This is a genomic window from Xanthomonas sp. WHRI 7064 (genome assembly GCF_040202355.2).
Lineage (GTDB): Bacteria > Pseudomonadota > Gammaproteobacteria > Xanthomonadales > Xanthomonadaceae > Xanthomonas > Xanthomonas arboricola.
On the sequence record NZ_CP167821.1, the window covers coordinates 2,632,141 to 2,688,055 of the forward strand.

The window sequence follows — 55,915 nt, forward strand, 5'->3', positions numbered from 1 at the left end:
AAAAAACGGCCCTGCAAAGGGCCGTTTTTTATTGGTATTTCCGTCGCTCCCGGCATCGCAGTTGCTGGAAACAGCAGTAACACCGAGTTCGTACAGCAACAGTGCAGGGCCCACTGTTCGGGCGCTGCGCGTCCACGCAGGTGTCGACCATTGGCGACGCCTGCGCTGCACCGCGCAGCGTCTTACTTGCGACGCTCGATGACGAAGTTGCCCACCGCTACGCCCAGATCGACGCCCTCGCCGGTGCCGGCCAGGGCCAGCGAAATGTCGCCCTTGGTGACCACCTGTGCCGTGCTGGACTTGACCACGCCGGCATGCGCTTCGGCCGCCGCGTAGGTGCCGAATAGATCATTGAGGCTGTAGGCGCCGGAGAAGGTGCCGCGGCCGCCGACGATCTTGGACTTGCCGACGGTCAGGCCGCCGCCCTTGCTGGAGATCTTGACCGGGATCACCGCGCCGTTGTCGCACTTGATGGTGCCGGTGCCGCTGGCGGTCTTGTAGAACACCGACCAACCCGACAGGTTGAACGACAGCTGGCAGTCAATGTTGCCGGCGGCCTGCGCCTGCGGTGCAAGCGTTGCGGCGCCCAGCAGCGCGAAGAGGGAAAGGGACTTGATCATGCGGGCATTCCGGTTGGTGAACGTGGCGCCGAGCCTAGCAGCGCCGGTGTGGCAGCCGCGACAACATGCCGGCACCGCGCATGCGACCGTTCAGCGAATCATTATTTCGCCGGCCGGCAGCCTGCGCCGCCACAGTCTGCGACGGCGGCATGGGATGATTGCGGCATGCCACGCACTGCCTACAGCCTGTTCTTCGCCGCCCTGCTGCTGCCCACCCTCGCCCACTGCGGCGAGACCATCCCGACCCAGGGCTACACCGTCGTGCGCACCTATCCGCACGACACCGCCGCCTTTACCGAAGGCCTGTTCTATCTCGACGGCTACCTGTACGAGAGCACCGGCGAACTGGGCCAGTCCAGCGTGCGCAAGGTCGAGCTGGAGACCGGCCGCGTCCTGCAGCAGGCCTCGACACCGGCGCCGTTTTTCGGCGAAGGCATCGTGGCCTGGCACGACCGCCTGATCCAGCTGACCTGGCGCAACCAGCGCGGGTTTGTCTACGACCTGGCCACGCTGACACCGCGCACGCAGTTCAGTTATTCCGGCGAGGGCTGGGCGCTGACCCGCGACGACAGCAGCCTGTACATGAGCGATGGCACTGCCCGCATTCGACGGCTGGATCCGCAGACGCTGCAGCAGGTCGGCAGCATCAAGGTCACTGCCGGCGGCAAGGCGCTGGACAATCTCAACGAGCTGGAATGGGTCAACGGCGAGCTGTTGGCGAACGTCTGGCTGACCACCCGCATCGCACGTATCGACCCGGCCAGCGGCAAGGTGATCGCCTGGATCGACTTGAAGGCGCTGGTGCCGGACGCCGACACCCTGAGCGACCCAAGCAACGATGTACTCAACGGCATCGCCTACGACGCCGAGCACGATCGCCTGTTCGTCACCGGCAAGCGGTGGCCGAAGATCTACGAGATCAAGTTGGGGGAGTAGCCGGGATTGGGGATTTGGGATTGGGGATTCGCAACAGCGGGCAAGCAAAGGGCCGTGCCTTGCCTGCTTTGCACCAATCGCTAATCCCTAATCCCGTATCACAAATTCATCCGCATCCAGCATCGCCGGGAAGCGTGCGCGGTGTTCGGCCAGGGCGGCAGCGCTGAGGGTGGTGGTGACCACCTGCGGCTGCTCGCGAATTTCCACCTGCGGCTGGCCGAGGAAATCGATCACGGCGCTGTCGCCGGCGTAGTGCAGCTGATTGCCGTCGACGCCGACGCGGTTGACCGCTGCCACAAAGCACAGGTTCTCGATCGCGCGTGCGCGCAGCAGCGTCTTCCATGCATAGGCACGCGCTGACGGCCAGTTGGCGACAAACAGTTGCAGATCGAAATCCAGCTGGCCCGGCCGCTCGACATCGAAACGATTGCGGCAGAACACCGGAAAGCGCAGGTCGTAGCAGACCTGCGGATTGATCCGCCAGCCCTTCCACTCCACCGTCAGGCGATCGCGCCCGGCCGCGTAGCGCAGGTGCTCGTTGCCGAAGCGGAACAGATGGCGCTTATCGTAATACTGCAGCGCCCCGTCCGGCGTGGCCCACAGCAGCCGGTTGAACACGCCTTCGGGCGTGCGCAATTGCACGCTACCGGTGACGGCCGCATCCAGCCGCGCTGCCTGCGCGCACACCCAGGCCACGGTCGGCCCATCCATGTCCTCGGCCTTGTCGATGGCGTCGTTGGAGAACCCGCTGGTGAAGGTCTCCGGCAGGACCACCAGATCGGTCAGCCCGGCCAACGGCTCCAGCAACGCACCGTAATAGTCGCGATTGCCGGCCGGGTCATGCCAGCGGGTGTCGCCTTGGATCAGGGAGATGCGCAGGTCGGGCATTGGAGGCTCGGGAATGGGGAGTCGGGAATGGGGAATCGGACAGCGGTTTGGTGAGCGCGTTATGTCATCGGGCCAAGTGCAGATTCAGATCGAAAAGCGACCAACCGCTTTTACGATTCCCGAATCCCGATTCCCGATTCCCAGCTCTTCAGAGCTGCTGCAACCGCGCGATCGCCGCATCCAGGGTCGCATCGTTCTTGGCGAAGCACAGCCGCGCCAGTCGTTGCCCTTGCGGCGCGGTCTCGTAGAACGGCGACAGCGGAATCGCGGCCACGCCCTTTTCCACCGTCAGCCACTTCACGAACTCGGTGTCGGGCAGGTCGCTGATCGCCGAATAGTCGACCAGCTGGAAATAGCCGCCGGGCACCGGCAACGGCGTCAGGCGCGTGGTCAGCAACTGTTCGCGGAAACGGTCGCGCTTGGCCTGGTAGAACGCGCCGAGGTGTTCGTCGTGTTCGGGTTCGTCGCGGATCATTGCGGCGAATGCGTGCTGGGCCGGGCCGAAGCTGGTGAAGGTGTTGTACTGGTGCACCTTGCGGAACTCGGCGCTCAGTGCCGGCGGCGCGATGGCGTAGCCGATCTTCCAGCCGGTGCAGTGATAGGTCTTGCCGAAGCTGGAAATCACGAACGCGCGCTCGCGCAGTTCCGGCCAGCGCAACACCGATTCGTGGCGGCGGCCGTCGAACACGATGTGTTCGTACACCTCGTCCGAGAGCAGGAAGATGTCGCTGCCGCGCAGCAGCTCGGTCAAGCGCTGCATGTCATCGGCAGACAGCATCGCGCCGGACGGATTGTGCGGCGAGTTGATCATCAGCAGGCGCGTCTTCGGCGTGATCGCTGCGCGCAGCGCCGGCCAATCGATGGCGAAGGTCTGCGGGTCCAGCGCCACGTGCACGGCGCGCGCGCCGGCCAGGTCGATCGCCGGCTCGTAGCAGTCGTAGGCCGGGTCCAGCACGATGACCTCCTCGCCTGCGCGCACCACCGCGTGGATGGCGTTGAAGATCGCCTCGGTGGCACCGCTGGTGACGGTGATCTCGCTGTCGGCATCGACCTGCGCGCCGTAACAGCGCTGCGCCTTGCCGGCGATGGCCTGGCGCAAGGCCGCAACGCCGGTCATCGGCGGGTACTGGTTGTGGCCGGCCGCCATGGCCTTGGTCAGCTCATCGACCAGCCGCTGCGGCACCGCGAAATCGGGAAAACCCTGGCCCAGATTCACCGCACTGTGTTCGGCCGCCAGCTGCGACATGACGGTGAAGATGGTGGTGCCCACCTTGGGCAGCTTGGTCGTGAGGGGCATCGGGCCTGTCCGGGCAACAAACGGGGGGACCGCGAGTGTACGCAAAGCCGCCAGGCGGTTGCGCCCGGGCGATGCAAAACAGCGTTCCCGGACACATCACGCCGCCGAATGCGCCCCCGGCAACGCGCCATCGTCGCTACAATGCGCGCCCTGCCTCGCCCACCCCATGCCGTCCTGCGACGGGAGCCCGCTGCGCCGATGATCGAACCGCTGCACACTGCGCCACCGCTGCTGGCGGCGCGCGCGCTGGCTTTTAGCCGCAACGAGGAGCCGGTGTTCGGCCCGCTGGATTTCCATGTCGATGCCGGCGAGGCGCTGCTGGTGCAAGGCGACAACGGCGCCGGCAAGACCACGCTGCTGCGGGTGCTGGCCGGGCTGCTGCATGTGGAGCGCGGGCAGATCGAGATCGACGGCAAGACCGCGCGGCGCGGCGACCGCAGCCGCTTCATGGCCTATCTGGGCCATTTGCCGGGGCTGAAGGCCGATCTCAGCACGCTGGAGAACCTGCACTTCTTGTGCGGCCTGCATGGCCGCCGCGCCAAACAGATGCCCGGCAGTGCGCTTGCCATCGTCGGCCTGGCCGGCTACGAGGATGCGTTGGTGCGGCAGCTGTCGGCCGGCCAGCGCAAGCGCCTGGCGCTGGCGCGGCTGTGGTTGTCGCCGGCCCCGCTGTGGCTGCTGGACGAGCCCTACGCCAACCTGGACCTGGACGGCATCACCCTGGTCAACCGGATGATCTCCGCGCACCTGCGCGGCGGTGGCGCGGCGCTGGTCACCACCCACGGCGCCTATGCGGCGCCGCCGGTGCGCACGCGCATGCTCACGCTGGAGGCGGCGGCATGAGCCTGCATTCGCCACAACCCTCGCTGTGGCAGGCCGCGCGCGCGCTGCTCAGCCGCGACCTGCAGCTGCTGTGGCGCCGTCGCAGCGATGCCTTGCAGCCGGCGCTGTTCGCCCTGCTGATCGGGGTGTTGTTCGCGCTGGGCCTGGGCGGTCGCCCGGACCTGCTGGCGCAGGCCGCACCGGCGGTGCTGTGGCTGTCGGTGCTGCTGGCCGGGCTGCTGTCGCTGGATGCGCTGTTCCGCAGCGATGTGGAAGACGGCTCGATGGAGCAATGGCTGCTGGCGCCGGTGCCGTTGGCGTGGCTGATCGCGGTGCGCGTGCTACTGCACTGGGCGACCAGCGCGCTGCCGTTGATCGCGGTGACGCCGCTGCTGGGCGAATTGCTGCACCTGCCACATGACCAACTACCGGTGCTGCTGGCATCGTTGGCGCTGGGCACACCGCTTCTGAGCCTGCTTGGTGCCGTGGTTGCGGCGCTGACGGTGACGATGAAACGCTCTGGTATTCTCGTGGCGTTGCTGGCGTTGCCGTTGTACGTGCCGGTGCTGGTGTTCGGCGCCGGCAGTGTCGCGGCCAGCGGACAAGGACAGGATGCGGTGGGTGCGTTGTTGTTGCTGGGCGCCGGATTGGTGATCGGCGTGGTGCTGGCACCGCTGGCTGCGGCTGCCGCGATCCGGATTTCCTTGAGTTGAGCCCTGCGGTCGAGACGCTGTCGACAAGACGCTCCACTCATTGCGTTGTTGCTGTTTCGAGAGCCAATGCCATTCCAAAGGCTGCTGCCATCGCATGAACGTCGTCGCCCGCTGGTTCCACCAACTCGCCTCGCCTCCGATCTTCGACCGTTTCACTGCGCGCTGGGCGCCGTGGTGCTACGCGCTGGCCGCGGTGTTGCTGGGCGTGGGCATCTGGCAGGCCTTGTTTGCGGTCCCGGCCGACTACCAGCAGGGCGATAGCTTCCGCATTCTGTATATCCATGTGCCGAGCGCGTGGATGAGCCTGTTCGTGTTCGGGCTGATGGCGGTGTACGCGGCGATCGCGCTGATCTGGCGCATCAAGATCTGCGAAATCCTGGCCATGGCCTGCGCGCCGATCGGCGCGGCGTTCACCGTGATCACCCTGCTGACCGGCAGCATCTGGGGCAAGCCGATGTGGGGCGCCTGGTGGGATTGGGACCCGCGCCTGACCACCGAGCTGATCCTGCTGTTCCTGTATCTGGGCGTGATCGGTCTGTACCAGGCCATCGACGATCGCCGTCAGGCCGCGCGCGCGGCCGCCTTGCTGGCGATCGTCGGCGTGGCGCTGCTGCCGGTGATCCGCTATTCGGTGGTGTGGTGGAACTCGCTGCATCAGGGCCAGAGCATCCGCCTGCTCGGCCCCTCCAGCATCGATGCCAGCATGCTGCTGCCGCTGTGGCTGATGGTGATCGGCACCAAGTTCTGGTTCGCCGGTTCGCTGCTGACGCGTGCGCGCGCCGACAACCTGCGCCGCGAGGCTGGCAAGGCCTGGATCGTGCACGATGCGCCGGAGGGCGCGGCATGAGCTACCTGCCCTACGTCATCGCCGCCTACGCGGTATTCGTGCTGGTGCTGCTGTGGGACCTGATCGCCGGCCGCTGGCAGCTGCGCCGCGCGTTGAAGATCGCGCAGGCGCGGCGTTTGCGCGAGCGCAAGCGCGCGGTGCCCAGCGATGCGGAGCTGATCCGGTGAACCTGCAACGGCGCCGCCGGATCTGGCTGGTGATCGCGCTGGTGCTGGCCGGTGGCCTGGCGACCGCGCTGGTGGCGATGGCACTGCAGCGCAATGTGGCCTACCTGTACACACCGTCGGAAGTGCTGCGCGGCGACGCCGGCGAGCATGCGCGCTTCCGGCTCGGCGGCATGGTGGAGAAAGGCTCGTTCCAACGTGCGTCCGGTTCGCTGGAAGCGCGGTTCCGGGTCACCGATGGCGATGCACAGTTGCCGGTGCGTTACGACCGCATCCTGCCGGACCTGTTTCGCGAAGGCCAGGCGGTGGTGGCAACCGGGCGCATGCAGAATGGCGTCTTCGTTGCCGAAGATGTGCTGGCCAAGCACGACGAGACCTATATGCCGAAGGAAGTCGCCGACAAGATGGGCAGCGCGCACCGCAAGCATGACGTGCCGGCGGCCGCAGACCAGGCCGGAGCGCTGCGTTGATGGCAGGGGTCAAAACGTTCGCCTTGCTGCGCTGTGATCGCTTGCAGCTCGCTTGCGTGGCCGACGATGTCGCGATGCCTGGGCAGGCGCATGCAGACGATGCCCGGATGACGCCCCTGCATTGCGCCGGCAAGCGTCGCACCACTGCATGCCCGCCAACGCGCCAACCCGATGCTGCCTGAGCTCGGCACCTTCCTGCTGATTCTGGCCTTGCTGGTGGCCCTGGTGCAGGCCGCGCTACCGCTGGCCGGTGCGCAGCGTGGGCGCAGCAGCTGGATGGCGGTCGCGCGGCCGGCCGCGTTGCTGCAGCTGGGCCTGATCGCAGCGGCCTTCGCGCTGCTGACGCATGCCTTTCTGGTGCAGGATTTTTCGGTGCGCTATGTCGCCGAGAATTCCAACAGTTTGCTGCCGGTGATGTATCGCTATTCGGCGGTGTGGGGTGCGCACGAGGGCTCATTGCTGCTATGGACGCTGGTGCTGGCGCTGTGGACCGGGGCAGTGGCGCTGTGGTCGCGGCAGTTGCCCGCGCAGGTGGTGGCGCGCGTGCTCGGGGTGATGGCGCTGGTCAGCATCGGCTTCCTGGCGTTTTTGCTGTTCACCTCCAATCCGTTCGCGCGCTTGTTGCCGGTGCCGCTGGAAGGCGCCGACCTGAATCCGCTGTTGCAGGACCCGGGGCTGATCATCCATCCGCCGATGCTGTATTGCGGCTATGTCGGCTTTGCGGTGCCGTTCGCCTTCGCTATCGCCGCGTTGCTGGAAGGCCGCATGGATGCGCGCTGGCTGCGCTGGACGCGGCCATGGACCAACGTGGCCTGGGCCATGCTCACCGTCGGCATCGCGCTCGGCAGCTGGTGGGCGTATTACGAGCTGGGCTGGGGCGGCTGGTGGTTCTGGGACCCGGTGGAAAACGCCAGTTTCATGCCGTGGCTGGTGGGCACCGCCCTGCTGCATTCCCAGGCGGTCACCGAAAAGCGCGGTAGCTTCGCCAGCTGGACCTTGCTGCTGGCGATCGCCGCCTTTTCGCTGTCGTTGCTAGGCACCTTCCTGGTGCGCTCGGGCGTGCTGACCAGCGTGCATGCGTTTGCGGCCGACCCGTCGCGCGGCCTGTTCATCCTGGTGTTCCTGCTGGCGGTGGTCGGTGGTTCGCTGCTGCTGTACGCGTTGCGTGCGCCGCGCCTGTCGCTGGTCGATGACCCGCGCCGCGCGTTCGCCGGCAGCTCGCGCGAAACCTTGCTGCTGTTGAACAACCTGCTGCTCGCCTGTGCCTGCGCGATGGTGTTGCTGGGCACGCTGTATCCGCTGCTGGCCGACGCCTTGGGTCTGGGCAAGCTGTCGGTGGGGCCGCCCTACTTCGGCACCTTGTTCGTAGTACTGATGGCGCCGCTGGTGGCGCTGTTGCCGTTCGGCCCGCTGACCCGCTGGCAGCGCGAGCAGGCCTCGCGTCCGCTGGCGATGCTCGCACCGTGGGCAGGCTTGGCGGTTGCCGCAGGCGTGCTGGCCTGGTTCGCCGCGCCGCAGGGCCAGTGGAAAGCGGCACTCGGCGTGGCCGGCGCGGCCTGGGTGCTGCTGGGCACGCTGCGCTTCCTGTGGACGCGGCGCGCGGCCAAAGGCCGCAAGCTCACTGCCGAAATGCTGGGCATGCTGCTGGCGCACCTGGGCGTGGCGGTGTTCCTGGCCGGTGCGTTGCTGGTGGAATCACTGAGCCTGCAGCGCGAGGTCGCACTGGCGCCCGGGCAGCAGATGCAGATCGGCCGCTACGCGCTGCACTTCGATAATGTCGAAGAGCTGCGCGGGCCCAATTACGTCTCCGACCGTGCCAATCTGCAGGTGTTCAAGGACGATGCGCCGGTCGGCCTGCTGCATGCGGAAAAACGCCGCTACGCCAGCGGCGGGCAGACCTTGACCGAGGCGGCGATCCGTCCCGGCCCTTTTGGCGACCTGTATGTCGCGCTTGGCGAACCCCTGGGCAATCAGGCCTGGGCGGTCCGCGTCCACCTCAAACCGTTCGTCCGCTGGATCTGGCTAGGGGCGCTGCTGATGGCGCTTGGCGGCCTAGTCACCGCGGCCGACCGGCGTTTTCGTCGTTCCCCGGAGATCCAAGATGGTTGAGTCACGTTCACCCCGCCTGCCTACTGCGGTTCTGGTGGGTGCCATCGTGCTGCTGCTCGCGCTGGCAGCGCTGCTGGTCTATGCGGTGGTGCGCTCCGGTCAGGACGATCGCGATGCCCTGCCCTCTGCGCTGATCGGCAAGCCGGCGCCGGAGTTCGCGCTGCCGCTGCTGCACGACCCCAGCATCGTGGTGCATGCGCGCGAACTGCGCGGCGCGCCGTACATCATCAACGTGTGGGGCAGCTGGTGCCCGGCCTGCCGCGAGGAGCACCCGGTGCTGAGCCGCTTTGCGCTGACCAAGCGCGTGCGCGTGATCGGCTACAACTGGAAGGACGAGCGCAACGATGCGCTGCGCTGGCTCGAACAGCTGGGCAACCCCTACCTGCTGGTGGTCGCCGACAAAGACGGCCGTACCGCGATCGACTTCGGCATCGCTGCGGCACCGGAGACCTTTCTGGTCGACGGGCGCGGCGTGGTGCGCTGGAAGTACAGCGGCATGCTCACCCAATCCATCATCGACACGCAGCTGATTCCGGTGCTGAGCAAGATCGAGCGCTCGCCCAGTGCCGCTCCGGACCTGCACGCCAAGCAATGATGCGCGCATGGCTGCTGACGCTGCTGCTGTTGCCCTGGCTGGCGCTGGCCCAGCCGGTCGGCGACCCGGCGCCGCTGCGCTATGCCTCGGCCGAAGAAGAAGCGCGCTTCCATGCGCTCACCGCCGAGCTGCGCTGCGTGCAGTGCCAGAACCAGTCGCTGGCCGACTCCAATGCGCAGATCGCCCAGGACCTGCGCCGCGAAGTGCTGGCGCTGATGCACGCAGGCCGCAGCGATGCGCAGATCCGCCAGTTCCTGGTCGCGCGCTATGGCGAGTTCGTGCTGTACCGCCCGCGCGTGGAATCGCGCACCTGGCTGCTGTGGTTCGGCCCGCTGCTGGTGTTGCTGCTGGGTGCTGGCGCCATTGTGCTGCTGGTGCGCCGACGCAGCGTGGCTGCGCCCGCCCTGCCCGCCGATGAGCAGGAGTGGTGATGGTCGGCTTCGTCAGTGCGGTGGTGGTGCTGACCCTGCTCGTCTTCGGCGTGGCGCTGCGGCCGCTGTGGCGCGAAGCGCGCGGGCTGACCGCCAGCATCGCGGTGTTGCTGCTGGCGGCGAGCGCGGCGCTGTACTGGCTGGTCGGTACGCCGAGCGCGATTCAGGCGCCGGCCGAGCGGCCGGCCACGCCACGCTCGCTGGATGAGGCCATCGTGCAACTGCGCGCCGCATTGGCGCGCAATCCCGATCAGGCCGAAGGCTGGGTATTGCTGGGACGCTCGCTGTCCAGCCAACAGAAATTCACCGAAGCGCGCGATGCGTTTGCGCGCGCGGTCGCGCTGCGTCCGGACGAGCCGGATGTGCTGGTAGCTGCCGCGCAGTCGCGCATGCTCGCCGACGACAGCGGGCGCCCGGATCCGCAGGCCATGCGCCTGCTGGAACATGCGCTGGCGGTGCAACCGGACCATCAACGCGCACGCTGGTTCCTGGGCGTGGTGCAGCGCCAGGCCGGTCAGCCGGCCAAGGCCAGCGAGACCTGGGAGCCGTTGCTGCGCGTGGTGGATGCCTCTACCCGCCCCGGCCTGCTGGAACAGATCAACGCCGCGCGCCAGGAAGCCAGGCTGGCGCCGATCCAGACGCCGGCTACGCCTGCCGCCGATGCAGCCAGCGGCAAACGCATCCAGGTACGCGTGACGCTGGATGCCGAGTTCGCCAAACGCGCCGGGTTGCCGGGCGACACCAGCGTCTTCGTGATTGCGCGCGCCGCCGACACGCCGATGCCGGTGGCGGTGGAAAAACACGCGCTGCGCGAGCTGCCGTTGACCATCACCCTGGACGACGGCGACAGCCCGATGCCGACGCGCCGGCTGTCGTCGCTGGACACCGTGCAGGTGCTGGCACGGCTATCGCGCAGCGGCAACGCAATGCGCCAGGCCGATGACGTCGAAAGCGTGCCGTTGATGGTGGAACTGCCCACTGCCGCGCCGGTGGAGCTGGTAATCGGTCGCTGATTGCCCGCCACGTGTCGACGCGACGCAATCAACGATGACGCCGCACCGGAGTGAGTCGGCCGCGGTGTTAAAAACCATGCACACCCAACATCTCCACTGGTCCTTGCCCGCCCACCGTCGCGGGACCTTACGCGGCATGGATGCCGCGTAAGAGCCTACAAGGACGTACTTGCGGCGTGTCCTGCGACGGTGGGCGGGCAAGGGCCCTGCAGCAAACTCGCAACATCGAGGGCAAGGACCCTGCAACCAAACCGCAGATCCGCCGCTCTGCAGAGTGGCATCACACAGAGCAACGACTCAAACCGATTCCCAATTCCCGAATCCCCATTCCCGAATCCCATCCTGCCCCCCGGCACCTGCCCTGGCAGATAGAATTGCCGCATGACTGAATTCATTCCCCCCGGCACGCTATTCCACGCGCTGCCCTCGCCGTTTCCGATGAAGCGCGGTGGCCTGCTGATGCAGGCGCGTGTCGCCTACGAAACCTGGGGCACGCTGGCAGCCGATCGCAGCAATGCGGTGTTGATCGTCACTGGTCTGTCGCCGAATGCGCATGCCGCGGCAAATCAGGCCAATCCCGAGCCGGGCTGGTGGGAAGCAATGCTCGGGCCTGGCAAGCCGATCGATACCGAACGCTGGTTCGTGGTCTGCGTCAATTCCCTGGGCAGTTGCAAGGGCTCGACCGGCCCGGCGTCGATCGACCCTGCCACCGGCACGCGGTATCGCCTGGGTTTCCCGGAACTGTCGATCGAAGATGTGGCCGATGCCGCAGCCGACGTGGTGCGCGCGTTGGGCATCGAACAACTGGCCTGCCTGATCGGCAACTCGATGGGCGGTATGACCGCACTAGCATTGTTGCTGCGCCACCCCGGCATCGCGCGCAGCCATATCAATATCTCCGGCAGTGCGCAGGCGCTGCCGTTCTCGATCGCGATCCGCTCGCTGCAGCGCGAAGCCATCCGCCTGGATCCGCACTGGAACGGCGGCCATTACGACGACACACGTTACCCGGAATCGGGCATGCGCATGGCGCGCAAACTCGGCGTGATCACCTACCGCTCGGCATTGGAATGGGACGGCCGTTTCGGCCGCGTGCGACTGGATTCCGAACAGGCCGCCGACGATCCGTTCGGCCTGGAATTCCAGGTCGAAAGTTATCTGGAAGGCCATGCGCGCCGCTTCGTGCGCTTCTTCGATCCCAACTGCTATCTGTATCTGAGCCGCTCGATGGATTGGTTCGACCTGGCCGAGTATGTCGACGACAGCCCGGCCATCGACGCGCCTGTCGATGACACGCAAGCCGACAACGCCGCTGTCGCCGCCAGGCCGGACACGGGCATCTCGACCGACGCCACGGTGCTGGCCGGCCTGGCGCAGATCCGTATCGCGCGGGCGCTGGCGATCGGTGCCAACACCGACATCCTGTTCCCCGTGCAGCAACAGGAACAGATCGCCGAAGGCCTGCGCGCCGGCGGTGCCGAGGCAGACTTCATCGGCCTGGATTCACCACAAGGCCACGATGCCTTCCTGGTCGATTTCGCACGCTTCGGGCCGGCGGTACGCAACTTCCTGGACGCTTGCTGATTTCCAGACCTGCGCAACCGCGGCGTGGTCCGTCACGGCAGCAGAGCCAGCCGCGCAAGACGCTGGCGCTGCTGTTCCTGATCGGCATGACCGCGATGGTGGTTGCAGGTCGCCTGCCGGCGCTGCTGACGCTGTGGTACGCGGCTGCAAGCATGCTGGCGATGCTGGTCTACCGGCTCGACAAGAGCGCAGCCCAACGCGGCCGGCAACGCACACCGGAAGCCACCCTGCACCTCATCGCACTGCTCGGCGGCTGGCCGGGCGCGATGCTGGCGCAGGCGCTGTTCCGGCATAAATCCAGCAAGGCAGCCTTCCAGCTGCGGTTCTGGATCACTGTCGTAGCGAACGTCGCCGCCTTGTATTGGGCATGCCGCCAACCTGCGCTGATGGCAGCACTCCACGCATTGCTGGGGTGAGCGGCGCCTGCGTGATACATGGGCGCAACCGGTCAGTGCAAACCGGCAACAGCATCCTCAGGCCAACGGCTCCAGCGCACCGGCCCGCAGGCGATAGCGTCGCTGTACCACGCCATCGGGCACGCTGTCGTGGGTGATCATCACCAGGCTGCGTTCGCCCAGCGCGGCCGATAGATCCAGCAGCAAGGCGTGCGCGGTATCCACATCCAGGCCGTCGGTGGGTTCGTCCAGCAGCAGGATCGGCGCCTCGCGCAGCAAGGCGCGCGCCAGCGCCAGCCGGCGCGCCTGGCCGGCCGAGAGCGTGGCGCCGTTTTCGCCGACCCAGGTGTCCAGGCCGTTCTGCGCGGTGGCCCAGGCGCGCAGGCGCACCTGGTCCAGCGCGTTCCACATGGCCGCATCGCCTGCGCCGACGTCGCCGATGAGCAGGTTGTCGCGCACCGTGCCGGCAAACACCGGGGCATTCTGCGGCAGCCAGGCGATGCGTTGATGCCATTGCGCCTGCGCGAAGTGGCACAGGTCGATATCGGCGTAGCTCACCTGCCCGGCCTGCGGGTCCCACAGCCGCAACAGCACTGCGGACAAGCTGCTCTTGCCGCTGCCGCTGTCGCCGCTGATGGCGATGCGCTCGCCAGGCGCCAGGCTCAGATCGAGCGCCTGCAGCAGCGGGCGTCCACTGCCCGGCCACGCAAAACTGACCTGCTGCAGGCGCAGCGTGCCGCTGCGTGGCGCATCCACTGGCTGCGACGGATCGACGACCGACGGCGCCTGGTCGACGATGGACTGCAAGCGCCTGGCCGCAACGCGCGCGCTCTGCAGCGCCTGCAAGGCGAGCCCGGCGCCGGCCCAGACCTCCAGCAATGCCATGGTCAGGAACACCAGCCCGGCCGCCATTTCCGCAGCAATCAATCCGCGTTCTGCCGCGCTCAACCCAAGCCACAACATGCCGGCCAGACCAATACCGCCGCAGACCGCATGCAGCAGATTGCCGCCGATCAGGCGACGGCGTTGCAGGCGATCGCCATCGACAACCGCCGCCGCTGTTGCATCGACCTGATGCAGCCAGGCACCTTGCGCATCCACCGCAGCGAGATCGGCCGCACCTTCCAGCCCCTCGAACGCCTGCGTGCGCAAGGCGGTGCGTTGCCGGGCGCGCAGCTGTTCGCGCTGCGCACCGCCGCGCGCCACCTGCCACGGCACCACACCGCCGATGACCACGCCCAGCACCACCAGCAACACGCCAGCCGGCGGATAGATCAGCGCCGCTGCCACCACGCCAGCCACCCAGATGCCGAGCAATGCGCTCAAGGGTGCCAACGCGCGCACGCTCACGCCATCGACTTCGCCGATGTCGGACATCAGCCGCGCCAGCAGATCGCCGGTACGCGTGGCCGACAGGCGGCCCGGCGCCAGCGGCAACGCGCGGCGGAAGAACCACACGCGCAGATCGCGGGCGATGCGCAGCGTGGCGTCGTGGCCGATCAATTTTTCGCCATAACGCGAGACGATACGCGCGAAGGTCAGCGCGCGAATGCCGGCCGAGGGCGAAAAGAAATTGAAGCCGCTGCCCATGCCGGCGACACCGGCCAAGGCGGCGGCGGTCAGGAAACTGCCGGACAGGCCGAGCAGGCCCACGCCGGCCAGCATGGTGACCAGCACCAACAGCGCCGACAGCAGCAGGCGCCAGGCATGCCGGCGAAACACATCGCGCAGACGGTCGGGCTGTGTGTCGTTCATGGCAGCTCCGCTGCGACGGTGGCGCCGCGCAGGTCGATCACCGTGTCGGCCCAGCGCATCACTGCGGCGCTGTGCGTGGCCAGCACCACCGCGCGACCGCGTGCGAACACACCCAGGGTGCGCAGCAACTCCGCTTCGGTATCCGGATCAAGGAAGGCAGTGGGTTCGTCCAGCAGCAACAGGTCCGGCTCGCGCAGCAACAGCCGCGCCAGGGCCACGCGCCGTGCTTCGCCACCGGACAACCCGAAGCCGCGTTCGCCGATCTGCGTGTCCAGGCCCGCAGGCAGCTGCGCGGCAAAGCGCAACACCTGTGCGGCGTCGGCCACCGCGTGCAGGCGCGCAGCGCCGGCCTGCGGATCGGCCAGGCGCAGGTTGTCGGCGATGCTGCCGTGAAACAGATACGGCCGCTGCGTGGCATAGCCGATGCGGGTCCCCGGCCGCAGCACCACGCTGCCGGCCTCCGGCGCCAGCCAGCCAGCCAGGCCCTCCAGCAAAGTGCTCTTGCCGCTGCCGCTGGCACCGATCACCGCCACGCGCTGCCCGGGCTGCAAGGTCAGCGAAAAATGCGCGACCACCGTGTGCGGTGCGCCCGGCGGCCGTAGCGCGAGATCGCGCGCCTGCAGCAGCGGGGCGTGTGCCTGGGCCGGTTCCAGTGCGCGCAAGGGCGGCACCGTCACCGGTGGCGTTGCCGATGGCGGCGCAAATCCTTCCAGCAGGCGCTCGGCTTCGGCCACCGCCGCCAGCGCATTGGCACGGTCGTGGTAATGCGCCGCCAGCCGCCGCAACGGCGCAAAGAATTCCGGCGCCAGCAGCAGGCAGAACATGCCCGCGCCCAGCGTCGGCAAGCCGTGCAGATCCAGCATGCCCAGATAGGTCAGGCCGAAGTACAGCGCCACGATCGCCACGCTCACCGAGGCGAAGAATTCCAGCACCGTAGACGACAGGAAGGCGATGCGCAGCACCTTGAGCGAACGCTCGCGCACGCCTTCGGCCGCCGCGGCAATGCCGCTCAACTCGGCCTCGCCGCGGCCATACACGCGCAGCAGGCCCAGGCCCTTGAGGCGATCGGCAAAGTGCCCGCCCATCCGCGCCAGCTCGCTCAGCTGGTCGCGCCCGGCGGCTTCGGCGCCCCAGCCCACCAGCATCATGAAAAACGGAATCAGCGGTGCGGTCAGCAGCAGCACCAGGCCCACCACCCAGTCGACCGAAAACACCGCGATCAGGATCAGCGGCGGCACCAGCAGCATCTCGGTGCGTGCGAGCTGGTAGCCGACGAAGTAACCCTCCAGCGCATCGGTATGCGCCAGGCTCAATTCGCCCAGTTCGCCGCTGCGCTGCCGGCGCAGCCACACCGGCCCATGCTGCACCAGGCGGCGCGCGATGCGGGCACGCAATTCGCGCCTGGCCACATCGGCCACCTCGCCGGTCAGCGACTGCGCCCAGGCATTGAGCAGCGCGCGCCCGACCAGCGCACAGACCAGCCCCGCCCCCACGTCACGCAACTGCGCCAGCGCCAGATGCTGCACCAGCACCGCCTGCAGCAACCACGCGATCGCCGCCGCCTGCGCCAGCAGCAGCACGCCCGACACCGCCACCGCCACGCCGGCCAGGCGCCGCGCACGCGTGGCCGGGGCCGCCAGTGCATCCAGCCATTGGCCGCGTTGACGGCGCTGGGCTGGCGTTTCGCTGGCTCGCACGCTGGGCTGGCTCACATCGCTCTCAAGGAAGACATCGTGTTGCAAGCGATTGTAAGTCGCCACTTCCCGCTACGGGCTGCGCATTGTGCCGCACCCGCCCGCCTCGGCATTGATCTGGATCAACGCGCGTGTCGCGGCAAGCGCAGATGATCGGCTGCATTCCTTCATCGACACCCAACCAGGCCCACCCGCCATGATCGACTCGACAGTTGTTGAACTGTCGCGGCTGCAGTTCGCAGTCACCGCGATGTACCACTTCATCTTTCCGCCGCTGACCATGGGCCTGTCGTTCCTGCTCGGCATCATGGAAAGCGTCTATGTGATGACCGGCAAGGACATCTGGCGGCGCATGACCATGTTCTGGGGCGTGCTGTTCGGCATCAACTTCGCCATGGGCGTGGGCACCGGCATCGTGATGGAATTCGAGTTCGGCATGAACTGGTCGTACTACAGCCATTACGTCGGCGACATCTTCGGTGCGCCGCTGGCGATCGAAGGCCTGATGGCGTTCTTTCTGGAAGCGACCTTCCTGGGCCTGTTCTTTCTCGGCTGGAACCGGCTGAGCAAGGTGCAGCACCTGGCCACCACCTGGCTGGTGGCGCTGGGCAGCAACTTCTCGGCACTGTGGATCCTGATCGCCAACGGCTGGATGCAGAACCCGACCGGCGCGGTGTTCAACCCGGACACCATGCGCATGGAAGTGGTCGATTTCATGGCGGTGCTGTTCAACCCGGTGGCACAGGCCAAGTTCGTGCACACCGTCAGCGCCGGCTACGTGCTCGGCGCGGTGTTCGTGATGGCGATCAGCGCGTTCTATCTGCTGCGCGGCACCCATGTGGAGATGGCGCGGCGTTCGTTCGCGGTGGCTGCCGCGTTCGGCCTGTTGTCCTCGCTGTCGGTGGTGGTGCTCGGCGACGAGAGCGGCTATGCCGCCAACGAACACCAGAAGATGAAGTTGGCGGCGATCGAGGCGATGTGGGAAACCGAAGCCGCGCCGGCCGACTTCACCGCATTCGGCATTCCCAACCAGCAGACCCATCGCAACGACTACGCGGTCAAGATCCCGTACCTGATGGGTTTGATCGCCACACGTTCGCTGGACCAGCCGATCCCCGGCATCCTGGAACTGGTCGGCCGTGCCGAGCATCGCATCCGCGGCGGCCAGATCGCCTACGGCGCGCTGCAACGCATCCGCGCCAACAAGGACGATGCCGAAGCGCGCAAGGTCTTCGATGCGCATTGGCAGGATCTGGGCCATGGCCTGCTGCTCAAGCGCTACCGCGACGATATCGGCAATGCCACGCCGCAGCAGATCGCCCAGGCCGCGATGGACACCGTGCCGCGGGTGCTGCCGCTGTTCTGGACCTTCCGCATCATGGCCGCCATCGGCATCTACCTGATCGCCTTCTTCGCCATCGCGTTCTGGTTCGCCTGCAAGCACAACTTCCAGGAAAAACGCTGGTTCCTGACCCTGGCGCTGTGGAGTCTGCCGCTGCCGTGGATCGCGATCGAGTGCGGTTGGTTCGTGGCCGAATACGGCCGCCAGCCGTGGGCGGTGGAAGGCGTGCTGCCGACCTTCTACGCCGCCTCGGGACTGGATCTGTACGAAATCGTGTTGACCCTGGTCGGCTTCACCGCGCTGTACACCACGCTGCTGGTGATCGCGATCAAGCTGTCGCTGAAGACCATCCGCAAGGGCCCGGATGCGCTGTTTCCACCGAGCCAACGCACCCCGTCGCCACACGGCAGCTCGCCCCACACGTCCTCACCCGACGCCCCATTGAGCACCGGCGCGCTGGCCGGCGGCGCACCGTAAGCCAGGAGAGACAACCATGGATTTCATCTTGCTCGACTACACAACATTGCGCGTGATCTGGTGGCTGTTGCTCGGCGTATTGCTGTCCGGCTACGCGGTGATGGGCGGCTTCGATCTGGGCGTCAGCACGCTGCTGCCGCTGGTCGCCCGCAACGATGCCGAACGCAGGCTGGTGATCAACACCATCGGCCCGGTCTGGGAAGGCAGCCAGGTCTGGCTGATCCTGGGCGGCGGCGCGATCTTCGCCGCATTCCCGCCGTTGTATGCGGTGAGTTTTTCCGGGTTCTATCTGGCGATGTTCCTGATCCTGTTCGCACTGATCCTGCGCCCGGTCGGGTTCAAGTTCCGCGGCAAGCTGGCCGACCAGCGCTGGCGCAGCAACTGGGACTGGGCGTTGTTCGTCGGCGGCTGCATTCCGGCGCTGATCATGGGCGTGGCGGTCGGCAATGTGCTGCTCGGCGTGCCGTTCCACTTCGACGCCAGCATGCGCACGTTCTATACCGGCAATCTGTTCGGGCTGCTGACGCCGTTCGCGCTGCTCGCCGGCCTGCTCAGCGTGGCGATGTTGATGGCGCACGGCGCGGCGATGCTGGTACTCAAGACCGACGGACCGGTGGCCGAGCGTGCAGCGCGTTTCGGCAGCATCGCCGCGCTTTGCGCGGTGGCGTTGTTTGCCGCCGCCGGTGCATGGGTGGCGCTGGGTCTGCCGGGCTATGCAGTGACTTCGCTATTGGCCACCGATGCGCCGACCAATCCGCTCGGCAAGACCGCCGCACTCACCGCGGCCGGCGGCTGGCTGCACAACTACAGCAGCATGCCGGCCACACTGATGGCACCGCTGATCGGCCTGGTCGGGCTGGCGATGAATGCGCTGCTGTTGCGTGTGCGTCGCGGCGGCCTGGCGTTCATCGCCTCGGGCTGCGCCATCGTCGGCATCGTCTTTACCGTCGGCTTTGCGTTGTTCCCGTTCCTGTTGCCCTCGTCCACCGCACCGAGCGCAAGCCTGACGCTGTGGGATGCCTCCAGCAGCCGCCTGACGCTGTGGATCATGCTGCTGGCGACCACGCTGTTCATGCCGATCGTGCTGGCCTACACAAGCTGGGTCTATCGCGTACTCAAGGGCAAGGTCACGGCAGACGAACTCTCGGCCAATCCAAACGCCTACTGAGCATGCCCGCTGCGCGTTGCGATGCACAGCTGCATCGCGCTCGCAGCAGGCCTCAACCTCGCACCTGCTTCAACGACTCAAGGAGAACGACAATGTGGTACTTCGCCTGGATCCTCGGCACCGGTCTGGCCGCACTGGCGGCCGTGCTCAACGGCATGTGGTTCGAAGCACGCGAGCCGGAGCGTGGCCAACCGCATCAGTAAAATTATTTTCGCTAGATGCTTGCCGATTCCGCATTCCCTATGTAACATACGCGGCTCCTTCGGGGTGTAGCTCAGTCTGGTAGAGCGCTACGTTCGGGACGTAGAGGTCGCAGGTTCGAATCCTGTCTCCCCGACCAGTTTCAAAACACAAAACCGGCCTCGTGCCGGTTTTGTGTTTTCAGGCGCTAGCGCATGCATGCGCGCAGTGCGGATGGTCTGTCATGTCTGTTGTCATTGCCGCTGCCTCCCCGTCCGCCCGGTTGCGTGGTCGCGGCTTGGTGCTGGCTGCCATTTTGTTGTCCGCCTTCAACTTGCGTACCGCGGTGACGTCGTTGACGCCGCTGCTGGAACGCATTGCCGACGAGTACGCATTCGGCGCGCCCACCATGGGTGCGCTCGGCATGTTGCCGACGGCTGCATTCGCACTGACCGGTGTGGCCACGCCGGCCTTGCTGCGCCGCTTCGGCCTGCTGCGCACGGCACTGCTGTCGATGGCATTGGCCACTGTCGGCCTGGTGTTGCGCCCGCTGCTGCCGGGCACTGCCGGACTGCTGATCGGTTCGCTGGTGGCGCTGGCCGGCATGGGCATGGGCAACGTGGTGTTGCCGCCGCTGGTGAAGCGCTATTTCGGCGATCGCGTCGGCGGCGTCAGTACGCTCTACATCACCGTGCTGCAGGTCGGCACCTTGCTGCCGGCACTGCTGGCGGTACCGGTGGCCGATGCGCTGGGCTGGCGCAGCTCGATGGTGGTGTGGGTGTTGCCGGCACTGCTGGCATTGGCGGCCTGGGCCATGGTGCACACCAGCCACCGCCGCATCCGCGCGACCGGGCCGGCACCGGTCACGCCCACGCCCGAGGCCGAGGGCCGCGTGGCACGCACCGCCCTGGGCTGGAGCATGGCGGTGACCTTCGGCATGACCTCGCTGGTCACCTATTCGATGTTCACCTGGTTGCCGACGCTGCTGCGCGAAGCCGGCGCCTCGCCCGCGTTCGGCGGCACCATGGTGGCGCTGTTCGCGGCACTGGGCATGGTTGGTGCCTTGACCATGCCGGCGCTGGCGGTCCGCATGCGCAACCCGTTTCCGATCGTGCTGCTGTGCGCGGCCTGCCATCTGGTCGCGTTTGCCGGGCTGTGGTGGGCGCCGCTGGCCGCGCCGATCCTGTGGGTGACCCTGCTCGGCCTGGGGCCGAGCACGTTCCCGCTGGCATTGGTGCTGGTCAATCAACGCAGCCGCACCGCAGCCGGCTCGGCGGCCCTGTCCGGGTTCTCGCAGGGCATGGGCTATGCGGTGAGCTGCCTCGGGCCGTTCCTGTTCGGCTGGCTGCACGCGCACCACGGCGGCTGGACCTCGCCGTTCGTCTTCCTGGTGATCTGCATCCTGGTGCAACTGGCCGCCGCCTGGGTGGCCTGCCGCCCGCAGTTGCTGGAAGACGTCTGGGCGCCGCCGCCACGCGGCGCCCGCGCGGTTAACGTACCGGCAGACTGATGTAGCTGGGCTGCTCGGGGCTCACATAGACGCGCTGGGTGGCCTTTCGATAATCGCCGGGCTTGGCGAAGAAGATGTTGTCCACGTAGGTCTGCGGATTGCGGTCGTACAGCGGAAACAGGCTGGACTGCACCTGCACCATCACCCGATGCCCCGGCTGGAAGGTGTGGTTGGCGGTCGGCAGGCCGAACTGGAACGCCAGCGGCTGATTGGACGCCAGCGGCTTGGGCGTGCTGAAACTCTCGCGATAGCGGCCGCGGAAGATCGCCAGCGACACCGGCAGCTCGTAGCCGCCCATCTTGGGACTGGACGCCATCTCGTCCGGATACACGTCGATCAGTTTCACCACCCAGTCGCTGTCGCTGCCGCTGGTGGAGGCCTGCAGATGCACTTCCGGTGCGCCGGCGATCTGCAGGGGTTCGGTCAGCGGCTCGGTGACGAAGGTCAGCACGTCCGGGCGGCCGTCGACGAAGCGCTGGTCCTGCACCAGCCAGGTGGTCCACATGCTGCGATCACCGAAGTCCACCGGGCGCGGCACGAACGGTACCGGCTTGGCCGGGTCGGCCACGTACTCCTCGAAACCCGGCTGGCCTGCCGCCGGCCGCTGGAACGACAGCTTGCCGCCGGCCTGCAGGTACAGCGGTTTGCTGCTCGACGCACAGCCCTTGGCGCAGCTGCGCGGCCAGGCCTGCAGACGGTCCCAGTGATTCTCTCCGGTGTTGTAGATGAACACCGGCGGCGTACTCGCCTTGGGCGCGCCATCGACCAGGTATTGATCGAAGAACGGGCGCAGCACGTCGTGGCGGAACTGGCGCGCGGTATCACCGTCGAAATTCAATGCGCCCAGCGCGCTGCCGTCGTAGTTGACCTGGCTGTGCCGCCACGGCCCCATCACCAGATAGTTGAGCGTATTGCCCTTGTCGCGCGGCTCCATCGCCGCGTAACTATGGATGGCGCCCCACATGTCCTCCTGGTCCCACAGCCCCTGCAACCACATGGTCGGCACCTTGAGCGGAGTGCGCGCCATCACCTTGTCCAGCGCCTGCTCCTGCCAGAACGTATCGTAGGCGGCGTGTTCGGTGAGCTTGTGCCACCACGGCAGTTGCTCCAGACCGGCGGCCCTGGCGAAATCGCCGGCCGAGCCGGCGCGCAGCAGGTTGCTGTAGTCGTCATGGCCCTGGCGCGCGATGCCGCTGCCCTTGCCGCGCTGGGTGAGCTGGCCGGTGAAATAGTCGAAATTGACCTGGCGGAACGCACCGTAGTTGAACCAGTCGTCGCCCATCCAGCCGTCGATCATCGGACTTTCCGGCACCGCAACCTTGAGCGCTGGGTGCGGGTTGGTCAACGCCATCACCACGGTGAAGCCTTCGTAGGACGAGCCGATCATGCCGACCTTGCCGTTGGATTCCTTGACGTTTTTCACCAGCCAGTCAATGGTGTCCCAGGCATCAGTGGCATGGTCGACCTCGCTGGGATTGAGCGCACCGCGCAGCGGCCGGGTCATCACGTAATCGCCTTCTGAACCATACTTGCCGCGCACGTCCTGGATCACGCGGATATAGCCGCCTTCGACGAACACGTCGTCGCCCTGTGCGAGCAGGTCCTTCATATGCGGCGAGGCCATGCGCTCGGTGCGGCCGCTGGCGTTGTACGGCGTGCGCGTCAGCACCATCGGCGCATTGCGCGCGCCCTTGGGCAGCACGATCACCGTATGCAGCTTGACCCCGTCGCGCATCGGAATCATCACCTCGCGCTTGATGTAGTCGTTGGCGGCATCCCCTGCCACGAACGGCTTGCCGGTGATGTCCGGCGTCATCGGCGAGGTTTGCGCCAGCGCGCTGCCGGTGGCGGCGGCAATGGCGGTGGCGAGCAGGCAGGCGGCAAAACGGCGCATCGACGACTCCGGAACGTGCGGGGGCAGTCGTCGACTGTAGGCAGAGCGCGGCCTGCCGGGGGAGTGTCAAAGGTCGTGGTTGCCGGGTAGGTCGGGGTGGCCGGGTGGCTGGCCTGCGTATCGCCGATCAGTGCCGTACCTGGCCCTCGCCACGCACCACGAAGCGCTCCACGGTCAGCGCCTCCAGACCCATCGGGCCGTAGGAATGCAGGCGCGTGGTGGAGATGCCGATCTCCGCACCCAGGCCGAGCTCGCCGCCGTCGGAGAAACGCGAGGAGGCGTTGACCATCACCACCGCCGAGCGCAGCGACTGCACGAACTGCTCGGCATTGGCAGCATCCTGCGTGGCGATCACTTCGGTGTGGTCCGAGCCGTACTGGCGGATATGCGCCAGCGCGGTGTCCAGATCCGGCACCACGCGGATGGCCAGGATCAGATCGAGGAATTCGGCGGCGTAGTCGTCATCGCTGGCAGCTGCGACGTCGGGCAACAGTGTGCGCGTTGCCGCATCGCCGCGCAGCTCCACCTTGCGCTCGCGCAGGGCCTGCGCGGCCAGCGGCAGAAAGCGCGCAGCGATGTCGGCATGCACCAGCAAGGTCTCCAGCGCATTGCAGGCCGAGGGCCGGCTGGCCTTGCCATCGACCAATAGACGCACGGCCAGGTCTACGTCCGCCGATGCATCCACGAACAGATGGCACACGCCCTTGTAATGCTTGATCACCGGCACGCGCGCATGCTCGGCAACGAAGCGGATCAGCCCTTCGCCACCACGCGGAATCGCCAGATCGACGATGTCGCTGAGTTGCAGCAGCTCCAGCATGGTCTCGCGGCGCAGATCCTCGACCAGCGTCAACGCCGCTTCCGGCACGCCGGCCTCGCGCAAGGCACGCTGCAGGGTGCGCGCAATTGCGGTGTTGGAGTGGATCGCTTCCGAGCCGCCACGCAGGATCACGCCATTGCCGGCCTTGATGCACAGCGCTGCCGCATCGGCGGTCACATTCGGGCGCGCTTCATAGATCATCGCGATCACCCCCAGCGGCACGCGCACCTTCTGCACGACGATCCCATTGGGGCGAACGTCCTCACGCGTGACCTGGCCGACCGGATCGGGCAGTTGCGCCACCTCGCGCAGCGCGGCGGCGATGCCGGCCAGGCGCCTGTCGTCCAGCGCCAGACGATCCAGCATCGCCGTCCCCACGCCCTTCGCACGCGCCGCCTCCAGATCGCGCGCATTGGCCGCCAGGATCACCGCCGCATCCTGTTCCAGCGCGGCCGCCATCGCCTCCAGCAAGGCCTGCTTGGCAGACGCGGACAGTTGCGACAGCACTTGCGCGGCATCACGGCATTGCAGGGCTAGGGTTTTGATGGTCATTGTGGAATCGGGAGTGGGGAATCGGGAATGGTAAAAGCGCGCGCCATCACTTTACTGCGACGGAATCGGCAGCGGGAAAGTTGGCTGGAAACGCTCTTGCGATTCCCCATTCCCGATTCTCGATTCCCCGCTACAAAAGCACCAAATCATCGCGATGCACCACATTCTCGCCGTAGCTGTAACCGAGCACGGGCTCGATCTCGCGGGAGTGGCGGCGGGCGATGCGGCGGATATCCAGCGCCGAGTACTGGCTGACGCCACGTGCCAGGCAGCGCTCGCCGGCGTCATCGCGCAGGTAGATCTCCACCATGTCGCCACGCCGGAAATCGCCCTGCGCACCGGCCACGCCGCCCGGTAGCAGCGAGGCGCCCTTGTCGGTCAGTGCGGCGGCGGCACCGGCATCGATCAGGATCGCGCCCGCTTCCACCGGCGCGTGCCGCAGCCAGTACTTGCGGGCGGCGATGCGCGTGCGTGCGGCGTGGATACGCGTGCCGTGCAGGCGATCCTGCGCCAGTGCCCGCACCACATCGCCATTGCGGCCGTTGAACAGATAGGTTTCGATGCCGGCCGCGCCGGCCTTTGCGGCGGCTTCCAGCTTGGTGCGCATGCCGCCGGTGCCCACGCTGCTGCCGCTGCCGCCGGCCATCGCCAGCACCTCGGCGGTGAGTTCGGCCACCTCGTCGAGCGGCCGCGCCAGCGGATTGCTGCGCGGGTCGGCGCTGTACAACCCATCGATATCGGTGGCGATGAACAAGGCATCGGCATCGACCAGGGCGGCGACGATCGCGGCCAGGTTGTCGTTGTCGCCCAGCTTGAGCTCGTCCACCGACACGGTGTCGTTTTCGTTGATCACCGGCAACGCGCCCAGCCGCAACAACTCGCCCAGGGTGGCGCGTGCGTTGAGATAGCGGCGGCGGTTACGCAGGTCGTCGTGGGTGAGCAACACCTGCGCCACCGGGCGCTCGAAAAAGCGCTGCCAGAGCGCGATCAACTGTGCCTGCCCCAGCGCAGCCAGCGCCTGGCGCGCGGCGATCGGCGCACCGGCCTCGGCAGCCTTCGGCAGGATCGCGCGGCCGGCCGCCACCGCGCCCGACGACACGATCACCAGCTCGCGCCCGGCCATCAGGTTGGCCGAGACGAACTGCGCCAGCCCCAGCGCAAAGCGCGGCGACAGGCCGCCGCCATCGGCGGCGAGCAGGCTGCTGCCGACCTTGAGCACCGCGCGTCGCCACGGCGGCAGCGCCTGCTCGGTAAATGACGCAGCAGTGGCGATGGGCGTGCTCATGGCGACAACCTGCTCAGTGCGTGTTCCACTCATGGACGGTCAGCGTGGAGGCATCGCGCAGCGCCAATGGGTCGCGCGCGACGATCTGCTGCGCATCTTCCAGGCTGGCGACGTTGATCAACACGTACGCGCCACCGCTGCCATCGCCGAAGCCGCCGGTCAGTTCCAGCTGCCCGGCCGCCCGCAGTGTGTCGAGAAATGCGCGATGCGGCTGCACCACATCGGCCGGAAAATCCGGCTTGCGCATCGCCAGCACCAGATAGCGTGTCGCCATCAGCCGGCCTCCTTGTCGGGTGTTGCCTCGCTACGGCCGAACGGCGTGGAAATCACCAGAAAGCGCGCTTCCATCCCGGACAGGTTGTGCATCTGATGGGTGGAACCGGGCGGCACATGCAGGCCCTGCCCGACCCCGAGCACATGCTGCTCGCCATCCAGCTGCAGCATCACCTCGCCGGCCAGCACATAGAAAAAATGCCGCGCGCGGCTGTGCCGGTGACGCAGCTCGGCCGCGCCGGGCGGCATGTGCTCTTCGAGCACGCTCAGGTTGGGGTCGCGCAACAGGTGCCAGCCGTCGCTGGCTTCGCCCCAGGGGTAATGCTCGGCGGTGGCGGTGCTGATCACGGCCATCAGAGCAGCGCCTGCCAGCGGGCACGCAGGACGTCCAGCTGCAGATCTGCGGCGGCGCCTGGCGAGACGCGGGCGGCCAGGCTACCTTCCGGCGTGCGCCCCTGCCCTGCGGTGTCGGCCGATTCCGCGGCCGCCTTGTAGGCCTCGCGGAACGGCACGCCGGCAACCGCCGCTTCCACCGCCACGTCGGTGGCGTACATGCCCGAATCGATCGCCGCACGCAGCTTGTCCGGGCGCCATTCCAGATTGGCCAGCAGGGCCGGCAGCAGTTCCAGCGCCGCCAGGCCGCGCCCGAAGCCGTGCACGATGGCGCCCTTGCTGCTCTGCAGGTCGCGGTGATAGCCCGATGGCAGCGACAGCAGCTGTTCGATCTCGGTCCGCGCGGCGGCCACGCTGGCGTGGGTGGCACGCATCAGTTCGATCACGTCGGGGTTGCGCTTGTTCGGCATGATCGAGCTGCCGGTGGTGTATTGCGCCGGCAACGCGACGAAGGCGAACTCGCCGCTGGTGAACAACGACAGATCCCAGGCGATCCGGCGCAGGTCCAGCGTCGCGCTGCCAAGCGCCTCGAGCGCAGCCAGTTCGTACTTGCCACGCGAGAGCTGCGCATAGATCGGCGACACCTGCAGGCGTGCAAAGCCCAGCTCGGCAGTGGTATGCGCACGGTCCAGCGGCAGGTTGACGCCGTAACCGGCGGCGGTGCCGAGCGGATTGCTGTCCACCAGGCGCAAGGTATCGGCCGCACGCACCGCGTCGTCGATAAAGGCCTCTGCCCAGCCCGCCCACCACATGCCGGCCGAAGACACCACCGCACGCTGGATATGCGTATAGCCCGGCACCGGCAACGTGGCCTCTGCCTGCGCGCGGTCCAGCGCCACCTTGGCGATCTCCGCGCCGAGCTCGGCCACGCGTTGCAGCTTGTCCTTCAACCACAGGCGCGTGGCGACCAGGATCTGGTCGTTACGGCTGCGCCCGGTGTGGATCTTGCGGCCGGCATCGCCCAGCCGTTCGGTCAGGCGCGCCTCGATCGCCGAATGGCAATCCTCGTAGCGCTCGTCCAGCACGAACGCGCCACTGCGGAAATCGGCCGCCAGCAGGTCGAGCTGCTCGCTCAGTCCGCCCAGCTCCTGCAGCGACAGGATGCCGATGTGCTGCAGTCCCTGCGCATGCGCCTTGCTGGCAGCGATGTCGTACAGGAAGAACTCGCGGTCCAGGATGACGTCGTCGCCGGCCAGGAAGCTCTGGATCTTGGCGTCCACCGCCACGCCGGGTTTTTGCCACAACAGATTGGTCATCGGAAAGCGTCTCGAAATAAGTCGTCCAGTTAAATCCCCGCACAAGGATGTGCGGATTCCTGCGAGGGACTCGCCTCATCAGCCAATCGCAGTCAATTCGTCCCAGCCCAATGCCAGGTTGAGATTCTGCATCGCCTGCGTCGCCGCGCCCTTGAGCAGGTTGTCCAACGTTGCCACCACCACCACGCGCTTGTTGCCCGGCGCCAGCGTCACGCCGCCGATCTGCACGCCATGCCTGCCGGCGATGCGGCTGACCCACGGCGCTTCATCGACGATCTCGATCAACGGCTCGTCGGCGTAACGCTGCGTGTAGCGCGCCTGGACCTGCTCGCGCGTCAGCGCTTGCTGCAGCCACAGGTTGACGGTCATGGTGATGCCACGGAAATGCGGCGCAACATGCGGCATGAACTCCACCGGCACCCCGAGTTGCGCAGAGACTTCGCGCTCGTGCATGTGGTTGGTCAGCGCATACGGCATCAGGTTATCGGCCAGCAGCTCGGGGTTGTTCTTGTCCGACGGCGTGGTGCCCGCGCCGGAATACCCGGACACGCCGAAACACTGCGGCGGGCCGGCCAGTTGGTCGAGCAAGGGCGCAATCGTCAGCTGCATTGCGGTGGCATAGCAGCCCGGATTGCTGATGCGGCGCTGTCCGGCGTAGCTGCCGCGCGTCAGCTCCGGCAGCCCGTAATACCAGGCCGGATCGAAGCGGTAATCGGCCGACAGATCGATCAGCAGCGTCTGCGGCCTGGCCGCATCGATCGCCGCGACGAAGGGCTCGGCCTTGCCGTTGGGCAATGCCAGGATCACCACGTCGGCGGCCTTGGCGGCCACCGCATCGGCATCCAGGCTCTCGTAGCGCAGCTCACCGCGATACGCCGCGTTGTGCTCGGCCACCGGTTGCCCGGCCAGCTCGCGCGAGGACACGAACAGCAGCTGCAGATGCGGGTGTGCTGCCACCAGCTTGATCAATTCCGATCCGGTATGCCCGCGGGCCCCGACGATGCCAATGGTGGTTGTTTGAACAGTCATGCGTTTGCTTCCAGGCGGAACTGCAGGTGGCGTTTGACCCCGGCCCATTCCGTATCGATGATGGAGAACACCACGGTGTCGCGCGGCGTGCCGTCAGGGTGACGGGTGTAATTGCGCAGCACGCCGTCCTGCTTTGCACCGAGCCGCGCAATCGCCGCGCGCGAGGTGTGATTGAACCAACTGGTCTCGAACACCACGCTCAGGCAGCCCAGCGTCTCGAAGGCGTGCTGCAGCAGCATCCGCTTGGTGTCGGTATTGACGCCGCTGCGCTGCACGCGCGGCGCGTACCAGGTGTAGCCGATCGACAGCTTGGGCACTGTCGCATCCAGCCCGTAATAGCGTGTGCAGCCGACGACCTCGCCGGCCGCATCGCGTACCACGTAAGGCAGCACCCGCCCGTCGGCTTGCGCATCCAAGGCCGCGCCCACGTAGTCGTCCACCTGCGCCGGTGCCGGCACGCCGGTGTACCACAGCCGCGACAAGGCCCCATCGCCCAGCGCAGCGCGCAGACCATCGGCATGCGCAGCCTGCAATGGTTCCAGTGTTGCGTGTTGCCCGCGCAGCGTGGGCAGCTCGCGCCAAAGCGCTGGCAATGCGACGGGCGCCATCGTACTCAGCCCAGCAGCGTCGGCTGGCGCGTCGCGCAATGCGCCACGCAGTGCTGGATCTGCTCGAAGTTCTCCAGCCCGTACCAGAACACCTTCCACTTTTCCTGCTTGATGCAGCCGTCGGACTCGGCGTAGTAGAAAATGTTGACCTGGTTGTTGTGACGCGAGCGCCAGAACAACTGCGGGGTTTCCTCGCGCATCACGTTCCACACTGCACGGCCCAGGCCTTCGCCCTGGGCGTCGTCGAGCACGGCGAACTTGTCCAGGTAGATCAGCGCGCTTGCACCCAGCATGCCCTCGTCGGTGAGGATCACCGCGGCGCGGTAGTTCTCGCTGACATAGGCGCGCAGCAACTTGGTGTTGCTGAAGTAATCGGGCACCAGCGTGCGGCCAAAGCTGGATTCGATCAGGGTCCTGAGCCGCGGCAGGTCCAGTTCGTCCCAGGAGGTCGCACGTAACACGCGCTCGCCGCGCCGCACCAGCGTGCCCGAGCCCTTGTGGGTGAACAGTTCCTTGGCCAGATCGGCCGGCCGGGTGATCGACACCGACGACTCCAGCGGCAGGCGGTCGAGCAGATCCTTGATCTGTTCGATCTTCACCCGCATGCCGCCGTTGATCCACGGCTGCTGCATCAGGTGGTCGAACTCGGTGGACAGGTTGATCGAGTCGATGACCTTGCCATCGGCATCCAGCAGGCCGCCGGTGCCGGTGAGGAAGATGATCTTGTACGGCTGCAGCTCCTGCACCAGCTCGTTGGCGGCAAAATCCGCGTTGACGTTGAGGATCTGCCCGCTCGGCGTCTCGCCCAGGCTGGTGATCACCGGGATCGAGCCGGCCTGCAGGCTGGCTTCGATCGGCGCCAGGTTGACCGCCTTGACCTCACCGACCAGGCCGTAGGTGTCGCGGTCCAGATACTGCGCTTCGAATACGCCGCCGGTGATCGAGGTCGCACGCGCACCGTTCTGCTGCAGCGCCTCGACCAGCTTGAGGTTGGAGGCCTGGAACACCTTGCGCACGATCGCCAGCGCTTCCGGCGAGGTCACCCGCAGGCCGTTGACGGTGCGCTTCTCGATACCGGCCGCCGACAGTTCGGCATCCAGCTGCGGGCCGGCGCCATGCAGCACGATCGGGGTCAGCCCCACTTCCTGCAGGAACGACAGCGACGAGGTCAGCGCGTCCAGGTCGTCGCGCAGCACCGCGCCGCCCACCTTGACCACCGCAAAGCGTTTGGCATCCAGCTGTGAAAAACGCTTGAGGTACTGGCTGATTTCCTTGGCGCTGGCCATGCTCGAAAGCAGGCGCACGATGGTCTGGCGGGTCTGTTTGTGGGGCTGTGCGGAGAGGGACATTGCCGTGATCGAAGAGAGGAGTGGCCGCGCCAGGCGCGGAACGCGGCTTCAGTTTGAGCCGTTGATGATGCGATGTACCGACTCGGCGTAACGCTGCAGCTGCGCAAGCGTTACGAACTCGTCGGCGGTGTGCGCCTGGGCGATATCGCCGGGGCCATAGACCAGGGCGGTGTAACCGCCGGCCGAAAACAGCGAGGCCTCGGTCCAGAAATCCACTGCATTGCCGATCGGCAGGTCCAGCGCATCGGCCACATCGCGGGCGGCCAGGCGGCGTTCCTCGGCCCGCGCGATATCGCCGGACGGCAGGCTGGGGCCGCGGAAGGTTTCTTCAAAATGCGCTGCGTGTGGATCGGCAAACCCGGCAAACGTCGCCAGCAAGCCATCCACGTCCATCGACGGCAGCGGACGAAAGCCGAAACGCAGCTCGGCCGCCGGCGCGATCATGTTGGCCTTGATGCCGCCCTCGACCCGACCGATGTTGAAGCGCAGGCCGGTCAGGCCGCCGAAGCGCGCATGCGCCAGCGACTCGACATGGTCCAGCGCCCTGCCGCCCCAGCGCATCGCCTGATGCAACGCACTGGCGGATGGATCCTGCTTGCCCGAGGCATGCCCGGCACGCCCGGCAAACTGCATCAGTACCGAGCTGATGCCGCGATGCGCCAGCACTGCCTCGCTCATGGTCGGCTCGGCAACCAGCACCGCCTCATACGGCACGCCGCGCGCCAGGAACGCGGCGATGCAACGCGGGTCGTTGGCCTCCTCGTCGGAAGAAAACAGGAAGGCCGCATCGCCCTGCCCGGCATTGGCCGCCGCCACCAGCGCCGCCGCCGCACCCTTGATGTCGCAGACGCCCAGGCCGATCACGCGATCGTCGGTACGCCGCATCACGTGCGGATCGGCGCTCCAGTGCGGCGAATCCGGCACCGTGTCCAGATGCACGTTGAACAGGTAGCTGGGCGTGCCGCGCACCGCATACAAGCTGACCGCACCGGCACCGTGGTCGATCACCTCGACCTGGAAACCGGGCAGCTGCGCGCGCAGATAATCGAAGATGCCGCCCTCGGCAGCGATCGCCCGCGGCGGATTGCGGGTGTCGAAGGACACCAGCTGTTCCAGGTGTTCGAGGGTGGAGGCGAGTAGATCGGTCATGTCGGTTTGATCAATGGTCCGAAGTGGCGGCTAACAAAAGTCACAACTGCACCGTGGTGCGAGGCTGCGCGAACAACGTCTACAGCGCATCCAGGCCACCCTTCTCCCGCCGGGAGAAGGTGCCCCAAAGGGGCGGATGAGGGGACGGGCGAAGCCGAGTGCACCGCACCCTGCGGGAGCTTCGCTCGTACCCTCGCCCCAACCCTCGCCCCAACCCCCGCTCCGCGCCCCGGCCCGCGCTTGCGGCGCGGGCGCTCCAAGGCACGCGCGCCAGCGGCGCGTCAGCCGTGCCTTCTCGCTCCGGGGGAGAGGGGCTTTGCATACGTGCCCTGAAACTTCAGCGATTCACCTGGGCATACAGCGTCGAGCTCATCCCGAACAGCTTGATGAAGCCTTCCGCCTCTTCCACGCCCCAGTCGGCCGACTGCGCATAGGTGGCGCCCTTGGTGTTGAGCAGGTGCGGCGAACGCACCGCCACCGCATCGACGCGGCCACCGCGGGTTTCCAGCGTGACTTCACCGTTGACCTTGGCCTGCGACGACTTCAGGAATGCCTCGATGTCGGTCTTGAGCGGATCGTGATAGAAGCCTTCGTACACCAGCTCCACCCACTTGCGCGCCACATCCGGCTTGAAGCGGTTCTGCTGCTTGGTCAGCACCGCATCTTCCAGCGCGCGGTGCGCGGTCAGCAGCGAGATCAGGCCCGGCGCTTCGAACACGATGCGGCCCTTCAACCCGATCACGGTATCGCCGGTATAGACGCCACGGCCCACGCCGTAGGGCGCGAACAGCTTGTTGAGCTGGGCCAGGATCTGCTCGCCCGGCAGCGCCTTGCCGTTGAGTTCAACGGCCTCGCCTTCGACGAATTTCAGGGTGACGGTCAGCGCCTCGGCCGGCCACTCGCTGCGCGGCGCGCACCAGCCACGCGCACCCTCGCCCGGCGCTTCCCAACGGTCGATCTCGCCGCCGGACATGGTCAGCCCGAGCAGGTTCTCGTTGATGGTGTAGGCCTGCTGCTTGGCGCGCACGCCGAAGCCGCGCTCTTCCAGGTACTTCTGCTCGTAGGCACGGGTCTGGGTGTGCTCCTTCTGGATCTCCCGGATCGGCGCCACGATCTGGTAATCGCCCAGCGCCTTCACTGCCAGGTCGAAACGCACCTGGTCGTTGCCCATGCCGGTGCAACCGTGCGCGATACTGCGCGTGCCCAGTTCCTCGGCGCGCTTGAGCGCGGCATCGACGATCAGGTAACGGTCGGACACCAGCAACGGATACTGGCCCTGATAGCCCTCACCCGCCCACACGAACGGCTTGACGAAGCCCTGCCAGATGGCCGGACCGCCATCGACGGTGACATGGCTGGCGGCACCGAGTTCGGCCGCGCGCTTTTCGATGAAATCACGCTCCTCGGCATCCACCCCGCCGGTATCGGCAAACACGGTGTGCACCGCATAGCCCTGCGCCTGCAGATACGGAATGCAGAAGCTGGTATCCAGGCCACCGGAGAACGCCAGGACGATGTCCTTCTTGCTGCCAGAAATCGGGAGTTGGGAATCGGGAATGGTGGAAGCAGTGCTCATCATTGTTTCCTTGGTACGTAAAAGTGGGGATCAACGTTCTTGCTGTTGCGATTCTCTATTCCCGATTACCGATTCCCGCTTGCGAAGCGAGCGCCGCCATGATCGCCTTCTGCACATGCAGGCGATTCTCGGCTTCATCGATGGCGATGCAGTTGGGCGAATCCATCACCGCGTCGGTGGCCTTGACGTTGCGACGCAGCGGCAGGCAGTGCGAGAACACGCCGTTGTTGGTCAGCGCCATCTTGCGTTCGTCGACGATGAAGTGCTGGTACTGGTCGCGGATCGGCTTTTCCGGCTCCCAGTTGCCGAAGAACGGCAACGCGCCCCAGCTCTTGGCATACACCACGTCGGCACCGGCGTAGGCGCTGTCGATGTCGTGGCTGACCTGCAGCGAGCCGCCGCTTTCGGCCACGTTCTGCGCTGCCCAGTCCATGTAGCGCGGGTCCAGGATGTAGTCCGGCGTCGGGCACAGCAGGGTCACGTCCATGCCCATGCGGGTGGCGATCGTCAGCGCGGAATTGGCCACCGCGGTGTTCAACGGCTTGGGGTGATAGGTCCAGGTCAGCACGTACTTCTTGCCGCGCAGATCCTGGGTGCCGAAGTGTTCCTGCAACGCCATCGCGTGCGCCAGCTCCTGGCACGGGTGGGTGATGGTCTCCATGTTGATCACCGGTACCGGCGAATACTTGGCAAAGCTCCTGAGCACCTGGTCCTCGCGGTCCTTGGACCAGTCGACGAACTTCGGGAACGCGCGCACGCCGATCAGGTCGACATAACGGCCCAGCACCCGCGCCACTTCGGCGATGTGCTCTTCGGTGTCGCCATCCATCACCGTGCCCAGATTGAACTCGATCGGCCAGGCGTCCTTGCCCGGCTGCAGCACCACCGCATGCCCGCCCAGCTGGAACGCGCCCAGCTCGAAGCTGGTGCGGGTGCGCATGGACGGGTTGAAGAACACCAGCGCGATCGACTTGCCCTTCAGCTCGCTTCCCAGCTTGTTGCGTTTGAACAACGCGGCCTGGGTCAACAGCGCGTCCAGTTCGGCGCGGCTCCAGTCCTGGGTGTTCAAGAAGTGCTTCAGTGACATCGATCGATCCTTGTGCTGCGTGCTTCTGCTGCGTGGTCCGCCAGGAGCGGCGGGGTGCGCGACATGCGCGTTTCTTGCGGTTGAAACTTTTGTGACGTCAAAACGAAAAAACCCAGCCTGCGGGCTGGGTTTTCAACGGCGGAACAGCAAAACGCTCCGGTTACCCAGCGAAAATGTGGGATTCCGGTCGGCGGGCACGCGAGGTCATGCCGGAGGCCATCCGGGCGGCGCTGGTGTCGTGCTGAAAGGCGTTTGCGTACATAGGGCGCGAATCCTCGCATGCATGCGGGCACGGCGCAACCGCCGCGCGGCTCAGCGCGGCGGCGCGACGATGGCGTCGGGGATGTAGGGGGTGACCGACACGCGGACGCGCAGCCGGTTACCCGGGTCTTCCGGCAGCCGCGAACGGTACTTGGTGCCCTTGTAGACGTAATCCACATCGAAGGCGATCGGCCGCCGGAACTCGCGCGGCACTTCCACCACCCGGCAGTTGCGCCGTGTGCTGGTCGGCGGCACCGCCATCGGCACGGACGCCGGCTCGGGGCGACGGGAGAACATCTCCTTGACCGAATCCACCATCCGGTTGATACGGCCTTCGTCCTCGACCGGTGCCGCTGCCACCGGCGCGACCTGCTCGGCCTCGCACTGTTCCTCCATGCGGGTGGCACGCAGGGTCTGATAGACCGGCTCGACATTGAGCACCTGCGCGTAATCCAGCTTCACGTTCTCGATCACCACCACCCGGTTCTTGGGATCGGTTTCCGCCGCGTGCGCTGACGATGCCTGCCAGGCGAACACAAAGAGCAGCAGGAAGAACGGGGAAGGTCGCATCAGTACCAGGAGGGCGCAGCCAGGCAATACGTAAGTGTATGGAGCTTGCGATCCCTTGGGCTGAACGCAGCCCATCCGGTCACCGGCGCTGCTGCGCGCGTGCGGTTGGTTCGCCACATCGCCGCGACCGGCTAGAATCGCCCGGTTATCCTTTTTCAGATGCCGATGAGCCTGCGCCTGCACAACAACCTGACGCGGCGGGTCGAGCCGTTCGCACCGCTCGATCCGTCCAGCCCCACCCTGTATGTGTGCGGCCCCACCGTCTACAACTACGCGCATATCGGCAACGCCCGCGGCCCGGTCGTGTTCGATGTGCTGGCCGCCCTGCTGCGCCGGCGCTACGGCGCGCTGCGCTACGCGCGCAACATCACCGACGTGGACGACAAGATCAACGCCGCCGCGCAGGCGCAGGGCGTGCCGATCTCGACCATCACCGACCGCTTCGCCGCGATCTACCGCCAGGACATGGCCGCGCTCGGCGTGCAGCCGCCGGACATCGAACCGGAAGCGACCGCGCATATCCCGCAGATCGTGGCGATGATCGAGCAGTTGATTGCCAACGGACATGCCTATGCCGCCGAAGGCCATGTGCTGTTCGCGGTGGCCAGCTTCGAGCACTACGGCAAGCTCTCGCGCCGCGATCCGGACGAAATGCTGGCCGGCGCGCGCGTGGACGTGGCGCCGTACAAGCGCGACCCCGGCGACTTCGTGCTGTGGAAGCCCTCCAGCGACGAGCTGCCCGGCTGGGACTCGCCCTGGGGCCGCGGCCGCCCGGGCTGGCATATCGAATGCTCGGCGATGGCTGCCGCGCACCTGGGCCCGACCATCGACATCCATGCCGGCGGCGTGGACCTGCAGTTCCCGCATCACGAGAACGAGATCGCGCAGAGCGAATGCGCGCATGGCGGGGCCACGTTCGCGCGGTTCTGGCTGCACAACGGCATGCTCAACTTCAGCGGCGCCAAGATGAGCAAGTCGCTGGGCAACATCGAGACCGTGCACGACCTGATCGCCCGGCACCCGCCCGAGGCGCTGCGTTACGCGCTGCTGAGCGCGCATTACCGGCAGCCGCTGGACTGGTCCGATGGCCTGATCGAACAGGCCAAGAACACGCTGGACCGGCTCTACGGCACCTTGCGCGACCTGGCCGCGGCCGAACACGCTGCCGGGATCGCCCCCGTGCAGCCGGCCACGATTCCCGACGAGGTGGAAGCCGCGCTCGACGACGACCTCAACACCCCGCTTGCGCTGTCGGTCATCGCCAGCATTGCCTCCGAGGCCCGCGCGTTGCGCACACAACTCGCACAGGGCAGCGACGCATCAGCAGCGGTTGCCGCGCTGTCCGGGCTGAAGTCGCGGTTGCTCGGCGCAGGCCAGGCACTGGGCTTGCTGCAGCAGGACCCGGCCGCCTGGTTCTCGCGCGGCACCGACGCCGGCGACGATGCGCGCATCACGGCGCTGGTCGAAGAACGCAATGCCGCCAAGAAAGCCAGGGACTTCGCCCGCGCCGACGCCATCCGCACGCAGCTGGCCGACGAAGGCATCGTGCTGGAAGACACCCCGCAAGGCGTGCGCTGGAAGCGCGCATGACTCTCCTCCCTTCTCCCTTTGGGGGAAGGTGCCCCGCAGGGGCGGATCAGGGTGCGAGCGCAGCCACATGCACCTTCCTTGCGGTAAGAGCGAAGCCACCCGCATCGAATTCCAGCGAGGCTTCGCCCGTACCCTCATCCCAACCTCCGCGCCCCGGCCCGCGCTGGCGGCGCGGGCGCTTCAAGGCACGCGCGCCCATGGCGCGCAAACCGCGCCTTCTCGCCCCGGCGGGAAAGGGGCACCATTGCGGTGTCGCCGGGCAGCGCTATTACCGACCGATTCTGGATTTTTTGATGACCACCACCCCCTTCCCGCTTGAACCCACTGCCGTCGACGCACAGGCCGCCATTGCCGAGGAGTTTTCCTTCTTCGGCGACTGGTCCGAGCGCTACCAGTACCTGATCGACCTGGGCCGCAAGCTGCCCAGCTTCCCCGAACAGTGGAAGACCGAAGAACACCGCCTGCATGGCTGCCAGTCGATGGTGTGGATCGTGCCCGAGGGCAATGCCGAGCGGCTGGACTTCCACGCCGTCAGCGACTCGGCGATCGTCTCCGGGTTGATCTACCTAGCCTTGCGCGTGTACTCCGGGCGTAGCGCGCAGGAGATCCTGGCCACCGAGCCGGACTACATCGCCGGCATCGGGCTGGCCAAGCATCTGTCGCCGACCCGCAGCAACGGCGTGGCGGCAATGCTGGCCTTCATCCGCGACACCGCCCGCGCCCAGCAGTGAGCACGCCGACGCCCTCGCCTGCCGCTTCGCTGCGTACGCTGCTGGCCCACCCCGGCTTCGGCCTGGTGCTGCTATATCGCGTGGCGGCGATGCTGTCGTACCAGATCGTCGCGGTCACGGTCGGCTGGCATATCTACGAGATCACCCGCAATCCGCTCTCGCTCGGGCTGATCGGCCTGGCCGAGATCCTGCCGTTCTTCTGCATCGCGCCGTTTGCCGGCTATCTGGTCGATCATCTGCCGCGCCGACGCCTCGGCATGGTCGCGGTGCTGGGCCTGGTCGCCACCGCACTGCTGCTGCTGGCCATCACCCATGACTGGCTGCCGGTGCAGGGCGTATGGCCGATCTACGCGGCCATCGCACTGACCGGTGCAGCGCGCTCGTTCCTGTCGCCGGTCTATAACGCGCTGTTCGCACGTGCGCTGCCGCGCGAGGCGTTCGCCCGCGGCGCCAGCATCGGCAGCGTCACCTTCCAGGCCGGCATGGTGATCGGCCCGGCGCTGGGCGGCGTACTGGTCGGCTGGGGCGGCAAGGGCCTGGCCTATGGCGTGGCCGCCGGCGTAGCGCTGGTGGCGATCCTGGCGCTGGCGCTGCTGCGTGTCAGCGAGCCGGTCAACGCAGGCCCGCGTGCGCCGATCTTCCGCAGCATCGCCGAAGGCGCGCAGTTCGTGCTGTCCAACCAGATCATGCTGGGCGCGATGGCGCTGGACATGTTCTCGGTGTTGCTGGGCGGCGCGGTGTCGATGCTGCCGGCCTTCATCCACGACATCCTGCATTACGGCCCGGAAGGCCTGGGCATCCTGCGCGGCGCCCCGGCGCTGGGCTCGATCGTGGTCGGGGTGTGGCTGGCGCGGCACCCGCTGCAGCGCAATGCCGGGCGCATCCTGATGCTGTCGGTGGCCGGCTTCGGGCTGTGCACGATCGCCTTCGGCCTGTCGCGGCACTTCTGGCTGTCGGCGGCGATCCTGCTGGTCTACGGCATGTGCGACGGGGTGTCGGTGGTGGTGCGCCAGACCATCCTGCAGCTGGCCACGCCCGATGCGATGCGCGGCCGGGTGTCGTCGATCAACGGCATCTTCATCGGCTCGTCCAACGAGCTGGGTGCGTTCTACGACGGCGTGATGGCGCGCTTGGTCGGCCTGGTGCCGGCGGTGGTGATCGGCGGCTGCGTGACCCTGGGCGTGGTCGCCACCACCGCGTGGAAGGCGCCCAAGCTGCGCAAGCTGGATCTGCGCGACCTGCAGTGAGGTCTGCGGCAGTGAGGTCTGCGACGGTGCCCGCCGGTCTGATCAACATCACCTAATCGACATGCCTGGCAACACGACACGCGCCAGGCGTGTCGATGGCCGCAACGCCCGTTGCGCTTGCGCGATGCGCATAAAAAACCCCGCACATGGCGGGGTCTTTCAGTCGATGGACAAGGCCTGAAGCTTGCCGAACGATCAGTCGCCCTGCTGCTTCTGCAGATGCTCCCAACGCTCCTGGGCGTCGATGGTGCGCTCGGCGGTCAGACGCGCTTCCAGGCGGTCGATGCCGATCTCTTCGCCGGTGTCCACGCAGTAGCCGTAGTCGCCGTCTTCCAGACGCTTGAGCGTGCTGTCGATCTTGCCGATCAGCTTGCGGTGACGGTCGCGGGTGCGCAGCTCCAGCGAGTTCTCGGTCTCGCGCGTGGCACGCTCGGCTTCGTCGCCGATGTCGCGCACTTCTTCGCGCAGGTTTTCGATGGTCTGCTTGGACTCTTCGACCAGGTCGTTGCGCCAGCTCTGCAGACGCTGACGGAAGTACTCCTGCTGCAGCTTGCTCATGTACTCCTCATCGGCTGCAGGCTTGTAGCCCTGCGGCAGGATCGGACGACCGGTGGCTTCATCGGTCTTGTACTCGACCACCTTGTACTTGGTCTTGGGGGTCGGGCTGGCCGGCTTGGAGGTCACGGCCACGGCCACCTTGCCGACCGGACGGGTCGCGGCGGGCTTGGCGGGGGCTTCGGTTTTGGTTGGCGTTTTTGCTGAAGATTTCGAAACGGGCACGGGATTCTTAAGTGGCGGGGTCGCAGGCTTTGCCGGCTTCGCAGGGACGGCCTTGGAGGCCGGTGCGGGCGCGGGCTTTTCAGCCTTGACCGGGACTGACTTGGCCGGAGTCGACTTGGTAGCCGGCTTCGGTACGGACTTGGGCGCCACCGGCTTGGCGGCCGGTTTGGCGGCAGCCGGAGCTGCCTTGTTCGCCGCCGGCTTGGCAGCACTCTTGGCGACAGGAGATTTTACAGGTTTGGCGGCCGCGGGTTTGGACGCTGCGGTCTTGGCGACCGGCGCCGGCTTGGCCGCGGTCTTGCTCGCAGCTGCCTTCTTGGCAACCGGTTGCTTGGCAGCCGGCTTGACCTGCTTGGCGGCCGGTTTTGCAGCGGCGGGCGCCGCTGCCTTCTTCGCAACGGGTTTGGCGGACTTCTTGGCGGCCTCTACGGCCTTTTTTGCAGGTTTTTTAGCAGCCACGAAACGCTCATCCTTGGTTCCCCCGGGGCCCGGGAAAGCGGGCCTTTATAGCTTACCCCACGGACCCCCGGCAACCACGTATTAATCCAAGTGGCATATCATTGGCAAGTGATCTCACGCCTGCTCATCGCGCTGCTGCGCTTCTACAAGCGGTTCATCAGCCCCCTGCTGGGGCCGCGCTGCCGTTTTGCGCCCAGTTGCTCGGAATATGCGATGACCGCGATCGGCCGCTTCGGCCCGCTGCGCGGTTGCTGGCTGGCCGCACGCCGGCTCGGCCGCTGCCATCCCTTTCATCCGGGCGGGTTCGATCCCGTCCCAGACGCGCCCGCGTCCGGGTCCTCGCCCGTTTCCCCTTCCTGCAGTTGCAAAGGACCTCATCCATGAGCCGAACCCTCATCGTCAACGCCCGCCTGGTCAATGAAGGCAAGGAATTCGACGCCGACCTGCTGATCGAAGCCGGCCGCATCGCCAAGATCGCCAGCAAGATCGCCCCAGCCGCAGGCGACACCGTGGTGGACGCGGCCGGACGCTGGGTTCTGCCGGGCATGATCGACGACCAGGTGCACTTCCGCGAGCCGGGTCTGACCCACAAGGGCGATATCGCGACCGAATCCGGCGCCGCGGTGGCCGGTGGCCTGACCAGCTTCATGGACATGCCCAACACCAATCCGCCGACCCTGGACGCGGCCGCACTGCAGGCCAAGTACGACGCGGCGGCCGGGCGCGCCTGGGCCAACTACGGCTTCTACATGGGCGCCAGCAACGACAATCTGGCCGCGATCCAGACGCTGGACCCGAAGACCGCCCCAGGCATCAAGGTGTTCATGGGCGCCTCCACCGGCAACATGCTGGTCGACAACCCCGAGACGCTGGACGCGATCTTCCGCGACGCGCCGACGCCGATCATCACCCACTGTGAAGACACCCCCACCATCGATGCGACGCTGGCGCAGTACAAAGAGCAGTACGGCGACGCGTTGACCCCGGAGATGCATCCAGACATCCGCTCGCGCGAGGCCTGCCTGAAGTCCTCGCTGCTGGCGGTGTCGCTGGCGCGCAAGCACAACACCCGCCTGCACGTGCTGCATATCTCCACCGCCGACGAGCTGGCGCTGTTCGAAGCCGGCCCGCTGGTCGATGCCGAGGGCAAGCTGCGCAAGCGCATCACCGCCGAGACCTGCATCCATTTCCTGCGCTTCGACCGCAGCGATTACGCGCGGCTGGGCAACCTGATCAAGTGCAACCCCGCGATCAAGGACGCCGACGACCGCCTGGCGCTGATCCAGGCGCTGGCCGAGGACGTCATCGACGTGCTCGCCACCGACCACGCGCCGCATACCTGGGAAGAAAAGCAGAAGCCCTATGCGCAGGCGCCCTCCGGCCTGCCGCTGGTGCAGTACGCGCTGGTCGCCGCGCTGGAGCTGGTGCACGAGGGCAAGCTGCCGATCACCCGTATCGTGCAGAAGTTCGCGCATGCGCCGGCGCAGTTGTTCGATGTGGAAGAACGCGGCTTCCTGCGCGAAGGCTATTTCGCCGACCTGGTGATGATCGACAACACCCCGTTCACCGTGAAGCGCGAGCAGGTGCTGTCCAAGTGCGGCTGGTCGCCGTTCGAAGGCACCACGTTCCGTTCGCGCATCGCCGCGACCTGGGTCAACGGCCAGCAGGTGTGGGATGGCGAACAATTGATTGGCAGTGCCGCCGGTCAACGTCTGACCTTCGACCGCTGATGCGCGCAGCCCTGTTTGGCGCCTGGCTTGCGCTGGCGCCGCTCTCGCTCGCTGCCGGCAGCGTCGCTGCGCAGTCTGCCGACGCTACGGAGGTGGTATTTCCGCAAAGCGCTTCGCAGGGAGCGCTGGTGATCGGCAAGGTGCCGGCGGGCAGCCAGGTGCAGTACGCCGGCCGCAGCTTGCGGGTCAGCGGCTATGGCAGCGTGGTGTTCGGCATCGGCCGCGACGCCAGCGGCCCGTTGCAGGTGCAGATCACCCGGCCCGATGGCAGCAAACAGACCGCCAGCATTGCGGTGACGCCACGCGACTGGCCGGTGGAGCGCGTCAACGGCGTGCCGCCCAAGACGGTCAATCCGCCTGCGGCGATCGCCGAGCGGATCAAGCGCGAGCAGGCGCAGGTCACCGCCGCGCGCGATCGCGACGATGCCCGCACCGATTTCGCCCAGGCCTTCATCTGGCCCGTGCAGGGCCGCATCAGCGGGCGCTTCGGCAATGCGCGCGTCTACAACGGCCAGCCCGGTGCCGGCCACTCGGGCATGGACATTGCCGTGCCCACCGGCACGCCGGTCAAGGCACCGGCTGCCGGCGTGGTGACCTTTGCCGCACCGGACCTGTATCTGACCGGCGGCACCGTGCTGCTGGACCATGGCTTCGGGGTGAGTTCGAATTTTCTGCACCTGTCGCGCATCGACGTGAAGGTGGGCGACCGCGTGGAGCAAGGCCAGGTGATTGCCGCAGTCGGTGCCACCGGGCGCGCGACCGGGCCGCATCTGCATTGGGGGATGAACTGGTTCGATGTACGCATCGATCCGCTGCTGGTGCTTGAGCGCAGCAAATAGCTAGCGCGCGGTGTGTCGGCAGGGCCGGCGCGCGGCGCCATGGCGTCTGCGACCCACCCGTTGCGCTTGTGTTCGCCGCAGGGCTTTGGGGTATAACCGGAACGACCGTCGATCCTCGCCAGGCATCGGTGGACGATCGGTCACTGGCCGTCGGTCCGGTGCCTAGCCGCCGGACCTGCGTCATCTCCCCTCCCCCGACCGCAGGAGATGTGCGACATGCGCAACGAGCAACTCAAACCCACCCTGGGCACCTGGCAACTGTGGGGGATCGCCGTGGGTCTGGTGATTTCCGGCGAGTATTTCGGCTGGAGCTACGGCTGGGGCACCGCCGGCACGCTGGGTTTTCTGGTGACCACGCTGCTGGTCGCGGTGATGTATACCTGCTTCATCTTCAGCTTTACCGAGCTGACCACCGCCATCCCCAATGCGGGTGGGCCGTTCGCCTACAGCCTGCGCGCATTCGGGACCTACGGCGGCATGCTGGCGGGCCTGGCCACGCTGATCGAATTCGTGTTCGCGCCGCCGGCCATTGCGATGGCGATCGGTGCCTATCTCAACGTGCAATTCCCGACCCTGGACCCACGCATCGCCGCGATCGGCGCGTATGCGATCTTCATGGGCTTGAACATCGTCGGCGTGGCGATCGCCGCCACCTTCGAGCTGATCGTGACCTTGCTGGCGGTGATCGAGCTGCTGGTGTTCATGGGCGTGGTGGCGCCGGGCTTCAGCGTTGCGCGCTTTGCCGCCAATGGCTGGGCCGGTAGCGATGTATTCGGCCCGGCCGCCATTTCCGGCATCTTTGCCGCGATTCCATTTGCGATCTGGTTCTTTCTGGCGATTGAGGGCGCGGCGATGGCGGCCGAAGAAGCCAAGGACCCCAAGCGCACGATTCCGCGTGCCTACATCGCCGGCATCCTCACCCTGGTGGTGCTGGCATTGGGCGTGATGGTGTTTGCGGGCGGGGTCGGCGACTGGCGTCAGCTCTCCAACATCAACGACCCGTTGCCGCAGGCGATGAAAGCGGTGGTCGGCAACAGCTCGACCTGGCTGCATATGCTGGTGTGGATCGGCCTGTTCGGCCTGGTGGCCAGCTTCCACGGCATCATCCTGGGCTATTCGCGGCAGTTCTTTGCGTTGGCGCGTGCCGGGTTCCTGCCGCACGGGCTGGCCAGGCTGTCGCGCTTTCGTACGCCGCATCGCGCGATTCTTGCCGGCGGTGCGATCGGCATCGCGGCGATCTGCAGCGACAGCGTGGTCAAGATCCAGGGCATGTCGCTGACCGCGGCGATGATCACCATGTCGGTGTTCGGTGCGATCGTGATGTATGTGATGAGCATGCTCAGCCTGTTCAAGCTACGCCGCGCCGAACCCGGGCTGGAGCGCAGCTTTCGCGCGCCGGGCTATCCGGTGGTACCGGCAATCGCGCTGCTGCTGGCGCTGGTGTGTCTGGTGGCGATGGTCTGGTTCAACCCGATCGTGGCGCTGATCTTCGTGGGCCTGCTGCTGTTCGGTGCGCTGTGTTGCGTGCTGAGCTTGCGCAGCCAGGCCACGCCTGCGGCCAGTGCCAGATGAGCGGGTTCGCGTTTACCGCTGGCGGCGAGCGCTTCCAGTTTGCCGATCTCAAGACCTTGCTGGCCAAGGCCACGCCGCCGCGTTCGGGCGACCAACTGGCCGGGCTCGCCGCCGACTCCGGGCTGCAGCGGGTGGCCGCGCAGATGGCACTGGCGGACCTGCCGCTGCGTCACTTCCTCGATGAAGCGGTGGTGCCGTATGAATCGGACGAGGTCACCCGCCTGATCGTCGACCAGCACGATGCGGCCGCATTTGCCGCGGTGGCGCATCTCACCGTCGGCGGCTTTCGCGATTGGCTGTTGAGTGCACAGGCCGACGAAGCGGCACTGGCCGCATTGGCGCCCGGACTGACCCCGGAGATGGTGGCAGCGGTCTCGAAGTTGATGCGCGTGCAGGACCTGATCCTGGTCGCGCAGAAGACGCGGGTGGTCACGCGCTTTCGCAATACGCTGGGCTTGCGTGGCCGTCTGTCCACGCGCCTGCAGCCCAACCACCCTACCGACGATGCCACCGGCATCGCCGCCAGCGTGCTCGATGGCCTGTTGTATGGCAATGGCGATGCGGTGATCGGCATCAATCCTGCCAGCGACAGCCTGGCCGCCACCACCGCGTTGCTGCGCATGCTCGATGCGGTGATCACCGGCTACCAGATCCCCACGCAGTCCTGCGTGCTGGCACACATCACCACCACCATCGACGCGATCAACCGCGGCGTGCCGGTGGACCTGGTGTTCCAGTCGATCGCCGGCACCGAAGCGGCCAATGCCAGCTTCGGCATCAATCTGGCGCTACTGCAGGAAGGTCATGACGCCGGGGTGTCGCTGCGGCGCGGCAGCGTCGGCGACAACGTGATGTATTTCGAGACCGGCCAGGGCAGCGCGTTGTCGGCCAATGCGCACCATGGCGTCGATCAGCAGACCTGCGAGGTGCGCGCCTATGCCGTGGCGCGGCAGTTCAAGCCGCTGCTTGTGAACACCGTGGTGGGCTTCATCGGCCCAGAATATCTCTACGACGGCAAGCAGATCATCCGTGCCGGGCTGGAGGATCACTTCTGCGGCAAGCTGCTGGGCGTGCCGATGGGCTGCGACATCTGCTACACCAATCATGCCGAAGCCGACCAGGACGACATGGACGTGCTGCTGACCCTGCTCGGCACCGCCGGCATCAACTTCATCATGGGCATTCCCGGCTCCGACGATGTGATGCTCAACTACCAGACCACCTCGTTCCACGATGCGCTGTATGCGCGCCAGGCGCTCGGCCTGCGCGCTGCGCCCGAGTTCGAACACTGGCTGGAACAGCAAGGCATCCTGCGCCTGCGCGATGGCCGCTTCGAGCTCGGCAGCGAGCTTCCCGCACCGTTCCGACGTGCGCTGGAGCAATTGAACGCCGGCAGCGTGCAATGAGCAGCCCGACCACTCCTCCGCGCGATGCCTGGGCGCAGCTGCGGCAGCTCACACCGGCGCGCATTGCGCTGGGGCGCGTCGGCACCAGCCTGCCGACCGCGGCGCATCTGGATTTCCAGCTTGCACATGCGCAGGCACGCGATGCGGTGCATCTGGCATTCGATCCACAGCCGCTGCAGGCCGCGCTGCAACAGCGCGGGCGGAACAGCATTCTGCTGCACAGCGCAGCGGTGGACCGGCACACCTATCTGCAACGTCCCGATCTGGGCCGGCGCCTGGGCGAGGATGCGGCCACGCATCTGCGTGGCCTGACCGCGGTGCGTGGCGGCGGGCACGATGTCGCGGTGGTGGTCGCCGACGGACTCTCCGCATTGGCGGTGCATCGACATGCGGCGCAGATGCTGGAGCATATCGACGCCCTGGCCGCACACGAAGGCTGGTCTTTGGCGCCGGTGGCGTTGATCGCGCAGGGGCGCGTCGCCATCGGCGACGAGGTCGGCGAACTGCTCAAGGCGCGTCTGGTGATCGTGTTGATCGGCGAGCGGCCAGGGCTGAGCTCGCCCGACAGCCTGGGTCTGTATCTGACCTACACCCCGCGCGTCGGCCTCACCGACGCCGCGCGCAATTGCATCTCCAATATCCGCGCCGAAGGACTGAGTTACGCCGAAGCCACGCACAAGCTTGCGTACCTAGTGCGCGAATCGTTCCGGCGCAAGCTGTCCGGCGTGCAGCTCAAGGACGAAGCCGAGCAACCGGCGCTGCCGTCGGCGGGCCCGTCCGATGCCGCGCCGCGGACATTCTTACTTCCCGATGGGATGCGGCCGGACTTTTGAACCTAGTTCGTAGTTAGCCGACTTACCTGAGCGCGCCATCCTGCGGATCGCTGGCCGCATAGGTGCTGGTCGGCAACTCGTTGTCGTGCGGATGGCGCAGGGCATTGCGTACGTCTTCCGGCAGTTGCTCGACATCCAGCATCACCTTGCCGGAATGCACATTGCGCACCACCGACGCAGGCAGCACGAAGTCGCCCCCGTTTTCGATATTGATGACCAGCTCGGCGCCATCCTTGCGCACCTCGCGGACGGCACCGACGCCGACTTCGCCATCGCGCAGAAATACCATCTGGCCGATTTCTATCTGTTGCATCTTGTTTCTCCTTTGGCAGGCAGCGCTCGTACGCGCAGTGCCATGAACGTTCTTGTATGCAATCCAGGCTGACAGCGCCGATCCAGCCTCACGACTGGATCGGCGCTTGCGCAAGCGACAGCAGTGAAATGAGAACGCCTGCACCATCGCAAAGATCGTGCAGGTGTGCAGCAGGCCTCAGCGCAGCGGAACGTCCGCCACCTTGTCCTGGTAATCCTTTTTCGGGTCAACGCCGAACAACACCTTGATACCGGCCAACAGGCTGGAACCGTTGAGCCAGATCTGCGCGTGATCGGTGTCCAGACGCAGCAGCGCCAGCTTGGGATCGTCCTTGCCGCCTTCGTACCAGGCAGCCACATGCGGGTTCCATAGGCGCTCGACCACGGCCGGATCGGTGTCTTCGCGCAACGAGCCGCTGATACTGGCGAACAGGTCGTGCCCCTTGCTGCTGAAGGCGCCGATGACGCGGCGGCCCTGCCCCAGCATGGCAATCAACGCATTGTCCTTGGAGGTGAAGAACCAGATCGGACCACCGCTGTCGCCTTCGATCTGCGCGGTCATCGGGCGGGCGTGCCCGTCTTCCACGCCATCCAGGCCCAGCATCACGGTGCGATCGGACTTCAGGGCTTTCCAGAATTTTTCCTGCAGCTCTTTGGGATCTGCCATCTCGATGTCTCACATGCGCGTGTCTACGCGGGTGACTCAGTCTGGAAGTCTCCCCGCCCACGGCATGTGACGATGCGCACTCCTGCCTGCACATGGCGGCAACGCGATCGCCTCCGGTGAAATGGTGCACCTGCATAAATCACGACAGCCCAAGTGCCTGTTTGCGACGCAGTCACGTTGCAGAGCGTGATGCCACTAAAGCTCTTGAACATTGCATCTGAACGCCGGGCCGCTGTAGCGACCACGTCAGTAAGATCGCTCCGCCGATTGCTCCGCCATCCAGGAACACCCAGACGCGGTGACCGGCATCCGCTGATCGCATGCTGCGCCATGGTTGCGGCACATGCACGCAACCTCCGGCGGCTGAAGCGTATCCATCAATCGCCTGCGTCCCTTCCGAGAGAGCGCCACTCATGTCTACATCACCCCTGCGCACGACCTGTATCGCCGCCGTCCTGCTGAGCATTGTCAGTTCCGATGCCACTGCCTTGACCGGCACGGCCAGCCGCCCACAACTCACCAGTAGCGAGGCGAGCACGTACACCATCTCCAAGGCCCTGGCCAAGGCCGGCCCAATCACCGCCCTGGTCACCGACAACTGGAATCCCACTGCAGGGGTGGCGCTGCTCAGCGCAGACTTCGCCGTCGCCGCCGATGGCTCCACGCGCTATCGCACCGTGCAGTCGGCAATCGATGCCGCTGTCGCTGCCGGCGGCAGTACCCGTCGCTACATCAGCATCAAGGCCGGCACCTATACCGAACTGGTCTGCGTGCCGACCAACGCGCCGCCGCTGACCATATTTGGCCTGGGCACCAACACCACCGACACCGTCATCCGCTTCAACAACGCCAACCCCACGCCCAAGCCGGCCGGCACCGCAAGTCACCCGTGTGCCAGCAATGCAGCGGCAACCACGGTGGGCACCTCCAACAGCGCGACACTGACCGTGCGCGCCGCCGGCTTCCAGGCGCGTCACCTGCGCGTGGACAACAACTATGTCGAAGGTACTTACCAGGACAACAACCAGTCGGCAGTCGCGCTGGCGGTGCGTGGTGACCAGGCCAGCTTCGAAGACGTGCTGGTGACCGGCAATCAGGACACCTTGCTGATCAGCGCGACCAATGCTGCCAATGTGATCCGCGCCTATTTCAAGAACAGCACGATCGAAGGCGATGTCGACTTCATCTTCGGTTCGGGTGTGGGCGTGTTCGACAACGCCACCATCCGCTCGGCCGGTGCGCGCCTGGGCAACAGCCGTGGCGGCTACATCTTTGCGCCAAGCACACGTCCGGGCAGTGCCTATGGGTTTCTGGCGATCAATAGCCGCTTCGTCGCCGGCTCCGGATCACCCGACAACCAGACCTACCTGGGGCGCGCCTGGGACGAAGGCATCAGCAGCCTGTCCGCCTACGTCAACGGCACCTCACCCAATGGCCAGGTCACGGTGCGCAATTCCAGCCTGGGCAGCCACATCCGCAAGACCGCACCATGGAATGCCTCCACCGTCAGCCGCCCGTACTGCAGCAGCAACTGCGCCAATTCGGCCAACCGGTTCTACGAATACGGCAATAGCGGTGCCGGCAGCGCGGACTGATGATTCGCTACGCCAGGACGCCCTGAGGCACCACGTCGCAACGCGTTGACGTTGCCACCCTCGCCTGTCGGCACGCCGTGTGATGCGGTGAGCCGGCAGGCGTTTTTGTTGCCTCCGATTGCGGCAATGCTGCAGCGCCTTCGGCAATGCGGTGCTGAATTCGTCCAGCCGGCAGCGTGCCTGGACGCAAGGGGCCACCCTTGCTCGTCGCTCGCCGCCAGCCAAGTGCGGTGGCAAGCGAGATGGTTGGCGCGCTAGCGACATGTGTTGAGGATCGCTGTCATGCGACTGCAACACCCAGGCGCGCCTGTGACTGATCGACAACGTCTTTCGCATCCCACTCCCGGAGCATCCCATGCAGTCCGATTGCCCCTTTCCAGCGCTTGCGCCGTTGACGCTCGCGCTGCTTGGTCTGACGACATTCCAGGCCAGCGCCGCGCGGCCGCATACAGCGGACGCGCCCGACACCGCGCACAGCATTTCCACCAGTTGGGGCGTGATCCAGCAACCGACCCTGCCGACGCAGGTCTGCGCAACGCTCAAGGCCGCGCTGACGCCGGTTGCCGGTTCGCTGGACGCGCTCGATGCAGATCCCGCGCAGTCCAAGCGCGATACCACGCGTCTGCAGGCGGCCATCGACGATTGCCCGGCCGGCAGCGCAGTGCGCCTGGTGCCCGGCGATGCCGGCGAGTCCGGCTTCTTGAGCGGCCCGCTGACGATCAAGAGCAAGGTCACGCTGTGGATCGACCGCGGCGTCACCTTGTTCGGCTCGCGCAATCCGCAGGATTACGACAACGGGCTGGGCACCTGCGGCACCGCGACCAGCGACAAGGCCAAGTCCTGCAACCCACTGATCCACGTCGCCGATACCGCCAACAGCGGGATCGTGGGTGCCGGCAAGATCGACGGCCGCGGCGGCAGCACGCTCACCGCCGGGCCCAATGCCGGCACCGCCAGCTGGTGGGATCTGGCCTATCTCAATGTCAGCAAAGGACTGAGCCAGCACGTACCGCGGCTGCTGCAGATCGACGACAGCAGCGACTTCACCCTGTACGACATCACCCTGGAAAACTCGCCCAACTTCCATGTCACCACCGACAACGTGGTTGGTCTGACCGCATGGGGCATCAAGATTCTTGCGCCCAGCCTGGTTTATTCGCGCCCCGGTTATCGCTGCCCGGCCGGCACCACGCCCGACGTCACTGCGCACGCCAGCTGCTTCACGCCCGAAACGGCCAAGAACACCGATGGCTTTGATCCGGGCCAGTCGAAGAAGGTGTTGCTGGCGTACTCCTACATCGGCACCGGCGATGACGGCGTGGCGATCAAGGCGCATGCCAGCAACAAGCGCAGCATCGCCTCGGAAAACATGCTGTTCGCATACAACCAGTTCTACTACACGCATGGTTTTTCGCTGGGCAGCGAAACCGATGCGGGCATGCGCCACATCGCCGTGCGCGGCTTGAGCATTGACGGCTTCGACGCGAATGATGTCGCGAGAGACCCATATTCGGCCAACGGCTTGCGCATCAAATCCGATGGCACGCGCGGCGGCCAGGTCTATGACATCAGCTTCGAAAACGTCTGCATGCGCGGGGTTGCCCGGCCGCTGGTGTTCGACGCCAACTATGCCAACGCGGCGGTGCGCAGCAAACTGCCGAGTTTCAACGGTATTGCGCTGACCAATGTGCACTCGCTGGGTTCCAAGGCGTTTGGCGGTGGCGAGCTGAGCTTCTACGGGTATCGCGATGCGACCACGACCTTGCCCATCACCCTGTCGCTGGACAACGTGGTGCTGGAAGGCGGGCCGATCTCGTTCGCGCAACCGCATTTCGGTGGGCCGGCCAGCAATCCGGGCGCGACCCACTTCAGCTTCAAGGGCGGCCCGGTGAGCTTCTTCGATCAGCTATCCGAATCGGTGCCCAACGATGTACAGCTGCAAGGCAAGCCAGGGCCGGGCACGCCACTGCAGTGCAATGACGCATTCATTGCCTACCACTCGGTATTGCCGGATTCGCCGATCTGAGCGTGACATTGCTCAGATCGAAAGGTCCCGACTCGACAACGTGCAGGTCGCTTTGTTGAAAACCATGCACACCGACCCTCTCGACTGGTCCTTGCCCGCTCACCGTCGCGGGACCTTATGCGGCATGGATGCCGCAGAAGAGCCTACACGGATGTACTTGCGGCCTGTCCCGCGACGGTGGGCGGGCAAGGGCCTCGCAGCCAAGCCGCAGATCGACCGCTCCACCGCTGATCTACCGCACGTTACAAGCCCTGCTACACAACGCATCAAGCAATCGAGACTTGGAACCGCCAACAAAACTACCGCGCTAGCTTCAGGCAGGCGCAGCCGATGCCCGGAATCGGCATGTACCACCCGTACACTCCGCTCACCGCGCGCCGCCCGCACTCACTGACGACCGCTCGCGACATTTTGTTAGCCGCTCTTAGTCCGCGCCGCTGGCAGCACGCCAGCTATGCCACAACTGCTGCACGGGCGGTGGATACGCTGCCTTGCCGGCAAGCTCGCGCTGCAGGCGCAGGCGTGCCAGCCGTGACCATACCCGGTGCGGGCGCGCCAACGCCGGTTTGCGCGGCCAGGCGCGCAGCAATTGCGTGCGCCATGCGGCAAGCGTCATGTCGCCGGGTGCGGCGCTGTCGCCGGACACACGCTGGCGTGCGTCCAGCCATTGCAGCGCCACCGCGGTGGCATCGCCAGGCTGGGTGCGCGCAAACAGCGCGGCTTCCACGCCGACCACGGCCTCGGCGAAGGCACGCAATCTCGCCAACGCCTGCTGCAACGATTGCGGCTGCGCACGGGCGTCCTGCATGGCCGGCAAGGTGTCGGCCAACTGCGCCCATGGCGCGGGCATCGGCTCCAGCACGCGCCCCAGCGGATGGCGCGAGCGTTGCTGCGACCAGTCGCGCAGCTCCTGCTGCCACCATGCCAGCTTGGCGTCGGCCGGCAACGGGTCGCCGGCGATGTTCATGATGTCTTCCCATTCCTGCAGCAGCGCAAACCAGGCCGCCGTGAGGCGTCGCTGCGGCTCGGGAATGAAGGGCTCGGCAACCGACCATTCCGGCCAGCGCGTGCGCCACTTGTCGAGAAAACTGTCGAGAGCGCTGGATTGGCTCATGGCGGGTCCAGAAAAAAACGAAAGAAGATCAGGTCTGCGGCCACGCCACCGCATCCCACAGTGTCTGCGGCTGCGCGACGAGGACGTCGGCCTGCCAGCGCGACGGCTCGTCGTCGTGCAGGCGATAGCCCCACAACACCGCCACCGACGGCATCGCCGCCGCGCGCGCGGCCAGGATGTCGCGCTCGTCGTCGCCGACGTAGACGCAGTGCGCCGGCGCAACCCCGATGCGCTCGGCCGCTGTCAGCAAGGGCAGCGGATGCGGCTTGCGCTCGGCCAGCGTATCGCCGCCGATCAGCACCGCGCAGCGCTGCTCCCAACCCAGTTGCGGCAGGATCAGCCGGGCCAGATATTCAGGCTTGTTGGTGACCACGCCCCAGATGCAACCGGCGCGCTCCAGCCGCAGCAGCAGTTCTTCGACCCCGTCGAACAGCTGCGACTGCGTACCGATCAAGGCCTCATAACGACGCAGGAATTCCGGCACCAAGGCATCGCGCTCAAGCGCATCGAGTTCGGCAAACGCCACCGCCAGCATCGCGCGTGCGCCCTTGGACACCACCGGACGCAACTGCGCCAACGCCATCGGCGCACGCCCGCGCGCATCCAGCATCGCGTTGACAGTCGCCAGCATGTCCGGCGCACTATCGAGCAAGGTGCCATCCAGATCGAACAACACCGCACGCGGAAACTTCGACGATGCAACGGCGTCTTTCCGCTGAGCGGCGTCATCTTGAACTCGGAATGGCTCGGACATCACCAGCGCCGGTCTCTGTTGTTGCGATTCCCGAATCCCGATTCCCGATTCGTCACGGCTTCGCCGCATAGGCCAGGTAATTGACCTCGGTCCGCGACGACAGGCGCGCACGATTGCGCCACGGCTCGTACACCATGCCGCTGACGTCTTCCAGCTGCAGTTCGGCACTGCGCAACCACGCCGCAAGCTCTGCCGGCTTGATGAAATCCTTGTAGTGATGCGTGCCCCTGGGCAGCAGCCGCGCGATGTATTCGGCGCCGACCACCGCCAGCGCGAACGCGGCCGGGGTGCGGTTGAGCGTGGACAAAAACAGCTTGCCGCCCGGCTTGAGCAGGCTGGCGCAGGCGCGGATGATCGCGGTCGGGTCCGGCACGTGTTCCAGCATTTCCATGCAGGTCACCGCATCGAAGCTGCCCGGCTGTTCGGTGGCCAGGTCTTCCACCGACTGCACGCGGTAATCCACCTGCACTCCCGATTCCAGACTGTGCAGGCGCGCCACCTTGACCAGCTCCGGCGCCAGATCGATCGCCGTGATCTGCGCGCCCAGACGCGCCATCGACTCGCTGAGCAAACCTCCGCCGCAGCCGACATCGAGTACACGCGCGCCGGCCAGGCCCAGGCGCGCGGACACATAGTCCAGGCGCACCGGATTGAGCGCGTGCAGCGGCTTCTGCGGGCCGTCGGCATCCCACCAGCGGTTGGCCAGCGCCGCGAACTTGTCCAGCTCGCTCTGATGGAAGTTGCTGGAATTGGATTGGGGATTCGGATTCATGCGGAGCTCCGTGATGGGGTGACGCGCGCTCAGGCGCGGACGGTGCGGATGCGCTCGCGCCACTGCCGCGCATTGGCGACCAGGGCAGCGGTGTCCATGTCGATGAGCTCGCGCTGCACCAGTTTGGGCTTGCCGGCGATCCACACATCGGTGACCTGATGACGGCCGGCGGCGTAGATCAGTTGCGACAGCACATGATGCAGCGGCTGGGTCTCCAGTGCGGACAGATCCACGCAGACCAGATCGGCCTGCTTGCCGATTTCGATCGAGCCGATCCTGTCGCCGAAGCCCAACGCGCGCGCGCCGCCCAGTGTGGCCGCACGCAGCGTGGTGGCCGCGTCCAGTGCGGTGGCATCGTTGGCCACTGCCTTGGCCAGGATCGCCGCCGTGCGGTTCTCGCTGAACATGTCCAGGTCGTTGTTGCTGGCGCAGCCGTCGGTGCCGATCGCCAGGTTCACGCCGGCACGTTGTAGCGCGCAGGCCGGGCAAAAACCCGAAGCGAGCTTGAGGTTGGACTCCGGGCAATGCACCACGCTGACGCCGCGCTCGGCGCACAGGTGGATTTCTGCCTCGGTGAGCTGGGTCATGTGCACGGCGATCAAGCGGTCGTTGACCAGCCCCAGGCGGTCCAGCCGCGCCAGCGGGCGCTGCCCGTATTGCGCAACCGAATCGGCCACTTCCTGCGCGGTTTCGTGCGTGTGCAGATGCACCGGCAGATCCAGCTGGTCGGCCAGCATGCGCACGCGTTCGAAGTTGGCGTCGTTGACCGTGTACGGCGCATGCGGCGCGAAGGCGGTGCTGATCAGCGGATCGTCGCGCCACTGGTCGTGCAGTTCGCCGGCCCGTGCAAAGTACTCGTCGTCCGACGATGCCCAGGCGGTGGGGAAATCGATGATCACCGCGCCGACCAGCGCACGGAACCCGTGCTGCTTGTACACGGCCGCCTGCACATCGGCGAAGAAGTAGTTCTCGTTGACGCAGGTGGTACCGCCACGCAGCATTTCGGCGATCGCCAGCGTGGTGCCGTCGGCGACGAACTCTGGCCCGATCACCGCCGCTTCCACCGGCCAGATGTGCTGCTGCAGCCATACCATCAGCGGCAGATCGTCGGCAACGCCACGCAGCAGCGTCATCGGGTTATGCGTATGCGCATTGACCAGACCCGGGATCAAGGCCGCCTCCGGGCGCGAGACGGTCTGCGTCGGCGCAAACCGCAGACGCGCCTCGGCGGTCGGCAGGATCGCCACGATGACGCCGTTGTGCACCGCCACCGCGTGATCGTCGAGCACCACCGCATGCGGCTCGATCGGCACGACGTAGCCGGCTTCGATCAACAGGTCGCAGACTTCGGGAGGGGCATTGGTCATGAGCGGATCCATAAAAGGTTAATTGTCGAACGGCCAGCGGGGATCGCCACCGGCCACAGGCACATAGCCCTGGCCGTTGTAGCGCAGTACCTGGCGCACGCGACGGGTGCGTTCGGTATCGGTGTCGCTGCCAGCGGCGCTCTCCACGGTAGACACGTTGGCTGTCAGCACGATGTCCGCGTAGCCGGCATGTACCTGCGCCGCCATGCTCACGCTCAGATTGGCCACTTCGGTGATCACATCGTCCTTGCCCAGACTGCACGGCTCGCCTTTCACACGTTGCCACGCATAGAGATCGCGTTGCAGCACCGGGCGCAGGCTACGCCCCTCGCGCACCAGCAGGGTCAATGCCTGATTGCTGTAAAAATCCGGGCAGCTGGGCCCGCGTGCGGCGCTGTGCACCACCACGCCGATTGCACGCACGCCCTTGGCCAGGTCGTAGCGCGCGGTGTCCAGGCGCAGGCTGTCGGCAGCGAGTTCGAAGGCGGCGTCCTCGCCCATTGCCTGCGCGTAGAACGCCAGCACCTTGCCGCTGGCGGCATCAAGCATGGCCACGCGCAACTCGAGGTCGCGCTCGCCAGGCACGGTCTCCGCGTCGCCAGCAAATGCGATTGCCGCCAACCGGATCGCCGCATCGTTCGGCCACGGCTTGCAGCTCTGGGCCACCAGACGGTCGACCGGCACTGCGGCGGCAGCGCCGCCCACGACGCCGGACGTTGCAATGGCCGCAACGGCGGCCACGTCATCGGCATCGCAGGTTGCGGCAGCCGATTGCGCAAAGGCCGGGCACGCGAGCAGCGCACCCCACAGCCCCAACACGACACTGGCACCGCGTCCCGCTCGATCAGGCCAGTGTCCCGGACGCATCGTCTTACTTGACGCGCGCCGAGTATTCGCCCGAGCGGGTGTCGACCTTGATGATTTCGTCCTGGTTGACGAACAGCGGCACGCGCACCACCGCGCCGGTTTCCAGCGTCGCCGGCTTGCCGCCGCCGCCAGAGGTATCGCC

Annotated in this window: 54 protein-coding genes, 1 tRNA gene and 1 other RNA gene (1 of these 56 cut by a window edge); 29 read left to right on the forward strand and 27 right to left on the reverse strand. The window is 66.5% G+C overall.

Features of this window, described 5'->3' with window-relative positions; all coding sequences use genetic code 11:
* Positions 1-182: 182 nt before the first annotated feature.
* A complete protein-coding gene (locus ABQY74_RS11335) occupies positions 183-620 on the reverse strand; it encodes a hypothetical protein (protein WP_016904973.1) in 438 nt (145 codons plus the stop codon).
* A 165-nt stretch (positions 621-785) separates the two neighbouring features.
* On the opposite strand from ABQY74_RS11335, the gene ABQY74_RS11340 reads away from it, so the two are divergent.
* Positions 786-1,556 (forward strand): glutaminyl-peptide cyclotransferase, encoded by a 771-nt coding sequence (locus tag ABQY74_RS11340; RefSeq protein ID WP_349791465.1) that lies wholly within the window; start codon positions 786-788, stop codon positions 1,554-1,556.
* Positions 1,557-1,643: 87 nt separating this feature from the next.
* Here the strand turns inward: ABQY74_RS11340 and ABQY74_RS11345 are convergent, their stop codons facing one another.
* A complete protein-coding gene (locus ABQY74_RS11345) occupies positions 1,644-2,444 on the reverse strand; it encodes an amidohydrolase (RefSeq protein ID WP_349791467.1) in 801 nt (266 codons plus the stop codon).
* Between the two features lie 148 nt (positions 2,445-2,592).
* Positions 2,593-3,741 (reverse strand): pyridoxal phosphate-dependent aminotransferase, encoded by a 1,149-nt coding sequence (locus tag ABQY74_RS11350; protein WP_016904969.1) that lies wholly within the window; start codon positions 3,739-3,741, stop codon positions 2,593-2,595.
* Between the two features lie 198 nt (positions 3,742-3,939).
* Between ABQY74_RS11350 and ccmA the strand changes: the two genes are divergently transcribed.
* The 11 genes from ccmA (at position 3,940) to ABQY74_RS11405 (ending at position 12,905) form a co-directional block, all read left to right on the forward strand.
* Positions 3,940-4,584, forward strand: coding sequence for a heme ABC exporter ATP-binding protein CcmA (gene ccmA, locus ABQY74_RS11355; protein WP_039527017.1), 645 nt, complete (start codon positions 3,940-3,942; stop codon positions 4,582-4,584).
* Positions 4,581-5,276 carry a heme exporter protein CcmB gene (gene ccmB, locus ABQY74_RS11360; protein WP_228607649.1) on the forward strand — a complete coding sequence of 232 codons (696 nt, stop codon included), beginning with the start codon at positions 4,581-4,583 and terminating at the stop codon, positions 5,274-5,276. The genes ccmA and ccmB overlap by 4 nt, the downstream gene beginning before the upstream one ends.
* A gap of 94 nt (positions 5,277-5,370) precedes the next feature.
* Positions 5,371-6,123, forward strand: coding sequence for a heme ABC transporter permease CcmC (gene ccmC / locus ABQY74_RS11365; protein ID WP_024939980.1), 753 nt, complete (start codon positions 5,371-5,373; stop codon positions 6,121-6,123).
* Complete coding sequence (locus ABQY74_RS11370; RefSeq protein WP_024939981.1) at positions 6,120-6,290, forward strand: heme exporter protein CcmD; 171 nt, start codon at positions 6,120-6,122, stop codon at positions 6,288-6,290. The genes ccmC and ABQY74_RS11370 overlap by 4 nt, the downstream gene beginning before the upstream one ends.
* Positions 6,287-6,757 carry a cytochrome c maturation protein CcmE gene (gene ccmE / locus ABQY74_RS11375; RefSeq protein WP_102581588.1) on the forward strand — a complete coding sequence of 157 codons (471 nt, stop codon included), beginning with the start codon at positions 6,287-6,289 and terminating at the stop codon, positions 6,755-6,757. The genes ABQY74_RS11370 and ccmE overlap by 4 nt, the downstream gene beginning before the upstream one ends.
* 171 nt (positions 6,758-6,928) lie before the next feature.
* The gene (locus ABQY74_RS11380) at positions 6,929-8,866 is read left to right on the forward strand and encodes a heme lyase CcmF/NrfE family subunit (protein ID WP_102256662.1); all 1,938 of its coding nucleotides are present in this window, start codon (positions 6,929-6,931) and stop codon (positions 8,864-8,866) included.
* Complete coding sequence (locus tag ABQY74_RS11385; protein WP_024939984.1) at positions 8,859-9,461, forward strand: DsbE family thiol:disulfide interchange protein; 603 nt, start codon at positions 8,859-8,861, stop codon at positions 9,459-9,461. The genes ABQY74_RS11380 and ABQY74_RS11385 overlap by 8 nt, the downstream gene beginning before the upstream one ends.
* Entirely contained in the window at positions 9,458-9,892 is a 435-nt protein-coding gene (locus ABQY74_RS11390; protein WP_024939985.1) for a cytochrome c-type biogenesis protein, read from the forward strand. Before ABQY74_RS11385 ends, ABQY74_RS11390 begins: the two co-directional genes overlap by 4 nt.
* On the forward strand, positions 9,892-10,905 hold the full coding sequence (locus ABQY74_RS11395; protein WP_184229274.1) for a tetratricopeptide repeat protein: 1,014 nt from the start codon (positions 9,892-9,894) through the stop codon (positions 10,903-10,905). The genes ABQY74_RS11390 and ABQY74_RS11395 overlap by 1 nt, the downstream gene beginning before the upstream one ends.
* Before the next feature lie 381 nt (positions 10,906-11,286).
* Complete coding sequence (locus tag ABQY74_RS11400; protein WP_104573433.1) at positions 11,287-12,489, forward strand: homoserine O-acetyltransferase; 1,203 nt, start codon at positions 11,287-11,289, stop codon at positions 12,487-12,489.
* A complete protein-coding gene (locus ABQY74_RS11405; RefSeq protein WP_104573434.1) occupies positions 12,483-12,905 on the forward strand; it encodes a DUF1294 domain-containing protein in 423 nt (140 codons plus the stop codon). The genes ABQY74_RS11400 and ABQY74_RS11405 overlap by 7 nt, the downstream gene beginning before the upstream one ends.
* A gap of 57 nt (positions 12,906-12,962) precedes the next feature.
* Here the strand turns inward: ABQY74_RS11405 and cydC are convergent, their stop codons facing one another.
* Both cydC and cydD read right to left on the reverse strand, forming a co-directional pair.
* Positions 12,963-14,639, reverse strand: coding sequence for a thiol reductant ABC exporter subunit CydC (gene cydC, locus ABQY74_RS11410; protein ID WP_104573435.1), 1,677 nt, complete (start codon positions 14,637-14,639; stop codon positions 12,963-12,965).
* Positions 14,636-16,381: a thiol reductant ABC exporter subunit CydD gene (gene cydD / locus ABQY74_RS11415; RefSeq protein WP_104644436.1), complete on the reverse strand. Its 1,746-nt coding sequence runs from the start codon at positions 16,379-16,381 to the stop codon at positions 14,636-14,638. Before cydD ends, cydC begins: the two co-directional genes overlap by 4 nt.
* A 148-nt stretch (positions 16,382-16,529) precedes the next feature.
* Between cydD and ABQY74_RS11420 the strand changes: the two genes are divergently transcribed.
* From ABQY74_RS11420 to ABQY74_RS11440, 5 genes are all read left to right on the forward strand, one after another.
* Entirely contained in the window at positions 16,530-18,152 is a 1,623-nt protein-coding gene (locus tag ABQY74_RS11420; protein WP_104623076.1) for a cytochrome ubiquinol oxidase subunit I, read from the forward strand.
* Between the two features lie 16 nt (positions 18,153-18,168).
* Positions 18,169-19,320 (forward strand): cytochrome d ubiquinol oxidase subunit II, encoded by a 1,152-nt coding sequence (gene cydB, locus ABQY74_RS11425; RefSeq protein WP_039526994.1) that lies wholly within the window; start codon positions 18,169-18,171, stop codon positions 19,318-19,320.
* A 92-nt stretch (positions 19,321-19,412) separates the two neighbouring features.
* Positions 19,413-19,523: a cytochrome bd-I oxidase subunit CydX gene (gene cydX, locus ABQY74_RS11430; RefSeq protein ID WP_024939993.1), complete on the forward strand. Its 111-nt coding sequence runs from the start codon at positions 19,413-19,415 to the stop codon at positions 19,521-19,523.
* Positions 19,524-19,583: 60 nt separating this feature from the next.
* Positions 19,584-19,660: transfer RNA gene (locus ABQY74_RS11435), tRNA-Pro, on the forward strand.
* A gap of 123 nt (positions 19,661-19,783) precedes the next feature.
* Positions 19,784-21,010, forward strand: a complete 1,227-nt coding sequence (locus tag ABQY74_RS11440) for an MFS transporter (protein WP_039516030.1) — start codon at positions 19,784-19,786, stop codon at positions 21,008-21,010.
* On the opposite strand, the gene ABQY74_RS11445 is transcribed toward ABQY74_RS11440, so the two are convergent.
* The 13 genes from ABQY74_RS11445 to ABQY74_RS11505 form a co-directional block, all read right to left on the reverse strand.
* Positions 20,991-22,904 (reverse strand): CocE/NonD family hydrolase, encoded by a 1,914-nt coding sequence (locus ABQY74_RS11445; protein ID WP_104622754.1) that lies wholly within the window; start codon positions 22,902-22,904, stop codon positions 20,991-20,993. The two genes, ABQY74_RS11440 and ABQY74_RS11445, sit on opposite strands and share 20 nt — an antisense overlap.
* Positions 22,905-23,031: 127 nt before the next feature.
* Positions 23,032-24,276: a glutamate-5-semialdehyde dehydrogenase gene (locus ABQY74_RS11450; protein WP_349791475.1), complete on the reverse strand. Its 1,245-nt coding sequence runs from the start codon at positions 24,274-24,276 to the stop codon at positions 23,032-23,034.
* Between the two features lie 130 nt (positions 24,277-24,406).
* Complete coding sequence (gene proB, locus ABQY74_RS11455; RefSeq protein WP_166768585.1) at positions 24,407-25,561, reverse strand: glutamate 5-kinase; 1,155 nt, start codon at positions 25,559-25,561, stop codon at positions 24,407-24,409.
* A 13-nt stretch (positions 25,562-25,574) separates the two neighbouring features.
* On the reverse strand, positions 25,575-25,835 hold the full coding sequence (locus ABQY74_RS11460) for a YciI family protein (RefSeq protein WP_166768586.1): 261 nt from the start codon (positions 25,833-25,835) through the stop codon (positions 25,575-25,577).
* Positions 25,835-26,188, reverse strand: a complete 354-nt coding sequence (locus ABQY74_RS11465; protein ID WP_184229291.1) for a cupin domain-containing protein — start codon at positions 26,186-26,188, stop codon at positions 25,835-25,837. Before ABQY74_RS11465 ends, ABQY74_RS11460 begins: the two co-directional genes overlap by 1 nt.
* A complete protein-coding gene (locus ABQY74_RS11470) occupies positions 26,188-27,483 on the reverse strand; it encodes an argininosuccinate lyase (RefSeq protein WP_102584709.1) in 1,296 nt (431 codons plus the stop codon). The genes ABQY74_RS11465 and ABQY74_RS11470 overlap by 1 nt, the downstream gene beginning before the upstream one ends.
* A 78-nt stretch (positions 27,484-27,561) precedes the next feature.
* Positions 27,562-28,512: an N-acetyl-gamma-glutamyl-phosphate reductase gene (gene argC, locus ABQY74_RS11475; protein ID WP_102584710.1), complete on the reverse strand. Its 951-nt coding sequence runs from the start codon at positions 28,510-28,512 to the stop codon at positions 27,562-27,564.
* Positions 28,509-29,120: a GNAT family N-acetyltransferase gene (locus ABQY74_RS11480; RefSeq protein ID WP_104595253.1), complete on the reverse strand. Its 612-nt coding sequence runs from the start codon at positions 29,118-29,120 to the stop codon at positions 28,509-28,511. Before ABQY74_RS11480 ends, argC begins: the two co-directional genes overlap by 4 nt.
* A 5-nt stretch (positions 29,121-29,125) precedes the next feature.
* On the reverse strand, positions 29,126-30,469 hold the full coding sequence (locus tag ABQY74_RS11485; protein WP_046343012.1) for an acetylglutamate kinase: 1,344 nt from the start codon (positions 30,467-30,469) through the stop codon (positions 29,126-29,128).
* Positions 30,470-30,517: 48 nt separating this feature from the next.
* Positions 30,518-31,618 (reverse strand): acetylornithine deacetylase, encoded by a 1,101-nt coding sequence (locus ABQY74_RS11490; protein ID WP_104573442.1) that lies wholly within the window; start codon positions 31,616-31,618, stop codon positions 30,518-30,520.
* 337 nt (positions 31,619-31,955) lie between these two features.
* On the reverse strand, positions 31,956-33,197 hold the full coding sequence (locus ABQY74_RS11495) for an argininosuccinate synthase (protein WP_349791480.1): 1,242 nt from the start codon (positions 33,195-33,197) through the stop codon (positions 31,956-31,958).
* 52 nt (positions 33,198-33,249) lie between these two features.
* Positions 33,250-34,281, reverse strand: a complete 1,032-nt coding sequence (locus ABQY74_RS11500; RefSeq protein WP_039526969.1) for an N-acetylornithine carbamoyltransferase — start codon at positions 34,279-34,281, stop codon at positions 33,250-33,252.
* 312 nt (positions 34,282-34,593) lie between these two features.
* Entirely contained in the window at positions 34,594-35,091 is a 498-nt protein-coding gene (locus ABQY74_RS11505; protein ID WP_349792235.1) for a hypothetical protein, read from the reverse strand.
* Between the two features lie 186 nt (positions 35,092-35,277).
* On the opposite strand from ABQY74_RS11505, the gene cysS reads away from it, so the two are divergent.
* From cysS to ABQY74_RS11520, 3 genes are all read left to right on the forward strand, one after another.
* Positions 35,278-36,702, forward strand: coding sequence for a cysteine--tRNA ligase (cysS, locus tag ABQY74_RS11510; RefSeq protein WP_349791482.1), 1,425 nt, complete (start codon positions 35,278-35,280; stop codon positions 36,700-36,702).
* Between the two features lie 293 nt (positions 36,703-36,995).
* Positions 36,996-37,433 carry a SufE family protein gene (locus ABQY74_RS11515; RefSeq protein ID WP_016903219.1) on the forward strand — a complete coding sequence of 146 codons (438 nt, stop codon included), beginning with the start codon at positions 36,996-36,998 and terminating at the stop codon, positions 37,431-37,433.
* Positions 37,430-38,680, forward strand: a complete 1,251-nt coding sequence (locus tag ABQY74_RS11520; protein WP_349791483.1) for an MFS transporter — start codon at positions 37,430-37,432, stop codon at positions 38,678-38,680. The genes ABQY74_RS11515 and ABQY74_RS11520 overlap by 4 nt, the downstream gene beginning before the upstream one ends.
* A gap of 195 nt (positions 38,681-38,875) precedes the next feature.
* On the opposite strand, the gene dksA is transcribed toward ABQY74_RS11520, so the two are convergent.
* On the reverse strand, positions 38,876-39,919 hold the full coding sequence (dksA, locus tag ABQY74_RS11525; protein ID WP_102254286.1) for an RNA polymerase-binding protein DksA: 1,044 nt from the start codon (positions 39,917-39,919) through the stop codon (positions 38,876-38,878).
* Positions 39,920-40,009: 90 nt separating this feature from the next.
* On the opposite strand from dksA, the gene yidD reads away from it, so the two are divergent.
* From yidD to eutC, 6 genes are all read left to right on the forward strand, one after another.
* Positions 40,010-40,303 carry a membrane protein insertion efficiency factor YidD gene (gene yidD, locus ABQY74_RS11530; RefSeq protein WP_039521874.1) on the forward strand — a complete coding sequence of 98 codons (294 nt, stop codon included), beginning with the start codon at positions 40,010-40,012 and terminating at the stop codon, positions 40,301-40,303.
* Positions 40,300-41,649: a dihydroorotase gene (locus ABQY74_RS11535; protein WP_039526963.1), complete on the forward strand. Its 1,350-nt coding sequence runs from the start codon at positions 40,300-40,302 to the stop codon at positions 41,647-41,649. Before yidD ends, ABQY74_RS11535 begins: the two co-directional genes overlap by 4 nt.
* Entirely contained in the window at positions 41,649-42,488 is an 840-nt protein-coding gene (locus ABQY74_RS11540; RefSeq protein ID WP_039526961.1) for a M23 family metallopeptidase, read from the forward strand. The genes ABQY74_RS11535 and ABQY74_RS11540 overlap by 1 nt, the downstream gene beginning before the upstream one ends.
* Positions 42,489-42,695: 207 nt before the next feature.
* Positions 42,696-44,060, forward strand: coding sequence for an ethanolamine permease (gene eat, locus ABQY74_RS11545; RefSeq protein WP_047128822.1), 1,365 nt, complete (start codon positions 42,696-42,698; stop codon positions 44,058-44,060).
* Positions 44,057-45,466 carry an ethanolamine ammonia-lyase subunit EutB gene (locus ABQY74_RS11550; protein WP_039521883.1) on the forward strand — a complete coding sequence of 470 codons (1,410 nt, stop codon included), beginning with the start codon at positions 44,057-44,059 and terminating at the stop codon, positions 45,464-45,466. The genes eat and ABQY74_RS11550 overlap by 4 nt, the downstream gene beginning before the upstream one ends.
* Entirely contained in the window at positions 45,463-46,299 is an 837-nt protein-coding gene (gene eutC, locus ABQY74_RS11555; RefSeq protein WP_349791487.1) for an ethanolamine ammonia-lyase subunit EutC, read from the forward strand. The genes ABQY74_RS11550 and eutC overlap by 4 nt, the downstream gene beginning before the upstream one ends.
* A gap of 22 nt (positions 46,300-46,321) precedes the next feature.
* Here the strand turns inward: eutC and ABQY74_RS11560 are convergent, their stop codons facing one another.
* Positions 46,322-46,612 carry a hypothetical protein gene (locus ABQY74_RS11560; RefSeq protein WP_349791489.1) on the reverse strand — a complete coding sequence of 97 codons (291 nt, stop codon included), beginning with the start codon at positions 46,610-46,612 and terminating at the stop codon, positions 46,322-46,324.
* A 177-nt stretch (positions 46,613-46,789) separates the two neighbouring features.
* The gene (locus ABQY74_RS11565; protein WP_024940409.1) at positions 46,790-47,278 is read right to left on the reverse strand and encodes a pyridoxamine 5'-phosphate oxidase family protein; all 489 of its coding nucleotides are present in this window, start codon (positions 47,276-47,278) and stop codon (positions 46,790-46,792) included.
* Positions 47,279-47,733: 455 nt separating this feature from the next.
* Here ABQY74_RS11565 and ABQY74_RS11570 point away from each other — a divergent pair, with 455 nt between their 5' ends.
* From ABQY74_RS11570 to ABQY74_RS11580, 3 genes are all read left to right on the forward strand, one after another.
* Positions 47,734-48,873: a putative acyl-CoA thioester hydrolase gene (locus ABQY74_RS11570; RefSeq protein ID WP_349792237.1), complete on the forward strand. Its 1,140-nt coding sequence runs from the start codon at positions 47,734-47,736 to the stop codon at positions 48,871-48,873.
* 355 nt (positions 48,874-49,228) lie between these two features.
* A complete protein-coding gene (locus ABQY74_RS11575; RefSeq protein ID WP_349791491.1) occupies positions 49,229-50,899 on the forward strand; it encodes a glycoside hydrolase family 28 protein in 1,671 nt (556 codons plus the stop codon).
* A 345-nt stretch (positions 50,900-51,244) separates the two neighbouring features.
* A non-coding RNA gene (locus ABQY74_RS11580) (sX9 sRNA) lies at positions 51,245-51,319 on the forward strand.
* A gap of 4 nt (positions 51,320-51,323) precedes the next feature.
* Here the strand turns inward: ABQY74_RS11580 and ABQY74_RS11585 are convergent.
* The 6 genes in view from ABQY74_RS11585 to efp are tightly spaced (at most 52 nt apart) and all read right to left on the reverse strand, a layout consistent with a single transcriptional unit that may run on beyond the window.
* Positions 51,324-52,013 (reverse strand): phytoene/squalene synthase family protein, encoded by a 690-nt coding sequence (locus ABQY74_RS11585; protein WP_104573450.1) that lies wholly within the window; start codon positions 52,011-52,013, stop codon positions 51,324-51,326.
* A 28-nt stretch (positions 52,014-52,041) separates the two neighbouring features.
* Entirely contained in the window at positions 52,042-52,767 is a 726-nt protein-coding gene (locus tag ABQY74_RS11590) for a phosphoglycolate phosphatase (protein WP_104573451.1), read from the reverse strand.
* 52 nt (positions 52,768-52,819) lie between these two features.
* Entirely contained in the window at positions 52,820-53,539 is a 720-nt protein-coding gene (ubiG, locus tag ABQY74_RS11595; protein WP_104573452.1) for a bifunctional 2-polyprenyl-6-hydroxyphenol methylase/3-demethylubiquinol 3-O-methyltransferase UbiG, read from the reverse strand.
* A 29-nt stretch (positions 53,540-53,568) separates the two neighbouring features.
* Positions 53,569-54,906, reverse strand: coding sequence for a TRZ/ATZ family hydrolase (locus ABQY74_RS11600; protein ID WP_024940415.1), 1,338 nt, complete (start codon positions 54,904-54,906; stop codon positions 53,569-53,571).
* A gap of 18 nt (positions 54,907-54,924) precedes the next feature.
* Positions 54,925-55,773 carry a hypothetical protein gene (locus tag ABQY74_RS11605; protein WP_104573453.1) on the reverse strand — a complete coding sequence of 283 codons (849 nt, stop codon included), beginning with the start codon at positions 55,771-55,773 and terminating at the stop codon, positions 54,925-54,927.
* 4 nt (positions 55,774-55,777) lie between these two features.
* Positions 55,778-55,915: the 3' end of an elongation factor P gene (efp, locus tag ABQY74_RS11610; protein ID WP_007962665.1), read on the reverse strand. Its footprint extends 429 nt past the window's final position; the window shows 138 of its 567 coding nt (coding positions 430-567); its start codon lies off the right edge, out of view — the gene reads right to left on this strand; the stop codon is at positions 55,778-55,780.

Bases quoted from the DNA above. Each gene is read 5' to 3' on its own strand.
- ABQY74_RS11335 (WP_016904973.1), bottom strand. From the start codon at position 620: ATGATCAAGTCCCTTTCCCTCTTCGCGCTGCTGGGCGCCGCAACGCTT.
- ABQY74_RS11340 (WP_349791465.1), top strand. From the start codon at position 786: ATGCCACGCACTGCCTACAGCCTGTTCTTCGCCGCCCTGCTGCTGCCC.
- ABQY74_RS11345 (WP_349791467.1), bottom strand. From the start codon at position 2,444: ATGCCCGACCTGCGCATCTCCCTGATCCAAGGCGACACCCGCTGGCAT.
- ABQY74_RS11350 (WP_016904969.1), bottom strand. From the start codon at position 3,741: ATGCCCCTCACGACCAAGCTGCCCAAGGTGGGCACCACCATCTTCACC.
- ccmA (WP_039527017.1), top strand. From the start codon at position 3,940: ATGATCGAACCGCTGCACACTGCGCCACCGCTGCTGGCGGCGCGCGCG.
- ccmB (WP_228607649.1), top strand. From the start codon at position 4,581: ATGAGCCTGCATTCGCCACAACCCTCGCTGTGGCAGGCCGCGCGCGCG.
- ccmC (WP_024939980.1), top strand. From the start codon at position 5,371: ATGAACGTCGTCGCCCGCTGGTTCCACCAACTCGCCTCGCCTCCGATC.
- ABQY74_RS11370 (WP_024939981.1), top strand. From the start codon at position 6,120: ATGAGCTACCTGCCCTACGTCATCGCCGCCTACGCGGTATTCGTGCTG.
- ABQY74_RS11380 (WP_102256662.1), top strand. From the start codon at position 6,929: ATGCTGCCTGAGCTCGGCACCTTCCTGCTGATTCTGGCCTTGCTGGTG.
- ABQY74_RS11385 (WP_024939984.1), top strand. From the start codon at position 8,859: ATGGTTGAGTCACGTTCACCCCGCCTGCCTACTGCGGTTCTGGTGGGT.
- ABQY74_RS11390 (WP_024939985.1), top strand. From the start codon at position 9,458: ATGATGCGCGCATGGCTGCTGACGCTGCTGCTGTTGCCCTGGCTGGCG.
- ABQY74_RS11395 (WP_184229274.1), top strand. From the start codon at position 9,892: ATGGTCGGCTTCGTCAGTGCGGTGGTGGTGCTGACCCTGCTCGTCTTC.
- ABQY74_RS11400 (WP_104573433.1), top strand. From the start codon at position 11,287: ATGACTGAATTCATTCCCCCCGGCACGCTATTCCACGCGCTGCCCTCG.
- cydC (WP_104573435.1), bottom strand. From the start codon at position 14,639: ATGAACGACACACAGCCCGACCGTCTGCGCGATGTGTTTCGCCGGCAT.
- ABQY74_RS11420 (WP_104623076.1), top strand. From the start codon at position 16,530: ATGATCGACTCGACAGTTGTTGAACTGTCGCGGCTGCAGTTCGCAGTC.
- cydB (WP_039526994.1), top strand. From the start codon at position 18,169: ATGGATTTCATCTTGCTCGACTACACAACATTGCGCGTGATCTGGTGG.
- cydX (WP_024939993.1), top strand. From the start codon at position 19,413: ATGTGGTACTTCGCCTGGATCCTCGGCACCGGTCTGGCCGCACTGGCG.
- ABQY74_RS11445 (WP_104622754.1), bottom strand. From the start codon at position 22,904: ATGCGCCGTTTTGCCGCCTGCCTGCTCGCCACCGCCATTGCCGCCGCC.
- ABQY74_RS11450 (WP_349791475.1), bottom strand. From the start codon at position 24,276: ATGACCATCAAAACCCTAGCCCTGCAATGCCGTGATGCCGCGCAAGTG.
- proB (WP_166768585.1), bottom strand. From the start codon at position 25,561: ATGAGCACGCCCATCGCCACTGCTGCGTCATTTACCGAGCAGGCGCTG.
- ABQY74_RS11460 (WP_166768586.1), bottom strand. From the start codon at position 25,835: ATGGCGACACGCTATCTGGTGCTGGCGATGCGCAAGCCGGATTTTCCG.
- ABQY74_RS11465 (WP_184229291.1), bottom strand. From the start codon at position 26,188: ATGGCCGTGATCAGCACCGCCACCGCCGAGCATTACCCCTGGGGCGAA.
- ABQY74_RS11470 (WP_102584709.1), bottom strand. From the start codon at position 27,483: ATGACCAATCTGTTGTGGCAAAAACCCGGCGTGGCGGTGGACGCCAAG.
- argC (WP_102584710.1), bottom strand. From the start codon at position 28,512: ATGACTGTTCAAACAACCACCATTGGCATCGTCGGGGCCCGCGGGCAT.
- ABQY74_RS11480 (WP_104595253.1), bottom strand. From the start codon at position 29,120: ATGGCGCCCGTCGCATTGCCAGCGCTTTGGCGCGAGCTGCCCACGCTG.
- ABQY74_RS11485 (WP_046343012.1), bottom strand. From the start codon at position 30,469: ATGTCCCTCTCCGCACAGCCCCACAAACAGACCCGCCAGACCATCGTG.
- ABQY74_RS11490 (WP_104573442.1), bottom strand. From the start codon at position 31,618: ATGACCGATCTACTCGCCTCCACCCTCGAACACCTGGAACAGCTGGTG.
- ABQY74_RS11495 (WP_349791480.1), bottom strand. From the start codon at position 33,197: ATGATGAGCACTGCTTCCACCATTCCCGATTCCCAACTCCCGATTTCT.
- ABQY74_RS11500 (WP_039526969.1), bottom strand. From the start codon at position 34,281: ATGTCACTGAAGCACTTCTTGAACACCCAGGACTGGAGCCGCGCCGAA.
- cysS (WP_349791482.1), top strand. From the start codon at position 35,278: ATGAGCCTGCGCCTGCACAACAACCTGACGCGGCGGGTCGAGCCGTTC.
- ABQY74_RS11515 (WP_016903219.1), top strand. From the start codon at position 36,996: ATGACCACCACCCCCTTCCCGCTTGAACCCACTGCCGTCGACGCACAG.
- ABQY74_RS11535 (WP_039526963.1), top strand. From the start codon at position 40,300: ATGAGCCGAACCCTCATCGTCAACGCCCGCCTGGTCAATGAAGGCAAG.
- ABQY74_RS11540 (WP_039526961.1), top strand. From the start codon at position 41,649: ATGCGCGCAGCCCTGTTTGGCGCCTGGCTTGCGCTGGCGCCGCTCTCG.
- eat (WP_047128822.1), top strand. From the start codon at position 42,696: ATGTGCGACATGCGCAACGAGCAACTCAAACCCACCCTGGGCACCTGG.
- ABQY74_RS11550 (WP_039521883.1), top strand. From the start codon at position 44,057: ATGAGCGGGTTCGCGTTTACCGCTGGCGGCGAGCGCTTCCAGTTTGCC.
- eutC (WP_349791487.1), top strand. From the start codon at position 45,463: ATGAGCAGCCCGACCACTCCTCCGCGCGATGCCTGGGCGCAGCTGCGG.
- ABQY74_RS11560 (WP_349791489.1), bottom strand. From the start codon at position 46,612: ATGCAACAGATAGAAATCGGCCAGATGGTATTTCTGCGCGATGGCGAA.
- ABQY74_RS11565 (WP_024940409.1), bottom strand. From the start codon at position 47,278: ATGGCAGATCCCAAAGAGCTGCAGGAAAAATTCTGGAAAGCCCTGAAG.
- ABQY74_RS11575 (WP_349791491.1), top strand. From the start codon at position 49,229: ATGCAGTCCGATTGCCCCTTTCCAGCGCTTGCGCCGTTGACGCTCGCG.
- ABQY74_RS11585 (WP_104573450.1), bottom strand. From the start codon at position 52,013: ATGAGCCAATCCAGCGCTCTCGACAGTTTTCTCGACAAGTGGCGCACG.
- ABQY74_RS11590 (WP_104573451.1), bottom strand. From the start codon at position 52,767: ATGTCCGAGCCATTCCGAGTTCAAGATGACGCCGCTCAGCGGAAAGAC.
- ubiG (WP_104573452.1), bottom strand. From the start codon at position 53,539: ATGAATCCGAATCCCCAATCCAATTCCAGCAACTTCCATCAGAGCGAG.
- ABQY74_RS11600 (WP_024940415.1), bottom strand. From the start codon at position 54,906: ATGACCAATGCCCCTCCCGAAGTCTGCGACCTGTTGATCGAAGCCGGC.
- ABQY74_RS11605 (WP_104573453.1), bottom strand. From the start codon at position 55,773: ATGCGTCCGGGACACTGGCCTGATCGAGCGGGACGCGGTGCCAGTGTC.